Below are 56373 nucleotides of genomic sequence, written 5' to 3'. Positions count from 1 at the left end.
GACCGTGAGGCCGAGGTTCGCCGCGCCCTGGGCGCGCAGCGCCTCGACGGCCAGGCCGTGCCCGAGCATCAGGTGGTGCGCGGCCCGCATCGCGGCGGCGCCGTCGGCGCGCCCGGGCGCGTGGTAGCCGCTCGCGTAGCCGAGGAACGCCGCGCACCACGGCTCGTTCAGCGTCGTCCAGTCCCGCACCCGGTCGCCGAGGCGCTGGTGGATCAGCGCCGCGTACTCCGCGAACTTCTCGGCGGTCTCCCGCCGCGGCCAGCCGCCGGCGTCCTCAAGCGGCTGCGGCAGGTCCCAGTGGTAGAGCGTGACCCACGGCGTGATGCCGTGGTCGAGCAGTGAGTCGACGAGCCGGCTGTAGAAGTCGACGCCCGCGCCGTTGACGGGGCCGTACCCCTCGGGCTGGATGCGGGGCCAGGCCAGCGAGAACCGGTAGTGCGTCACGCCGAGGTCGGCGAGCAGCGACACGTCCTCGGGCCAGCGGTGGTAGTGGTCCGCCGCGACGTCGCCGGTCTGGTTGCGGAACACCTTGCCGGGCGTGTGCGCGAACGTATCCCACACCGAGGGCAGCCGGCCGTCCTCGTGCACGGCCCCCTCGATCTGGTAGCTGGCGGTGGCCGTTCCCCAGGCGAAGCCCTCGGGAAACTGCTCAGTGCTCAGGTCATGTGTCATGAGAAAAAGTTCCCGCTGTTTCGGTGTTTTTCAGTATTGCCAGTGAGATGACGGCGCATGCAACTTGTCGAGCGTAAGCCACGGATCATCCGGAACCGGCCAGCGGGCGAGCCGTGATGTCGCGGCCCGCCACCGTTCCCCCCGGGCCGGGCATGTGACGCTTGAACGCGCCGCCGTCCGCCCGCCACCGCGCGGGCGGCGCGGGCGGCACACGCGCACCGAGTCCACGGACGAGCAGGAGGCACCGCGGCATGACAGCACCCGAGAAGGCGACGCCGGAGAAGGCGGCGGGAACGACATCCGCCGGAGCGACACCGGCGGAGCACGCGGCCGGGGCCACCGGGCGCCGCAGCGGCGCGTGGTTCGCCGCCGAGGGACGCAACGGCTTCATCCACCGCTCCTGGATGCGCAACCAGGGCTTCGGCCCCGAGGTGTTCGACGGCCGCCCCGTCATCGGCATCGCGAGCAGCTGGTCGGAGCTGACCCCCTGCAACGCGCACCTGCGCGACGTCGCGGACGCCGTCAAGCGCGGCGTCTGGGAGGCCGGCGGCCTGCCGCTCGAATTCCCCGTCATGTCGCTCGGCGAGACGCTGATGCGCCCCACCACCATGCTGTTCCGCAACCTGATGGCCATGGAGGCAGAGGAGACCATCCGCGCCAACCCGCTCGACGGCGTCGTCCTCCTCTCCGGCTGCGACAAGACCACCCCCGCCCTGCTGATGGCCGCGGCCAGCGTCGACCTGCCCGCCCTCATGGTGACCGGCGGGCCCATGCTCAACGGCAAGTTCCAGGGCCGCGAACTCGGTTCCGGCACCGACGTGTGGCGGCTGAGCGAGGAGGTCAGGGCCGGACGCATGACCCCGGCGGAACTGAGCGAGGCCGAGGGCTGCATGTCCCGCAGCCGCGGCCACTGCATGACGATGGGCACCGCGTCCACGATGGCCTGCGTGGCCGAGGCCCTGGGCATGCAACTGCCGGGCTCGGCCGCGATTCCCGCCGTGGACGCCCGCAGGTTCGCGCTGGCGCAGGCGGCGGGCCGCCGCGCGGTGGCGCTGGTCGAGGAGGACGTGCGGCCCTCGGCCGTGCTGACCCGCGAGGCGTTCGAGAACGCGATCCGCGCCAACGCGGCGCTCGGCGGCTCCACCAACGCGGTCGTGCACCTGCTCGCACTCGCCGGCCGCGTCGGAGTGCCCCTCGACCTCGACGACTTCGACCGGCTGACCACCGAAGTGCCCGTGCTGGTCGACCTGATGCCCTCGGGGCGCTTCCTGATGGAGGACTTCTTCTACGCCGGCGGCCTGCCCGCCGTGCTGCGCGAACTGGGCGCGCTCGGCCTGCTGCACGGCGACGCGCCGACCGTCGGCGGCGTCACCGTGCGGGAGGCCACCGGCGAGGCGCCGTGCTGGAACCGCGAGGTGATCCGCGCGGCGGACGAGCCGTTCCGCCCGGCCGGCGAGGGCACCGTCGTGCTGCGCGGCTCCCTGTGCCCCGACGGCGCCGTGCTGAAGATCTCCGCCGCCTCGCCCCACCTGCTCAGGCACCGCGGGCGCGCGCTGGTCTTCGACCGCATCGAGGACTACACGGCCGTCGCCGACGACCCCGACCTGCCGGTCGACGCCGACACCGTGCTCGTCATCCGCAACGCCGGCCCCCGCGGCTACCCGGGGTTCCCCGAGGTGGGCAACCCGCCGGTGCCCAAGGTGCTCCTCGAAGCGGGCGTCGAGGACATCGTGCGCATCAGCGACGCGCGCATGAGCGGCACCGGCTACGGAACGTGCGTCCTGCACGTCGCCCCCGAGGCCGCCGTGGGCGGCCCGCTCGCGCTGGTCCGCACCGGCGACTGGATCGAACTCGACGCCGCGGCCCGCAGACTCGACCTCGACGTGCCCGCGGAGGAACTCGCCGCGCGCACCCCGGCGCCGCCGTCGGAGCCGAAGCCGGAACGCGGCTGGGCGCGGCTGTACACGGAGCACGTCATGCAGGCCGACCGGGGCGCCGACCTCGACTTCCTGGTGGGCCGCAGCGGCGACGCCGTGCCGCGCCACTCGCACTAGGCGCGCGTTCCCGGCGCGCGCCCGGCGCGCGCCGGGAACGCGGGCTCACCGCGGCGGCGGGCTCACTCCGGCGGGCGGTACCGTTCCGCGCGGTCGAGGGTCTGCGTGAAACGTTCCCACTGCGCCGCCGCCTCCGCGGTGGGCCCCACCGTGAAGTCCTCGGGGTCGAGAAAGTCGAGTCGTTCGCGCGTGGCCGGGTCCAAGTCCCGCCACGCGGCCTCATCCTGCGGTGACCGAGCCACAGTCGTCGCACACCCAGTTGCCGTTGTTGAGCCTGCGGCCGTTACCCGACCCGCACGATGGACATTCCACGGGGCTGCCCCCTCACGCCACCCTCGCCGTGGGGCACCGACTGTAGCGCGCGGCCCCCGGGGGCGGCAGCCCCGGTGCGGGGCCGCCGCCGCGACGGGAGGGGCGTTCACCCGCACGGGTGAACGGGGGGCCAGAACCGGCCCCCCGTTCTCCCCGTGCGTCAGCCGATGCGGGTCAGCCGCGCGGAGAAGCCCGGCTCCGCCAGGGCCTCCTCCAGCGCGAGCGGGACGACCACCTGCCCCGGCCCGTCGCCGACCGTCAGCTGCCCGACCTCGGCCCCCGCGTCCGCGGAGCCGGGAATCCCCTCGGCGCCACCGTTCAGCTCGACGCCGACCTCAAGTCCCGGCCAGCCCACGGCCTGCACGTCCTCGGTGACGGTCACCGGGGTGCGCCCGCCGAGGCCGTCGTCGACCTCCCCGACCACGTCGCCCGCCGCGAGAACCGTTTCGGCGCGCAACTGCTCCTGGGCGTACGTCATCAGGATGTCGCCCGATTCGAGTGCCTGGGTGAGGATCGAGTTGTCGGACGGGTGCGGCGGCTGGGCCAGCACGGCTCCCACGATCAACTGCGAGGTGCCGCCCACCTCCTGGCGCGCGGCGAACATCAGGTTGCCGCCCGCGGCGGTCGTGGTGCCGGTCTTGATGCCGACCACGCCGTTCATCGGCACCAGGCCGTTCCAGTTCCGGTGGGTGGTGCCCAGGCTGTCGGTGTACTCGGGCATGGCCGCGATCTGCCGGAAGACCGGGTACTCCATCACCGCCTGCGCCAGCCTGGTCTGGTCCTCGGACGTGGACACGGTCTCCGCCAGCAGGCCGCTCGGGTCGGTGTAGGTCGTGTTGTCCATCCCCAGCTCGGCGGCGGCCTCGTTCATCTTCTCGACGAACGCCTCCTCCGACCCCGCGTCCCAACGGGCCAGCAGCCGGGCCACGTTGTTCGCGGACGGGATCATGATGGCCTGGAGCGCCTCCCGCTGCGTGATGGTGCTCCCGGCCTCGACCACGACGGTCGACTCGTTCTGCTCGGAGAGACCCGCCTCGTCCTCGGCGAGTTGGTCGACGGGGATCTCCGCGCCGGTGCCGTCGCCCTCGATCGGGTGGTCGCGCAGGATGACGTAGGCGGTCATCACTTTCGCGACCGACGCGATCGGGACCGGTTCCTGCTCGCCCGACGAGCCGAACGTGCCGAGCCCCGCCACGGACAGCGTCGCCTGCCCGGCGGCCGGCCACGGCACCTCAGGCATGTCGCCCTCGAACGTGTAGCTCTCGGCCGCCGTCAGGTCGAGCGCGGGCTCGGGCAGCGGGCGCACCGACTGCACGACCGCGAGGACGATCAGCAGGAGCAGGACGAGCGGGGTCCAGATCTTGAACCGGCGCACCGCCGTCCGCCACGGAGTGGGCGGTGGCGGGGGCCGGTTGGTCAGGGCGGCGAGCAACTCCAGCGGGTCGCGCGCGGAGTCCGGCGGCGCGTCCGGCGCGGGCGGCGCGGCCGGCCGCCCGGCCTCGGGCTCCGCGGTCGCGGGCCCGGCCGGGGCCTTGTCGGTCACCCGGAGGTGCGTCGTCCCGCGATCGGCCGCGTCCGTGGCGCGCAGGGACGTCGTGCGGTCGTCCGCCGCGTCTGTCGCGTCTGTCGCGGCGGTCGCGGCGGGAACGCGCAGCATGGCCGTGCGGTCCGCCTCCGGCCCGGCGTCCTCGCCGTCGTCGTCCCGGTCCTCGTCGCCGTCCTCGCCTGCGCCCTTGTCGCCCGCCCGGTCCTTCTGCTGCCCCCGGTCCTTCGCGCTCTTCGCGTCCTCGCCGTCGCGGGCGTCCGCCGTTCCGGCTGCGTCCCCGGCGTCCCCGGCGTCCTCGGCTTCCGCGGTGTCCTTGGGGCGCTCGTCGCCCTCCTCGCCGCCCGCGCTCGCCCGGCCGGTGCCGGCGTCGGCGGGCAGCCGCAGCACGGCCGTGCGGTCCGCCGCCGCCGGGGTGCCGGACGTTCCGGCGGGCTCGCCGCCCTCGCTGTCTTTGCCGTCTTCGCGGTCTTCGCGGTCTTCGCGGTCTTCGTCGTCTGTGCGGTCTTCGCTGTCCTCGCTGTCGGCCCGCGCCGGGGATATCTCCTCCGCGCTGTCGGGGCCGGCCGCTGCGTCCCGTTCCTCCGGCTCCCCGGCCTGCTCGGCGCGCTCCTCGTCGGCGTCCTTGGCGCGCTCCTCCGGCTCGCCGTTCTGCTCGCTCTTCCCGACCTTCTCGTCCCGCTCGGCCGCGGCGCCCGCCTCGGAGCCCTCGGAGCCCTCCGCCTCCGGCTCGGGGGCGTCCTCGGCGGCCCCCGCTCCGGCTCGTTCGTCCGGGGCCGGCTCCGGCCCCTCGCGGCCCTCCGGCCCCTCGCGGCCCTCCGGCCCCTCGCGGCCCTCCGGCTCCCGCTGGTCGCGCGCGTCCCGCTCGCCGCGCTCTTCGCTCGCGTCCCGCTCTTCGCTCGCGTCCCGCTCTTCGCTCGCGTCCCGCTCTTCGCTCGCGTCCCGCTCGTCCCGCCCGGACGCGTCCGCGTCCGCGCCCGACGCCGCCCGCGCCGCAGGCGCTGCCGTGCCCCCACTCACTCCCGTACCCCTGAATTCCCGTGCTCGTTCCGGCTTTTCACCGGCCTGGTCGGCGGCCCGTCCGATGGTGGGCTCCTCCTCGTTCCCGGGAACGTCCGCTGCCCCGGGAACCCTTCCGGGGGCCCCGGACGTCCTTTCTGGTGACTTCCGCTCCCGCTCACGTCCCGGACCGTCCGCGGACTCGCCCGCCACCCGTGCCTCCCTACGCGTCGATCATGAACTGGCCGCTGGCCCTATCAGTCTGCCGGGTCCTGTGCACCTCGGTACGCCAAGCCGGCCGTGGCGAAATCCCGCTGCCCAATGGCAAGGACGACTACGACATATCTACGGGTTCCCGCACAAAACAACCACGCGCCCTCGACAGAACAATGTGAGAGGCGTCACCCTGTCTTTCATCCACGCGGGGAGGCATGGATGGGCAGGAGTCGTAGAACCATTCCGGAGGAGCTGCTGCTGCTCGCTCTGGACCCGACCACGGGTACCACGGCGCAGCCGCAGTCGCTCGACCTCGGCCTCGCCGGAGCACAGCTCGTCGAGCTGGCCCTGGCGGGACGGATAGCCCCAGATGGGGACCGAATAGCCGTGGTACTGCCACGGCCGACCGGAGATCCGACGCTGGACTCCGCACTGGAGCTGCTGCGCAGGCGCGGCAGCCCGGTCCGGGCCGTCCACTGGATCGGCGGGCCCCGACTGGGTCTTCGCCAAACCTATCTCACGCATCTGGAGCGCTGCGGCATGGTGCACGCGGTCGAGAACCAGATGTGCGGAGTGCTGCCGACGACGCGGTACCAGGCGACGGAGACCGCGGTCAGCCGGCAGATCAGGGCCAGGCTCGACACCGCGATCCGCACCGGCTCGCCGCCGGACGCGCGCACCGCGGCGCTCGCGGCCCTGGCGCACGCCGTGGGTCTCGGGAAGCACCTGTACCCGGGGAACGAGGGGCGGTCCTCCCGTTCCCGGCTCCGGGACCTGATCAGGCACGACCCGATGGGCGGCCTGGTGGCGCACGCCGTCATGGACGTCCAGAACGGCGTGGCGGGACAGGCGGCTGCCGCGCGGCGACCGCAGCAGGGCGGCGCGCGCAAGGCGTCGGGGCGTGCCCCGGCGACCGCCGCGTCCCCGGCGCCGGCCATGAGCGTGGTCGGGCAGTCCCAGCAGCACGGTGGCGAGCAGACGACGCGGAGAGGAGTGACGCGCACCGCGGTACGCCCTTCGCTCTCGCACTGAACACGCACCCAGCACCGCGTCGATGACCTGACCGGGAGCCGCGTTACGGCACGGGGTGTGGCGGCGGCCACAGACGAAGGCCGCGGCCACACCCCATGCTTGTGAACGGCCACCCTCTGTCGCGAAATCCGAGCGAACGAGCCGCGCGAGGTGGCACTCTGCTTGGCAACGCTTCGCACTGCTCGGCAACGCTCGGCAACGCGGCCCTCGGGCCGCTCACTTCGACGGAGGTGCACAAGTCCGTGGTGGGCAACGTCAATCCCACGGTCCGGCGTCGGCGGCTCGGCCAGGAGCTGAGGCGGCTCCGCGAGGAGCGGGCCATGACGGCGGAGGAGGTGGCCGACCGGCTGCTGGTGTCCCAGTCGAAGATCAGCAGGCTGGAGAACGGCCGCCGCAGCATCAGCCCCCGGGACGTCAGGGACCTGTGCGGGGTGTACGGCGTCGAGGACAAGCGGCTCGTCGAGTCGTTGATGCAGATGGCGCGGGAGTCGCGGCAGCAGGGCTGGTGGCACGCGTTCGCCGAGCTGTCGCCCAGCTACAGCGTCTACATCGGCCTGGAGACCGACGCGTCCTCGTTACGCGTCTACGAACCGCAGATCGTGCCCGGCCTGCTCCAGACGCCGGAGTACGCGTCGGCCCTCATCTCGGGCGCTCTGCCCGAGGTCGGGCCGGACGAGGTCGGCAGCCGGGTGCAGGTGCGGCTGCGGCGGCAGCAGCGGCTGTGGGACGACAAGAACCCGCTGCGCCTGTGGGCCGTCGTGGACGAGGCGGTGCTGCGCCGGGAGGTCGGCGGTCCGCGGACGATGCTGGGCCAGATGCGCCGGCTCGCGGAGTGCGCGGAACTGCCGCACGTGACGCTCCAGGTGCTGCCGTTCTCCGCGGGCGCGCATCCCGGCGTGAACGGGCAGTACGCGATCCTCGAATTCCCCGAGGCGTCCGACTCCACGGTGATCTACCTGGAGGGCGGCACCAGCGACCTCTATCTGGAGAAGCCGCACGACGTGCAGTACTACAGCGTCATGTACGAGCACCTGCGGGCCCAGGCGCTCAGCCCGGAGAGGTCCAGGCGCGTCATCGCGGACCAGGCCGCGGCGTTCCGGTCCGCTCTCACCTGAGCCGCGCCCGGGGCGCGGGGGAGACCGCGCGGGGGCTCCCCGGGGCGCGGAATATACCCGCAACGACCTTGGTCGGTGCCGAACTCTTTGAGCATCCATCCGGTCGAGTGAAGCGGCACATCATATTGCTTTCCGGGCCAGTACGGTCACGGCATCACTGCTGGCCGTCAAGTTCCGGAGCGGGCATGCCAATTGAGCAAGGTGCGACGCGGGCCTGGACCAGGTCCTCCTATTCGGGGGGCAACGGCGCCTGCCTGGAGGTGAGACTGCCGGTGCGCGACGTCCTCTCGGTGCGCGACTCCAAGGACCCGGGCGGGCCGCGGCTCGGTTTCCCCGCGGGCTCGTGGTCGGCGTTCCTCGACGCCGTCGGAACGGGCGCGCGGGACCGGTGGGCGGCCGGCGTCGTCGCGGCGCGGCCGGGCCGGCGCGCCTGATCCGGGCGGCGGTGCCGCGCGCCGGGGTGCCCGCCGCCGCGTGTGCGGTCCCGGCGGACAGCGCCTACCCTGGCGGACAGGGAGGTGCTAACGCACATGTCCGAATCATCCGAGTCCGACGAGAAGCGCTCCGCCGATCTCCCTACGCCCGACCACCTGCTGCACACCGGGGCCGAGAGGCCGATCGACCCCGAGGACCTGGTGCGGCTCAGCGGCCGGGAGCCGACCCCCGAGCGGGTCGAGGAGGCCAGACGGCTGCTTGAGGAACAGGGTCCCGCCGCCGCCGAGCGCTACCTGCCCTGAGACCTGCTCCGAGGCCCGCCCCGAGGCCCGCCCCGAGTCGCGGGCCCGCGAGCGGCCGGCCGGGCGGAATGTTCAGGAGCGTCCCCTGGTTGCCCGGAGAAGCAACAGGCGCGATCAGGGAGGCGTACCGCGGTGGCCGCAGCACGACCCGGAAACGACGGCATCAGGGGCGAACGGCACGGGCAGGCCCCGGTGCCGTTGTCCGTGCTCGACCTGGCCACGGTGGGTGCCGGGCTCACCGCGACGCAGGCGCTGCGCGCCACGGGCGAGCTGGCGCGGCGGGTGGAGCGGCGCGGGTACCACCGGTTCTGGGTGGCCGAGCACCACTCGATGCCCGGAGTGGCCAGTTCCTCGCCCGCCGTGCTGCTCGGGCACCTCGCGGCGCTGACGGAACGCATCCGGCTCGGTTCCGGCGGCGTGATGCTGCCGAACCACCCGCCGCTGGTCATCGCCGAGCAGTTCGGCACGCTTGAGGCGCTCGCGCCCGGCCGCGTCGACCTCGGGCTCGGCCGCGCGCCCGGCACGGACGGGCCGACGGCCGCCGCGCTGCGGCGCGGGCGGGCGGACGGCGCGGAGGAGTTCCCGCAGCAGGTCGCTGAGCTGGTCAGGTTCCTCGACGACGACTTCCCCGACGCGCACCCGTACGCGCGCATCCACGCCGTGCCCGGGCCCGTGCAGGGCACGGTGCCCGGCGGCGTGCAGTCGCCGGCGCGCCCGCCGGTGTGGCTGCTCGGCTCCTCGGGCTTCAGCGCGGAACTCGCCGGCCGGCTCGGGCTGCCGTTCGCGTTCGCCCACCACTTCTCGGCGGCGAACACCGTGCCCGCGCTCGAACTGTACCGGCAGAGCTTCCGGCCCTCCGAGGTGCTCGACGCGCCGTACGCGCTGATCGGCGCGCCCGCGTTCGCGGCCGATGACGCGCGGGAGGCGCACCGGCAGGTGCTGACCGGGGCGCTGTCCATGATCCGGCTGCGCACCGGGCGGCCCGGCCTCGTGCCCACGCCGGAGGAGGCGGAGGCGTACCCGTTCAGCGAGGTCGAGAAGGATTTCCTCGACGGCTGGCTCGCGAACGTGGTGTACGGCACCCCGGACAAGGTGCGGGACGGGCTCGACGCGCTGGTGAAGCGCACCGGCGCGGACGAGCTGATGCTCACCACCACGGCGCACACCCCCGAGGCGCGGCTGCGCAGCTACGAACTGATCGCCGACAGTTACGGGATGCCGACGGAGTAGCCGGGCGCGGAGCGGGGGTTCCGGGCGGATTTCGCGGATGCCCGAACGGGCCGCGCGTGGGTTTCGCACCGTACCAGCGGCGAACCGACGCGAACCCGGCACCGACTTCGTGCCGAATTCCCGTCGAATCTGCCGAAGTTCTTGCACATCCCTTTTGTTTCTTTTCTGATGGTGCTCCGGCCGGGGCGCGCGGCCCGTCGGCCGGGCGCCCGCGCGCCGGTGGCGGCGGTTGGCGCGGGACCGCGGAGGGGCTAGGGTGCCGCCACGCGTTAGGGAACGGGGGAGCACCATGGTGCACAGGCCGAGCGTGCCCGGAGACCTCGACCATCCCCGGCGGCTGTGGGCGCGGGCGGCGGCGCTCGGGATGCTGGCGTCGGCCGACCTCACGGATGGCACCTACCGGCTCGGCCCGGGCCGGCTGCGGTGCGAGAGCGCGGGCGGCAGCTTCTGGTGGCGCATGAGTCTGCACGACGCGGGCCGCGCGGTGTTCTGCGGGCAGGACGCGGACGGCAGCCACGGGCACCTGCGGCGCGTTCCGGTCGATCTCCTCGCGGGCGGTCCCGCGTGGCTGCCGTGGCAGGAACTCCGCCGGGAGCAGGAGGACTGCGCGCTCGGCTACGTCTACTGGTGGCAGGACGGCGCGTGGGCGCGCGCGCCCTACCCGGAGGATCTGGTGGACGACGGGCTCGCGCTCTCCGCCGCCTGGGTGCGCGACGACGCGGAACTGGTGCTGCCGCTCGCCGAGGCGGCCGGGGGCGGCGCCGAGGGCGCCGGGCACCCGGTCGCGCTGGACGGCGCGGTGGTGGGTTTCCTGGACCGGGCCGAGAGCGGAACGGTCGACCGGGCCGCGGTGCGCGCGCTCCTCGGGGCGTTCTCACCGGACGGGCCGGCCGAGCCGCGGGCGGTGGAAGCGGCGCACGCGTTCGCCGTGCGCGCCGCCCTGACGCCGGGCGGCGCGCCGCGGCCGGGCCGCGCCGCGCGCGCGGGCTGAACGGCGCCCGCGCGGGCGCGGGCCGCCCGGAGAGCGCCGGTGTCAGCGGAGCGTCAGCACGTTGCCGCTGACGAGCGCCGCCTCGTCCGAGACCAGGAAGGCGATGACCTCGGCGACCTCGGCCGGCTCCGCGACGTGGAAGAGGGCGGGGCTCGACGCCACGAACCGCCGCACCTCGTCCGTGACCCACCCGGTGTCCGTGACCGGGGGGTGCACGACGTTGGCCGTGATGCCCAGGTCCGCGAGCTCCGCGGCGGCCGACATCGTGTAGTCGGTCTGCGCCGCCTTCGCCGCCCCGTACGAGACCTCGCCGGGGAACCCGAGTTCCGCGCCCGAGGTCAGCCCGACGATGCGGCCCCAGTCGGCGCCGCGCGCCCGGTGTCGGCGGGCGAACTCACCGATCAGCAGCGCGGGCGCCCGCGCGTCCACCGCGAACTGCCGCGCCCACGTCTCCGCCGTGACCGGGCGAAGCGGGCGGCCGAACCGGTCCTCCGGGTCGGGCGTGAAGCTGTCCTGCACCCAGCCGGACGCGTTGTTGACCAGGATGTCGACGGGCCCGAGCCGTTCCTCCGCGATGTCGAACAGCCGGGCCGGTACCCCGGGGTCGCTCAGGTCCGCCTCGTGCGCCTCGGCGCTGCCCCCGGCGCGGCGGATCTCCTCCGCCACGGCCTCCCCGCCGGCCGCCCGGTCGCTGTCGTACTGGCCGGGGGCGTCGCCACTCCCGCTGTCCGGTGCGTGCGGCAGGCGGAGGTAGGTGCAGAGCACCGCGACGCCCCTGGCCGCGAGCGCCTTCGCGGTCGCGGCCCCGATGCCCTGGTTCGCACCGGTCACGATCGCGACGTGGCCGGACGGCGCCGTCCTCTGGCTCGTGTCTCGCATCCCGCACTTCTAGCAACGCGGCGCGCCGCCCTCAAGCGGGTTTCGCGCGCCGGGGCGCGCGACAAGGCTGCGCGCGCGTTCCGGTCCCGGCCCGCGCGCGTGCTCAGGCCGCCGTGTCAGGCCGCCGTGTCGTAGGTGACGGTGACGGGGGCGTGGTCCGACCACCGCTCCCCGTGCGTCGGCGCCCGTTCCACCTCGGCCTTCACGGCGCGGGCCGCGAGCCCCTGGGTCGCCACGTGCAGGTCGATGCGCCAGCCCGCGTCGTTGTCGAACGCGCGGCCCCGGTAGGACCACCACGTGTAGGGGCCCGCCTGGCCCGGGTGCAGTCCGCGCACGACGTCCGCCCAGCCGCCGGCGCCGGGCGCGTACAGGTCGGTCAGCCAGGCGCGTTCGTTCGGCAGGAAGCCGGACTTGGTGAGGTTGCCGCGCCAGTTCTTGATGTCGGCCTCCTGGTGGGCGATGTTCCAGTCGCCGCAGACCAGGACCTCGCGGCCCGCCGCGGCTGCGCGGTGGCGCAGCTCGGCGAGGTAGGCGGAGAACTCCGCCATGAACCGCTCCTTCTCCTCCTGCTTCGGCGTCTCGGCCTCGCCGGTCGGCAGGTAGAGACTGGCCAGCGTGAGCCCCGGCAGGTCGGCTTCGAGGTAGCGGCCCGACGTGGCGAACTCCGGCGCGCCGAAGCCCACCCGCACCTCCTCCGGCTCCCTGCGGGTGAGCAGGGCCACGCCGGCCCGGCCGCGCGCGGCGGCCGGCGCGTACACGGCGTGCCAGCCCTCGGGGGCGCGGACCTCGTCCGGCAGTTGGTGCTCCTCGGCGCGCACTTCCTGGAGGCAGACGGCGTCGGCCGGCGAGCCGGCGAGCCACGACAGGTAGCCCTTGCGCGCGGCGGCCCGCAGCCCGTTCACGTTCACACTGGTCACGGTCAGCACCGCTCGACCGTACACCGGCCGGCCGCGCGCCCGGCGGGGCGGGACCGGCGGGGTCAGCTCACAGGGCGAGCAGGCCGGCCGGCGTCGGGCGCAGGCCGCAGGCGTCCAGGTAGAACGGGCGCAGGTGCTCCTCGAAGTCGACGTGCAGCCACGTGCAGCCGGCGGCCCGCGCGCCGTCCGCCGCCGCGGCCACCAGGGCGGTGGCCACGCCGGTCCTGCGCGAGGCGGCCGTGACGACCACGTCGAGCAGGAACGCGTGCGTGCCGCCGTCCCACGCGACGTTGCAGAAGCCGATGAGGGGCGGCGCGCCCGTTCCCGCGCCGTCCGTTCCACCGCCGTCCGCCCGGCCGCCGTCCCCGCGGGGCCGCGCGCAGACCCAGCCCAGGCTGTGCCGCTCGACCCGGGCCCGCCAGGCGTGGCCGGCCGGCGGGTGCCCGAAGCCCTCGGCGTGCAGCGCGTCCACCTCGTGGTCGTCGAACGCGCCCCGCCACTCGTAGGCGATCATGCTGTCCATTGGCGGAAGTGTAGGTGCCAAAAGGGCAGTCTTGAGCAGGTCATATGATAAATGGCATGCACCTTCTGCCTGTGCGTTTCGACCACCCGGACGCCGTGAAACTGAACGACCTCGTGCAGGCCGAGTACGTCGAACGCTACGGCGACGGCGACGTCACCCCGCTCGACGCGACGATGTTCGACCCGCCCCGGGGCATCTACCTGCTCGCCTACGACGACGCTGGACGCCCGGTGGCCACCGGCGGCTGGCGGGCCAGGGAGGCGGCGGACGGGTACGCCGACGGCGACGCGGAGATCAAGCGGATGTTCGTCGTCCGCGAGGCGCGCGGACGCGGCCTGGCCCGGCGCATCCTGGCCCGCCTTGAGGAGTCCGCCCGGGAGGCGGGGCGCGCCCGCGTGGTGCTGGAGACCGGCACGATGCAGCCGGAAGCGATCGGGCTCTACGAGAGCAGCGGCTACCTGCTGCTCGACGAGGCGGAGAAGTTCGGCGCGTACCGGGACTCGCCCACCAGCCGCTGCTTCGTCAAGGCGCTCAAGGCCGCGCAGCCGCTCTGACCCGCGGGGCCCGCCGGGCCGCCGTGGCCCTGATGGCACACCGCCGAACGGGCCCCCGGGCCCCGACGGCTCACCGCCGAACGGGCCCCACGGCTCACCCCCGGTCGAGCTCCGCCCGCAGCCTGCGGTCGAGCGCGAGCGAGACCTCCGCGTACACGGCCTGCTTCGCCAGCGGGCGCAGCCGTTCCAGCGCCTGCGTGAGCCGTTTCACGTCCTCGTCGCCGAGCGGGTCCCGGCGCTCGCCAGTCGCAAGCAGCTCCGGCAGCACGTGGCGGCGCAGCAGCTCCGTGAACACGTCGGCCAGCGCGTCCGCGTGCGCGCGCAGCTCCCTGCCCGCCGCGAGCAGCGCGGCCAGCGGGATGCCCTCGTCGACCAGCGCCGAGGACGCGTCGAGCAGGTCGCGGCTCAGGTGCACCACGTCGTCGCCGTCCACCGCGATCCACCCGGTCCGCAGCGCGCTGGCCAGCAGCTCGGGATCGGTCTCGCCCGCGAAGTAGGCCGCCAGGTCCTGCGGGGTCAGCCTGACCCGTTCCTCCTCGGCCCACGGGGACGGCTCCGCGAGCCCGAGCAGCTCCGCCGTCCGCCCGGCGTCGGCGCCCTCGGCGAACGCCTCGATCAGCTGGGCGATGCCGCCCAGCGTGTGCCCGCGCGCCAGCAGCGCCGAGATCGTGCGCAGGCGCGCCAGGTGCTGCTCGCCGTACCACGCGACGCGGCCCTGGCGGCGCGGCGGCGGCAGCAGCCGGCGTTCGCGGTAGAAGCGCAGCGTCCGTTGCGTGATGCCAGCGGCCTCGGCGAGTTCGGCCGCGCGGTACTCGCGGGGACCGGCCGCGCCGTCCGCCGTCCGCTCCTCGCCCTGTGCCGCCACGCCCCGCAGTCTAAGTCGGGCGCCTGCGGGCGCAGGCGCCGCGTGCGCCGCAGTCCTCCGGGGGCGAACGGTGTTCGGAGGTGTCCGACCCCTACCGATCAGTAGAGTTCTGGCCTACGCTCCGATTGTGCCAGTGATTACTGGCGCGATTGTCCCCTCGTGGACCGAACCGCACAGGAGGCGAGCGGCATGCACGTAAGGGTGGCGGTGATCGGCGCCGGGTTCGGCGGGCTCGGCGCGGCGGTGCGGCTGCGCCGCATGGGCGTCACGGACTTCGTCGTACTCGAACGCGCCGACGCGATCGGCGGGGCCTGGCGGGACAACACCTATCCGGGCTGCGCCTGCGACGTGCCCTCGCACCTGTACTCGTTCTCGTTCGCGCCCAACCCGCACTGGCCGCGCAACTTCTCCGGACAGCCGCACATCCGGGCCTACCTGGAACGCGTCGCCGACGCCTTCGGCCTGCGCCCCCACATCCGCCTCGGCTCCGAGGTGGTCTCGGCCCGCTGGGACGCCGACGAACTGCGCTGGGCCCTCGACACCACGGGCGGCCCGCTCACCGCCGACGTCCTCGTCTCCGCCACGGGCCCGCTGTCCGAGCCGATGCTGCCCGAGGTGCCCGGGCTCGACGGCTTCCCCGGCCACGTCTTCCACTCCGCCCGCTGGGACCACGGGCACGAGCTGCGCGGTCGGCGCGTGGCCGTCGTCGGCACCGGCGCGTCCGCCGTCCAGTTCGTGCCGCGCATCGAACGGGAGGTCACCGAGCTGACCGTGTTCCAGCGCACGCCGCCCTGGGTCATCCCGCGCGCCGACCGGCCGATCACGGGCCTCGAACGGTGGCTGCACGCCCGGCTGCCCGCCACCGGAACGGCGCGCCGCGGGCTGCTGTGGAGTGTCAGGGAACTCCAGGTCGGCACGTTCGCCAAGCACCCGGGCCGGATGCGGGCCGTCGAACAACTCGCCCTGCTGCACATGCGGCGCGCCGTCAGGGACCCCGGGCTGCGGCGGCGCCTCACCCCCGACTACCGCATCGGCTGCAAGCGCATCCTGCTCTCCAACGACTGGTACCCCGCGCTCACCAGGCCGCACGTGCGCGTGATCGACAGCGGGCTGCGCGAGGTGCGCGGCAGTACGCTCGTCGCCTCGGACGGCCGCGAGACGCGGGCCGACACCCTCATCTTCGGCACCGGCTTCCACGTCACCGACCTGCCGATCGCCGAACGCGTCAAGGGCAGCAGGGGCACGACGCTCGCCGAGGAGTGGCGCGACGGCATGGCCGCGCTGCGCGGCACCACGGCGGCCGGCTTCCCGAACTTCCTCACGATCATCGGGCCCAACACCGGACTCGGGAACAGCTCGATGATCCTCATGATCGAGGCCCAGCTCTCCTACCTGGCCGACTACCTCCGCACGCTCGACCGGCTGGCCCCCCGGGGGCGCGCCGCGCTGACCCCGCGCCCCGGCGCGGTCGCCGCCTGGAACGACCGCCTCCAGCGGCGGCTGGCCCGTTCGGTGTGGAACAGCGGCGGCTGCCACAGCTGGTACCTGGACGCGAACGGCCGCAACACCACCGTGTGGCCCGGCACCACCGGCGAGTTCCGCCGCGCCACCCGGGCCGTCGACACCGACGAGTACGAGGTGCTGACCCGTGCCTGAGACCCACGCCCCCGCCGAGGAACTGACCGTCGTCTCCACCGGCGGCGCCCGCCTGCACACGGAGGTGCGCGGCCCGGCCGACGCGCCGGCCGTGGTCCTCGTCCACGGCTGGACCTGCGACACCAGGTTCTGGCGCCCGCTGACGCGCCGGCTGCTGCCGGACCACCGCGTCATCGCCTACGACCAGCGCGGCCACGGCCGCACGCCCGCGACGCCGGGCAGCTGCTCGCCCGAGGCGCTCGCGGACGACCTGTGCGCCGTTCTCGACGCCATCCTGGAACCCGGTCGGCGCGCGGTGCTCGCCGGGCACTCCATGGGCGCCATGACCGTGGTCGCCGCCGCCGGCCGCCCCGTGCTGCGCGAACGCGCCGCCGCCGCCCTGCTGTGCAGCACCGGCGTCGACCGGCTCGCGGGCGAGTCCACCGTCCTGCCGCTGCGCCCCGGCCGCGCCCGCCTGACCGGGCAGCGGTTCCTCCTCGGCGCGGCGGTCCCGTTCGGCCCGGTCAACCCGGTCGCCCGGCGGCTGGTCCACCACATCACCCTGGGGCCCGCGGCCACGCCGGAGCTGCGCGACGCGGTCGCGCGCATGGTGCTCGCGTGCCCGCGCCGATCGCGCGCCGAGTGGGGGCGCGTGCTGGCCGGACTCGACCTGGCCCACCGGGCGGAGGCGCTGACCCTGCCCGTCACGCTCGTCCACGGCTCCGCCGACCGGCTCACGCCCCCGGTGCACGCCCACCGCCTCGCCGCCCGGCTGCCCCACGTGGCCGGCCCGCACGAACTGCCCGGCATCGGGCACATGACCCCCGTCGAGGCGCCCGACCGGATCGCGGAGCACCTGCGCGCCCTCACCAAGGAGCACCTGTGAGCATCCGCACCGCACGCGCCGGCCTGGCAGGGCAGACCGTGGTCGTCACCGGAGCCGCCCGCGGCATCGGCGCCGCGCTCGCCAGGCACCTGTCCGCCCGGGGCGCGCGCCTGGCGCTCGTCGGGCTCGAAGCGGACGAGCTGGCCCGCGTCGCCGGCTCCCTGCCGGGGGAGTGCGCGCACTGGCACGCGGACGTCACCGACGCCGCCGCCATGCGCGAGGCCGCGGCGGGGATCGTCCGGCGCTTCGGCCGGATCGACACGGTCGTCGCGAACGCGGGCGTCGCGACCGGCGGGCCGTTCGCCGACGCGGACGAGGCCACGTGGCGGCGGGTCATCGAGGTCAACGTCATCGGCTCGGCCGTCACGTGCCGCGCGTTCCTGCCCGCGCTCGTGGACAGCCGGGGCTACTTCCTCCAGATCGCCTCGTTCGCCGCCATGGCACCCGCCCCGCTGATGACCGCGTACTGCGCGTCGAAGTCGGGCGTCGAGGCGTTCGCGCACAGCCTGCGCGCCGAGGTCGCCCCGTCCGGGGTCCGCGTCGGCGTCGGGTACCTGAGCTGGACCGACACCGACATGGTGCGTGGCGCGGACGAGGACGCCGTGCTCGCCGAGATGCGCGCGCGGCTGCCCTGGCCGGCGAACCGCACCGGCCCGCTCGAACCGGCCGTCCGGCGGCTCGCCGACGGCGTGGCGCGCCGCGCCGCGCACGTGTACGGCCAGGGCTGGCTGCGGGCCGCGGTGCCCGTGCGCGGGTTCCTGCCCGCGCTCGTCGGCGGGCGGCTCGGGCAGCGCGAGATGCGGCGGGTCGCGCCGCGGCTGTCCGGGACGAGGCGCCGGGGCCTGGTCGGGGCCGGCGGCGCGGCGGCGGAACGGGAGCGCCACCCGGGAACGGCCGCCGGGGACGCGGCGGTTGGGGAGGCGGTGCGGGACGCGGGCGGTGCCGCGGACTGACGGCTCCGGCCCAGGCCCCTGCCCCCGGCCCCGAACGTCCGCGGTCAGATCCGCAGGGCCCCCGGCGGGTGGCCGGCGGCCCGGCCGCACTCCGTGAGCGCGAGCGACGCGCCGCCCTCGACGCGCGTGCGCGGGCCCAGGGCCAGCGGGTTCACGGAGGCGCCGCCCGCCACGAGCGCCGCCGTGCGCGGCGCCGCGATGCCGAGGTCCCGGGCGACCGCCTCGTACGAGGCGAGGAACGCCGCCGTCACCAGCGCGTCGATGCCCGCGAACGAGTCGCCCGCCTCGTGCGGCAGCGCGTCGGCCGGCTCGGCCGGATGCGGGACGCCGACGGTCTGCTCCGGGTGCGCCGCGTCGTAGTACCTGACCACCTCGCCCCCTTCCGCGAGGCACCACGCCGACCACTCGTCGGCGCAGCACACCCCGTACCAGTGGGCCGCGCCGAAGCGCCGGCTCAGCTCCGCGCACCGGGCGCGCACCACGGGCCCGGGCGGCTCGTCGCCGCGCGGGTGCGGCTCGCCGGTCGCGGTGCCGAAGACCAGCGTCCAGCCGTCGAGGACCGGGCTGACGTAGACCCGGGAGCACCGCGCGTGCGGCGCGCTCGCGTGCTGGTCGTGCCGCCAGGCCGAGGCGCCCAGGCGCATGGTGACCCGCTCGGCGCCCGAGAGCCCGAACGCGCCGAGCACCGCTCCCAAGTCGTCCGTGGACAGCGCGAACCACGGCCCGCACAGGTGCATGGGTTCGGGCACCTCGCCCCGCGCCCTGATGCGGATCAGCCGCCGCACGGCCGCCGCGTCGCGCGCGTCGAGCGCGGCCGGGCCGCCGACCGCCGCGAGCAGTTCGAGCAGCGCGGCCCGCACCCCGGCCGGCGCACGGCCGCGCCGGGCCGCGCGCAGCAGCGGCAGCACGCCGGGCCCGGTGTCCGTCAGCGCCCACTTCGCGCTCGCCCTGACGCGCTCGTCCGGGTCGGCGAGCAGCGGGAGCAGCAGCCCGGCCGCGGGCAGCGCGTCCGGGCCGCGCCGTTGGAGGGCGTGCGCGGCGGCCTCGCGCACGCGCGGGTGCGCGTGCGCCAGCGCCGGCGCGTACGCCTCGGCGGACGGCACGTCGAGGCCGGAGAAGGCCCACTCGGCGCGCCGGGCCGCGGTGGGCGTCCTGGCGTTCGCGATGGCCTCGGCGAGCGGCATGAGCGCCGGCTCGCCGACGCGGCGCAGCATCGCCGCCGCCTCCGTCCACGGCACCGGCGAGTCCTCGTCCGTCAGAATGCCGAGCAGCGGGTCGACGACCCAGGTGCCGTCGGCCCGCCCGGCGTCCCCGGCCGCCGCCCCCGCGGTGCACGTGTCGTTCATCTCCGCGCGATCCGGCCCGTGCTCCGGCGCGGCTGCTGCGTTCTCATGGCGATCGGAGCATAACCGCGGCGCCGTCATGCCGTCCCGTCGCCCGCCTCAGTTGAAAAGCGCCAACGGGTCTGGCTGAAAGCGCCCTTGCGGAACCCGAACGCCACCTCGGGGGCCACCGCGTAGGCCAGCGCGGCCCCGCCCTCCTCGTGGTGCAGCTCCCCGTCCCGCGGGGTGAACGCCCAGTCCTCGCCGTACTTGTCCCGGTACGCCCGCGCGACGCGTTCGAGGAACGCCCCCTCGCGCACCCGCCGCGCGGTGCCCTCGACGACGATGTCGAGGCCGTGGCCCAGCGCGTTGGTGCCGGTGGTCAGGACCACCCGCGGGTCGGCCGCCAGGTTGCGCGCCTTGCGTTCGCGGGCGCCCGTGGTGAACACCAGCGCGTCGTGGAGCAGCACGTCGTGGAGCAGCACGTCGTCGAGCAGCACGGCGATCAGCGGCGTCACGTGCGGGCGGCCGTCGGGCCGCACGGTCGAGAGCCAGAAGACCTCCGCGGCGGTGAGCGCGTCGCGCGCCTCCGCCCAGGCGGCGGGCGTCGCGCCCGGCGTGCTGAAGCGCGGGTCGAGTTCCGTCAGTGGTCGCGTGGCCGTCATGCGTTCCTCCTCGCATCGGGTCCCGTCGGCGCGGTCCCGTTCGCGCGGGCGCCGCGCCGGCGGAACACCTGGGGAAACGACCGACTCCGCGACCGGCCTGAACTCATCGGTCGCGGGGCCACGCATGCGGGCGCGCCCGCGCGATGGTGCCCGCGCGGGCGCGCCCCGGCGCCTGTCCTGTCGCTGCTCCCTGCCGGCCCCGGGCGCCGCGGGGGGCGGAGTTCGGTTCCGGCCGCGGTCGCGGCCGGCGGCCTCGGGTCAGTCCCGGCCGCGGCCCTGGTCGCGGCGCTGCTTGGCCTCGTCCATCGCCTTCCTGCCGGTCTGCTTGGCCCGGTCGGCCACGCTGCCCTGCTCGCCCGCGCGCCCCTTCTTCCCCTCGCCTCTCTTGCTCCCGTCCTTGTCGCCCATGGCGTCCTTGGCGCGCTCCTGAAGCTCGTGGGCCTTGTCCCTGAACTGGTCTGCCATGCCCATGTGCACTCCTCGACGTGTGAGACCGGTGAGGTGGTGAGGTGTGACCAGCGTTACATGTCCCCGGCTTCTTCGCATTCCGGGCCGTACGTGGCCGCGGGGCCGTAACCGACCGTGCGCGGCGGCAGCGGCGGCCGGCCGCGGTGCGGCAGGTCCCGGTAGCCGGGCGGCACGCTCGCGGGGTGGCGTTCCAGCAGGTCGAGCGCCACCCGCACGGCGGTCTGCAACACCACGGGGCGACCCTCGGCCCAGTCGACCGGCGTGCGCAGCGCCTCGATGTCCGGCACGACGCCGTGGTTCTCGACGTCCCAGCCGTAGGCGTCGAACCAGGCGGCGTTCATCGGCACCGTGATGTACGTGCCGTCCCCCAGCTCGTGCTGGCCGGTGATCCCGACCACACCGCCCCACGTGCGGCAGCCGACGACGGGGCCGATGCCGAGCAGCCGGAACGCCGCGCTGATCATGTCCCCGTCCGACGACGTCGCCTCGTCGGCCACCGCGACGACCGGGCCGCGCGGCGCGTTCGACGCGTAGCTCACGGGCTGCGCGTCGCGGGTCAGGTCCCAGCCCAGGATCGTGCGCGTCAGCTTCTCGATCACCAGCTCGCTGATGTGCCCGCCCGCGTTCCCGCGCACGTCGACGATCAGCGCCTCGCGCGAGAACTCAAGCCGCAGGTCGCGATTGAACTGCGCCCAGCCGGAGCCGCCCATGTCCGGGATGTGCACGTAGCCGCAGCGCCCGCCGCTCAGCTCGCGCACCACCTCGCGCCGCCTGGCCACCCAGTCCTGGTAGCGCAGCGACCGGTCGTCGACCAGCGGCACCACCGCGACGCGGCGGCGGCGCCCCCCTTCCTCGGCGAACGCCAGCTCCACGCTCGTGCCGCCGGTCCCCGCGAGCAGCGGCCAAGGTCCCGCGACCGGGTCGACGGGCCGGCCCCCGACGTGCGTGAGCACCGCGCCCTCCCGCACGCCGCTGCCCGCGAGCGGCGAACGCGCCCTGGAGTCGGACGAGTCGCCCGGCAGCACGCGGGCCAGCTGCCAGCCGCCGTCCTTCGCGCGCGCGAAGTTCACGCCGAGCAGGCCCTGCGCGCGCTGGTAGTGCGGCGGGCCCTCGTTGCGGCGGGCCGGGGCGACGTACGCGTGCGAGGTGCCCAGCTCGCCCATCGTCTCCGCCAGCAGGTCGGCGAACTCGTCCGGGCTCGCCACGCGTTCCACCAGCGGCCGGTACTGGTCGAGCACGCCCGACCAGTCCACGCCGCACATCCCGGGCTCCCAGAAGTAGTCCCGGACGATGCGGCCCGCCTCGTCGAACGCCTGCCGCCACTCCGCGCCCGGGTCCGCGACGTGCACGATGCGCCGCAGGTCCACGTGCACCTGGGCGTCGCCGTCGCCGCCCTCGGTCGCGGGCACGGTCCGCAGCGCGTCGTCCTCGGACACCACGAGCCGCGTTCCGTCGCCGCTCGGCGCGAACCAGTCGACGTCGGTGGTGAGTTCGGTGCGCTTGGCCTTGGTGAGGTCGAAGTGTTCGAGGGTCGGCCGGCCCGAGGTGTCGTCCGGGTTGACGAACGTCTCGCCCAGCGCCCCCGAGATCGGCCACCGCAGCCACACCAGGCCGCCGCCCGAGACCGGGTAGAGCGAGGAGTACTTCGAGGCCGGCACGGGGAACGGCGTCACGCGGCTGCCGAGCCCGTCGGCCTCGACGCGCACGGTGCCGTCCTCGCCGCCGATGTCCTCCGGGTCGAGCCCGCCGGCCGCCGGGCGGCCCTCCGGGGTGATCGCGAACGGCGAGCGGGTCGCGGAGGACAGCGGCACCAGGTAGGGGCGGCAGCCGAGCGGGAACGACAGGTCGCCGGTGTGCACGTCGTAGACGGGGTCGAAGCCGCGCCAGGACAGGAACGCCAGGTACCTGCCGTCCTGCGTGAACACCGGCTCCTCGTCCTCGAACCTGCCGTCGGTGACGTCGAGCACCGTGCGCTCGGCCGCCGCGAACCTGACCAGCCTGATCTGGCTCAGCGAACGCCCGACTCCCGGCTGGGCCCAGGCGAGCCACTGCGAGTCGGGGGAGAACGCCAGGTCGCGGACGGGCCCGTTCGCCGACCTGAGCAGTTCCACGACCTCGCCCTCGGGCAGCCCGGCCTCCCCGGTCTCCTGGGCTTCCCCGGTCTCCGCCGTCTCCTCCGCCCCGCCGGCCCCGGCACCGGGATCCCCGGCCGCCTCGGACTCGGCCTCCGGCCCCGGCCCGTTCGCCGCGTCGGCGTCCGCGTCGGCGTCCGCGTCGGCGTCCGCGTCGGCGTCCGGCTCGGCCTCCGCGCCCTCCGACTCGGGCCCCGGCTCGGGAACGGCGGGCGTCTCCGGCGACGGAACCGCGATGACCAGGAGCCGCCCGTCGTGGGCGGCCACCGCGAGGGTCTGCCCGTCCGGCGAGGCGGTCAGCTCCCGCACGCGGCCGATCGCGCCGGCGGCGATGCGCAGCGGGTCCTGCCCGCCGCTGGCGCGCGGCAGGTAGGCGATCTCGATGGCGTCCTCGCCCTCCGCGTCCGTGACGTACGCGATGCGCCCGGTGTCCCCCAGCATCTCCGGCAGCCGGATGCGCACGCCCGGCGTCCCGGCCAGCGCGCGCGCCGGGCCGTCGCGGTGCGTCAGCCAGTACAGCGCGCCGCGCACGCACAGCGCGCTGGCCCGCCCCGTGGTGTCCACGGAGAGGCCGTCCACGTGGCTGGCCGTGCGCACCTGGTACGGGCGGCGGCCGGTGCGCGGTCCCGCCAGCCGCACGTCGAGGCGGCGCGGCACCGAGCCGGGGCCGAGGTCGTCGGCCAGCCACAGGTCGCCGCCGCACTGGTAGACCACGCGCCGCCCGTCGGTGGCCGCGTGCCGGGCGTAGAACGCGTCGTGATCACTGTGCCGCCACAGTTCCGAGCCGTCGGGGCGGCAGGAGTACAGATTTCCGATCCCCTCGTGATCGGAGAGGAACGCGATCCGGTCGCCGACGAACATCGGGCTGTCGACGTGCCCGTTCAGATCCGGCAGCAGGCGCCTGCCGTGCAGCCACAGCTTGCCCGCCGCGCCGCCCCGGTACCGCTTCCACGCGGCGGGCTCGTGCGGCGCCTTGCCGGTCAGCAGCAGCGTCCGCCGGTCGCCGCCGTGGCCGCTGACCGCGATGTCGGCCACGGGACCCCACGGCAGCTGGTCGCCCGGCCCGCCCGCCGGGTCCAGGCTGTAGGCCCACGTGTAGTGGGAGAACGGCTGGTTGTGGGAGCCGACCGCGAGCACCCGGCTCGCCCCCGAGGCGTCCGGCGGCGTCCAGCCGCAGACCCGGGTGTCGTAGGAGCCCCAGTGGCTGAGCTGCCTGACCGGCCCGCCGTCGACCGGTGCGAGGTGGATCTCGGGGTCGAGCGTGCGCCAGTTCGTGAAGGCGATGTGGCGGCCGTCGGGCGAGAACCGCGGCGGGCCGGTCCGGGTACGATCGGCTGTGAGCCGCCAGGCCCGGCCCGTTTCCCGGCCGGCGGCGGGCAAAGGCGCCAGCCAGAGATCGTCTTCTGCGACAAAACACAGCAGATCACCGTGCAGGTGCGGGAAGCGCAGATATCCATCGGCCTCCTGGGCGCGGCTCGCGGATACGGCGGTTGAGGTGGGTTCGTCGCTCACGCCTCCATGCTTCGGTGCGCGCAATCCACCGGCAAGTCAGTCACAAAGAGGCGTGACGTGTGATCCCCGACACAATCGCCCTCCCGGGGTCATCCCGCCCGGTCCGCATCGCGTCTCGGGACATGAGCTGACACCTCTTCCATCGACTCCCTAGATTCCCGGACAGGAGAACCTGCCCCGTGGCCACGTTCTTGTACAAACTCGGACGCCTGTGCTTCAGGCGCCGCTGGTGGGCCGTGCTGCTCTGGATAGCACTGGTCGGCGGCCTCGGTGCCGGCGCGGCCACGTCGAGCGGTGCGGTGCCCGACGACTTCGCGCTGCCAGGCACGGAGTCCCAGGAGGCCTTCGACCTGATGGCGGAGGAGTTCCCGGAGGCGAACGCCGAAGCCGTCGAGGGAACCGTCGTCTTCCAGGCCCCCGAGGGCGCCACCCTCACCTCGGGCGAGTATTTCGACGCCGTCCAGCAGGTGCTGACCGAGCTGGGGGCGGGCGACGAGGTCCTCACCGTCGTCGACCCGTTCGAGACGGGCGCGGTGAGCCAGGACGGCACCATCGCCTACACCACCGTCGACTACGCGGTCGAGACCGGGGACGTCTCCACCGAGATGCACGACCAGCTCGTGGCGGCGATGGAGAGCGGCCGTGACGCCGGCCTGACCGTCGAGGCCAGCGGCGAGGTCGCCATGGGCCCGATGCACATGGGCAGTGCCGCCGAGGCCATCGGCCTGGTCGTGGCCGCGATCGTGCTGGTCATCACCTTCGGCTCGCTCATCGCGGCCGGTGTGCCGGTGCTCACCGCCCTGATCGGCGTCGCGGTCGGCATGGCCGGTATCGCGGCCCTGAGCACGACGCTCGGCCTCTCCGAGACCACCGGCATCCTCGCCATGATGCTCGGCCTGGCGGTCGGTATCGACTACGCGCTGTTCATCGTCTCCCGGTACCGGGCCGAGCTGGTCGAGGGCCACAGCCACGAGGAGGCCGCGGGCCGCGCCACGGGCACCGCCGGTTCCGCCGTGGTCTTCGCGGGCCTCACCGTCATCATCGCGCTGGCCGGCCTCGCCGTCGTCAACGTTCCGCTGCTCACCAAGATGGGCCTGGCCGCCGCGGCGAACGTGGCCGTCGCCGTGTTCGTCGCGCTCACCCTGGTGCCCGCCGTGCTCGGCATCGTCGGCAAGCGGATCTTCGGCCGCCGGATGCGCAAGCAGAACCCGGAGACCGGCGTTCCCACCTCGCTCAACAAGGAGGGCAAGGAGAACGGCGGCACCCGCTGGGCCCGCGCCGTGCTGCGCCGCCCCGCGCTCGCGCTCGTCGTGTCCGTCCTGGGCCTCGGTGTGCTCGCGGTGCCGGTGGCCAGCATGGAGATGGGCCTGCCCGACAACGGCACCCAGCCCGAGGACTCCACGCTCCGCCAGTCCTACGACCTGCTCAGCGAGGGCTTCGGGCCCGGCTTCAACGGCCCGCTGATGCTCACCCTCGACGGCGGCGACGGCGTCGACCTGGAGAGCGCCGCGACCACGGTCAGCGGTGAGCTGGGCGCGCTGGACGAGATCGTCCTCACCGCGCCGCCCAACTTCAACGAGGACGGGAGCATGGCGACGCTGCTCGCCTTCCCCGCCACCGGCCCGTCCGACTCCGAGACGGCCGACCTGGTGCACCACCTCAGGGACGACCTGGCACCAGCGCTGGAGAGCCAGACCGGCGCCGCCGTCCTGGTGACCGGCATGACGGCCGCGAACATCGACTTCTCCGAGGTCATGAACAGCGCGCTGGTGCCCTACCTGTCCCTCGTGGTCGGCCTGGCGTTCATCCTGCTGATGCTGGTGTTCCGCTCGGTCCTGGTGCCGCTGAAGGCGGCGCTCGGGTTCCTGCTCTCCGTGCTGGCCGCGCTCGGTTCCGTCGTCGCGGTCTTCCAGTGGGGCTGGGCGGCCGAGCTGATCGGCGTCGAGGAGACCGGGCCGATCATGAGCATGATGCCGATCTTCATGGTCGGCGTGGTCTTCGGTCTCGCCATGGACTACGAGGTGTTCCTGGTCACCCGCATGCGGGAGGCGTACGTCCACGGCGAGGACCCGAAGCAGGCCGTGGTCACCGGCTTCAACCTCAACGCCCGGGTCGTCACCGCCGCCGCGATCATCATGATCAGCGTGTTCGCCAGCTTCGCGATCACCATGGACGAGGCCATGATCAAGATGATCGGCTTCGGTCTCGGCGTGGCCATCCTGCTGGACGCCTTCGTGGTCCGCATGACCCTGGTGCCCGCGCTGATGGGCCTGCTCGGCGACCGCGCCTGGTGGCTGCCCAAGTGGCTGGACCGCGTGCTGCCCAACGTGGACGTCGAGGGCGAGTCGCTGGAGCGCTACCTGGAGTCCAACGGCAAGGGCCGTGGCTCGCTCAAGAAGGAGGAGCGGGAGCCCGCTCCCGTCGCCTGACCCCGACGACGACCGGCCACCGGGCCGCGTCCGCCGTCTCCCCGTGGAGCCCGGCGCCCCACCCCCGCCCGTGCGGGGGCGGGGCGCCGGGCTCCCGGCCGTTTTGGCACCGTGCGCCGGACGTCGCGGCTCCGGCGGCGGTCGGGGCCGTCCGCGCGGGGGTGAACGCCGGCACCGCGCCGATCAGGGCTTGTCAGTGCCACTCAACGCCACTCAACGCCGGTCAGTGCTGGTCAGTGCTGGTCGAAAAGGGCGCTGACCGACTCGCCGTTGTGGATGCGCCGCACCGCCTCCGCGAGCGCGGGCGCGATGGACAGCACCCGCAGCTTGCCCGTGCGCTCCTCCGCCGGAATCGGCACCGTGTTGGTGCACACGATCTCGCGCACCCCGGGCTCCTGGCTCAACCGCTTCAGCGCGCCGTCCGCGAACAGGCCGTGCGTGCACGCGATCCGCACCGAGGTCACGTCCATCTCCCGCAGCAGCCGCAGGAGTTCGAGCACCGTGCTGCCCTTGGCTATCTCGTCGTCGAGCACGATGACGTCGCGGCCCGCGACATCTCCGATGACCGAGCTGATCGTCACCCGGTCGTCGGCGTACCGCTGCTTGGCGCCCGCCGCGACCGGTATGCCGAGCAGGCGCGCGAACGCGGCGGCCTCCTTGGCGTTGCCCAGGTCGGGCGAGACGACGACGGCGTTGCTCAGATCCTGCCCTCGGAAGTGCGCCGCCAGCTCACGCAGCGCGTGCAGGTGGTCGACGGGAACGCTGAAGAAGCCGTGCACCTGCGGCGAGTGCAGGGTCATCGCCAGGACCCGGCCCGCGCCCGAGGTCACCATCAGGTCGGCGATCAGCCGCCCGCCGATGGAGATGCGCGGCGCGTCCTTCTTGTCCGACCTGGCGTACGCGTAGTGCGGCATGACCACCGTGGTGCGGGCCGCCGACGCGCCGCGCGCCGCGCGCCGCGTCCAGCATCAGCAGCAGCTCGACCAGGTGCTCCTGGACGGGCCTGACCAGCGGCTGGATCAAGTAGACGTCGCGCTCCCGGCAGTTGGCCTCCAACTGCACCTGAAGGCAGTCGTTGGCGAACCGGTCGACCCGCGTCGGCAGCAGCGGCACCCCGAGGTGGGCGCAGACCTCCGCGGCCAGTTCAGGGTGCGCGCTGCCGCTGAAGACGGCGATCTCCCGCATGTGTGACACCTCCTCGGCCGCCTCCCTGGCGGCCGGGGCCACGGTACGCGGTGCCGTCAGGGCGCCGCGCGGAGCACGTCGGCCACGACCGGCCCGGCGAACTCGCCGCCGTGCCCGGACTCGGGGATCACGGCCGCGACCGCCAAGTCGTTGCGGTAGCCGGTGAACCAGGCGTTCGGCTTCTCCTGCCCGTCCACCTCGGCGGAGCCGGTCTTCGCGCCGATGTCGCCGCTCAGGCCGGACATGGCCGCCGACGCGGTGCCGCTGGTCGCCGTCCGGTTCATCAGGCCGCGCAGCTCGCCGGCCGCGGCCAGGCCCTGCGGGGCCTGCGCGAGCTGCCTGCCGTCGAAGTCGGCCGGTACGAGGTAGGGCTGGCGGAACGTGCCGTCCTTGACCGTCGCGGAGACCGAGGCCATGGTCAGCGGGTTCATCCGGATCGCGCCCTGGCCGATCAGCGCCGCCGCCATCTGGGCGTCGGACTGCGTCGGCACGGTGCCGTCCATCGTCGTCGTGCCGACCTGCCAGGTCAGGCCGAGGCCGAACACGTCGCGCGCGTGGTTCCCCAGCTCCGCGTCGTCCAGTTCCGGCGCCTGGCTGATGAACGCGGTGTTGCAGGAGGCGGCGAAGCTGTCGGCGAACGTGCCGCCCTCGATGTCGAACTCGTCCAGGTTCTGGAACTGCCAGCCGCCGTGCTCGAAGTACTGCGGGCACGGGTGCTGCTCATTGGCCGCCGCCAGGCCCCGGTCGATCAGGAGCGAGGCCGTGACGATCTTGAACGTCGAGCCGGGCGCGTAGCTGCCTTCGAGAGCGGTGTCGAACCCGTCGGCCGGGTTGTTCGCGATGGCCTGGATGGCCCCGGTGCTCGGCTGGATCGCGACCACGGCGCCCTGCCCGCCCTCGGCGAGCGCGTCCTCCGCGGCCTGCTGGATCGCGGGGTCGATCGTCGTGGGCACCTGCCCCGTGACGGGCTCGGAGATCTGGAGCAGCTGCTCCACCGTCTCGCCCTCGGCGTCCACGATGCGGGTCTCGACGGCCGCGGCGGCCCCCGACTCCTCCGCGTAGCGCTCACCGAGATCCGCGATGACCTGGCCGAGCGAGGGGTAGTCGGCGGCCGAGAGCACATCGCCGTTCCGGTCGAGCATCTCCACCGGCGGCGTCTCACCGGCCGGGCCCGTCTCGATCGAGAGTCCCGCGTCGAGCGCCGGGTGCACCAGGGCCGGGTCCCACGCCACCACGGGCTCGCCGCTGCCCTCGTCGCGGACGACCGTGAGCCGCGACTCCCAGTCGAGCTCGGCGGGTTCCTCGTCCTCGTAGGAGACGACGGCCGCCACCGTGAACGGCACCTCGGCGTCCTCGGGCGCGCCCGGCTCCAGCTCGACGGAGGAGAACGCGGCATCTTCGGCGAGCGCGCCGAGCGCGGCCTCCGCCGCCTCGGGATCGTCGGTCAGCCGGGCAGCCGCCTCCGCGTCGCCCCCGGCCCATGCGGTGAGGAAGTCCTCGGAGGCCGCGCGGACCTCCTCCGCACTCGGCGCTCCGGCCCCCGCGCCGTCGTCGGGCGTGCCGTCGGACGCGGTGGCCGCCGTTCCCCGGTCGGTGTCCTGCCCGTCGTCCAGCATGCTGTAGGCCCCGAACCCCACCACCGACACCACGGCCGCGCTGACGCCGGCCATCAGCGCGATGCGCTGCCCGTTCCGCATGAAACGCCTGCCCCCTTCGCACCCCGCGAACGCGCTGCACCGCGCCGCTGTTTCGGCAGCCTACCTGCTGCTTCCCGCCGTCCCCGCCGTCCCGGCCCGCCACTGCGGCGGGGACCGGCAGCTGTAGCCAAACGGTGACACGGCGGCGGCAGGACCGGGGGGAACCCGTGCGCGGGGCGCGCCGCGTTCCGGGGCGAAGTCGGCGCGGCGCGACGCTCGTTACGCGCCGTTCGTCACGCGTCGGGCAGCCGGTAGACGGAGACGTGCGAGGGCGACTCGGCGGTGAACTCGGCACCCTGCCAGTCCGCGTGCCGCGACTCAAGCGCGAACCCGGCGAGCTGGCCCATGAGATCGAGCTCGGCCGGCCAGATGTAGCGGTGCGGGCTGCGGTAGAGACGCGCCTCGCGGCCCGCGCCGAACCGCACGTGGTGGGACACCATGTGCTGCTTCAGCACGTCGTAGGTGTCCACGCCGAGGTAGCCGGGCTCCGAGTGGAAGACCACGCCCCGCTGGCCGCGCGGCAGCTCACGCAGGCCGGGAACCCCGAGCTCGATCACGAACCGCCCGCCCGGCTCCAGGTGGCGGGCCGCGTTGCGGAAGCACGCGACCTGCTCGGCCTGGGTGAGGAGGTTGGAGATCGTGTTGAAGACGAGGTAGACGAGCCGGAACGGCCCGGGCGCCTCGGCCGTCGCCATGTCACCGACCACGACGGGGAGCGTCGCCTCGTCCACCTTGGTACGCAGTCGCTCGATCATCGGCCCCGACAACTCGACACCCGTCACCGGAACGCCGCGCCGCGCGAGCGGAACGGCCACCCGGCCGGTCCCGATGGCGAACTCAAGCGCTCGTCCCCCCGCGGCCAGTTCGGCGAGGCGGTCCACGGTCGGCCCCAGCACCTCGGGCGCGAACATGCCCGTGCCCGGGGTGTCGTAGTTCGCGGCGGCCTCGGCGTCCCAGATCTCGTCCTGTCGCATCCCACCAACCTGCCCCGGCGGACGCCCCGTTGTCGACGCCTTTTCCCTCCTGCTTCCGGCGGCCGTCCCGAGGTCGGGGACGGCCGCCGGTCAATCACTCTTCGTCCCGTTCCGGAAGCGGGAGGTAGCGGCTCGGGCCGGGCTCCCGGCCCTCCGGTGGGTAGTCGCAGTCGAGACTCGCGACCTCGTAGTCGCTGCCCTCGTTCTGCTCCCGGTCGACGACCACCGCGGCGGTGCACGCCCGGCCGTGCTCGTCGGTGAACGTGACGATCTCGCTGTAATCCGTCGGCGTGCCGCAGCCGATGAGCAGCAGCGCCGCCGCACCGACGGCCACCGCTGTGCCGAACTGCCTCAGCCGCCCCATGTCTTACCCCTCCACGAGCCCGACCGCGCGCCTCTGGTGACGCTCTGTCACGTCGTCACCCTAGCCGCTGCGGAGGGGACCGGTCCCGGCTCGTCCGCACGTCGACGCGTTCGAACGGATCGCACCACGTGTCACCGGGGGGACGGGGTGCCGTAGTTCCCCGCGGCCTCGGCGTCCCAGATCTCGTCCTGTCGCATCCCACCAACCTGCCCCGGCGGACGCCCCGGTACGGGCTGTCGAGACCGAACAGGTCGGAGAGCACCGCGTCGTCGCCGGTTCCGTAGACCACGCGCCGGTAGAGCGCGTCCTCGACGACCTCGGCGGGCGCGTCCTCGTCGGGGCCCGGCAGGCGGATCAGTCCGGCCGGATCGGCGGCCTGGCAGATGTAGGGGCTGTGCGTGGTGACGATGAACTGGACGCGCGGGAAGTGCTGCTTCAGCCAGTCCCCGATGCGCTGCTGCCAGCTGACGTGCAGGTGCGCGTCGATCTCGTCGATCAGCACGATGCCTGGCGTGCGCAGGGCGACGCGTCCGTCCTCGCGCGCGACGCGCAACTCGCCGTGGTGGGAGAACAGGTGGCGCACCAGGTCGAGCACCAGCGCCGTGACCGTCCGGTACCCGTCGCTCATCTCGGCCAGCGGAAAACTCTGCTGCCCCCGCCTGACCCACAGGCCCGACGAGTTCACCTTCTCGACGATGTACCCGTCGGGCAGGAGTCCGTCGCCCAGCAGCTCCTCGACGGTGTCGAGCACGTGGGCCGCCGCGTTGTCGCCTTCGAGCCGCCGCAGGTGCAGGCCGACCATCCACGCCACGCCCTCGGCGAGTGAGGCGTCCTCGTCGAACAGGGTGGCGAAGCGGCTGGCGTGCTCCTGGGTCTCCGTCGGGTTGCGCCGGTCCGCGATGGTCCTGGACAGGCGCCGGTACGGCCCGTATCCGGCGCCGAAGGTGTTGCGGGTCAGGAGGAGGGGAACCCGCGGAGCGCTGTCCGTTGAAGCATTGGCCTGGGGCGCGATGAGGCTTTGGAACCACCCGGGAACCATCAGGGGGATGCTTCTTGGCCAGTCGTTCCGTGTGGGAACGGGCAGAACGATGCGCACCTGCCCGTGCTCCTCCGGTTCCGCGGGCGGGGCGGAGGGCTCGGGGAAGAGGGCGGCCGACTCCTCGTCGTCCATGCGGAAGGAGGCTTCGATGATGCCTTCCGACTCCTCCGACGAGCGCCAGTTCGGGTAGTCGGGGGCCAGGTTCTCCGCGACCCGGTCGCCCGCCAGGGTCAGGGCGATGGCCCGCAGGAGCGAGGTCTTCCCCGAACCGTTCCGGCCGGCGATCACGGTCCAGCCCGCGAACGTGCCGTCCGGCCGGACGAAGGGCAGGTCGATGGCGCGGCGGCCGTGGAAGCCCCGGATCTCCGACATCCTCAGCCGTGACAGATACATGTTCCTCCGGTCCTCCTCGTTCCGCCGGGCGTGCGGTGTCGGCCGGGCCCGGGCCCTGGCGCGTTCAGATCCAGGTGTCCAGCCACATCCGGGCGCGCCAGCCGTCGAGCGGGATCTCCGTTCCGGTGTAGATGGGGTGGAAGTAGATGAAGTTCCACACGATGAGCAGCACCAGCACGCCCGCGCCGACGATCCCGGCCACGCGGCGGCGTTCCGGGCAGCCCGGCGGGCCCAGGATCGCGCCGATCATCATGGCCACCGCGAGGCACAGGAACGGCACGAGCACCACGGCGTAGAAGTAGAAGATCGTCCGCTCCTGGTACAGGAACCACGGCAGGTAGCCCGCCGCGACGCCGCACAGGACCGCACCGGCCCGCCAGTCGCGGCGGAACAGCCAGCGCCACACGGCGTACACCACCGCGAAGCAGCCCGCCCACCACAGCAGCGGTGTGCCGAGCGCGAGCACCTCGCGGGCGCAGCCGCTCGCGTGCTCGCAGCCGTCCTCGCCCTGCTCGCGCGAGGAGTAGAAGTACGTGACGGGGCGGGTGGCGGCCAGCCAGGTCCACGGGTTCGACTCGTAGTCGTGGGCCGAGGTCAGGTCCACGTGGAAGTCGTAGACCTGGAACGTGTAGTGCCACAGGCTGCGCAGCGGCCCCGGCACCCACGAGAAGGAGCTGTCGGCCCCGTTCTCCTCCGCCCAGTTCCGGTAGTACCCGCCCGAGGTGGCGAACCAGCCGGCCCAGGCCGCCACGTAGACGACCAGCGCCACCGGTACCGTCGACACGAACGCGGGCACCGCGTCCCGGCGCAGCATCGCCCGGTAGGGGCGGGGCGCGCCCGCGGTGCGGCGGGCGGCGGCGTCCCACAGCACGATCAGGATGCCGAACGCGGCCAGCACGTACAGCGCGTTCCACTTGGTCGCGGCGGCGAGGCCGAGGCAGATCCCGGCGGCGACGCGCCAGGGACGCGGGCCGAGCCGCAGCCGGGTGCCGATGTCCGCGTCCGGGCGCAGCAGTCCGTCGCCGCCGGTGGGCAGCGCGGCGGCGAGCCGGGCGCGGGCCGAGTCCCGGTCGGCCAGCAGGCAGCCGAACGCGGCCAGCAGCCAGAACATCAGCACCAGGTCGAGCAGCGCGGTCCTGCTCATCACGAAGTGCAGCCCGTCCACGGCCATCAGCAGCCCGGCGAGGCAGCCGAGCGCGGTGGAGCGGAAGAGGCGGCGGCCGATGCGGCACAGCATGAGCACCGAGAGCGTGCCGAGCACGGCCACCATGAACCGCCAGCCGAACGGCGTGAGGCCGAACATCCATTCGCCCAACGCGATGACCCACTTGCCGCCCGGCGGGTGCACGACGTACGAGGCCTCATCGGCCTCGGGCGTCCGGCCGGCGATGATCTCGTCGTCCGCGTTCTCGGGCCACTCGGTCTCGTAGCCGTGCTGGAGCAGCGACCAGGCGTCCTTCGCGTAGTACGTCTCGTCGAATATCACGGCGTCGGGGGAGCCGAGGTTGACGAAGCGCAGGACCCCGGCCAGCAGGGCGACCAGCAGCGGGCCGCCCCAGGCGGACCAGTGGGCGAGCCGTCGCGCGGCGGCGGGGGAGAGGCCGAAGTACTGCCACAGCTTCGCGCCCGGCAGCGGGTAGGGCGGAACGAGCCGTTCCCTGACGCCGGCCCCGGCGCGCGGCGTGTACCCGAAGCGGCGCAGGCGCTGCTCCCACGGGGGCGGGGACGGGGCCGCGTCGTCCCGGTCCTCGGTGACGGTCTGGCTGCTGTGGCTCATCACGGGCCATCTTGGCATCCGGGGCCCGGCCGCCCGGTCCGGATGGGCCAGGATGTGGGGTATGACAGGCACGTTGGTACTGGCCGGAACCCCCATCGGCGATCCGGCGGACGCCCCGCCCCGGCTGGGCGCGGAGCTGTCCGCCGCCGATGTCGTCGCCGCCGAGGACACCCGGCGGCTGCGCCGTCTCGCCCAGGAACTCGGGGTGCGCGTCGAGGGGCGCGTGGTGTCGTACTTCGAGGGGAACGAGACCGCGCGCACGCCGGAGCTAGCGGAGGAACTGGCGCGCGGGGCGCGCGTTCTCCTGGTCACGGACGCGGGGATGCCGTCGGTGTCCGACCCCGGGTACCGGCTCGTGGCAGCCGCGGTCGAGCGGGGGGTCCGGGTGACGGCCGTGCCGGGGCCGTCGGCGGTGCTGACGGCGCTCGCGCTCTCGGGCCTGCCGGTCGACCGGTTCTGCTTCGAGGGCTTCCTGCCGCGCAAGGCGGGGGAACGGGCCAAGCGGCTGGCCGCTGCGGCGGGAGAGCCGCGGACGATGGTGTTCTTCGAGGCGCCGCACCGGCTGGCGGCGACGCTCGCGGCGATGGCGGAGGCGTTCGGGCCCGCGCGGGCGGCGGCGGTCTGCCGCGAGCTGACCAAGACGTACGAGGAGGTGCGGCGCGGCCCGCTGAGCGAGCTCGCGACCTGGGCGGCCGACGGGGTGCGCGGCGAGATCACCGTGGTGGTGGCGGGCGCGGAACCGGACGCGGAGCGGCCGGGGCCCGAGGCCCTGGCCCGCCTGGTCGCCGAGCACGAGGCGGCGGGCCGCCACCGCAAGGAGGCCATCGCGGAGGTGGCGCGTTCCTCCGGGGTGCCCAAGCGCGAGGTGTTCGACGCGGTCGTCGCGGCCCGCGCGGCGGCGCGCGGCGACTGAGACCGACGCGGGGGCGCGGGGGCGCGTTCCGAGGGGCGGGCGGCCGTTGCGCGCGGGCGTGCGGGCCGCGCGTTCCGAGCGGGCGGGCGCCGGGCGTGGGGCGGCGGCGCGCTGCGTAGGATCGGGGCATGCCCAAGTCCGCGAAGGCGAAGGCCCAGGAAACCGTCCCGCCGCCCGTCCCCGAGCCGCTGGCCGTTCCTGTCGCCGACGCGCACACCCACCTCGACATGCAGGACACCACGGTCGAGGAGGCGCTCGCCAAGGCCGCGGCGGCCGGGGTCACCCGCGTCGTGCAGATCGGCTGCGACGTCGAACGCGCCCGCTGGGCGGTGCGCACGGCCGCCGAGCACGAAGACGCGATCTGGGCCGCCGTCGCCCTCCACCCGAACGAGGCGCCGCGCATCGAGGAGGCCGAAGGGCCCGCCGCCCTTGACGCCGCGCTCGACGAGATCGCCGAACTGGCGACCGCGCCGCAGGTCCGCGCCATCGGCGAGACCGGCCTCGACTACTTCCGCACCGGCGCCGAGGGCGTCGCGGCGCAGCAGCGTTCGTTCCGGCGGCACATCGCACTGGCCAAGGAACTGGACAAGGCGCTGGTCATCCACGACCGCGAGGCGCACGACGACGTGCTGCGCATCCTCCGTGAGGAGGGCGCGCCGCGCCGCACCGTCTTCCACTGCTACTCGGGCGACGCGGCCATGGCCAAGACCTGCGCGGCCGAGGGCTACTACATGTCCTTCGCGGGCAACGTCACGTTCGCGAGCGCCCAGCCCCTGCGGGACGCCCTCGCGGTCGCGCCCCCGGAGCTGCTGCTCGTGGAGACGGACGCGCCGTTCCTCACCCCGGCGCCGTTCCGCGGTCGGCCCAACGCGCCCTACCTGATCCCCGTCACGCTGCGCGCCATGGCAGCGGTCAAGGGCATGGCCGAGGACGAGCTGGCCCGGCACATCGCCGCCAACACCGAACGGGCCTTCGGGTGACGGCCGGACCGGGCGAGGACGCGCTGCTCGGGCCCGCCGACGTCCGCGAGCTGGCGGCGGCCCTGGGGCTGCGCCCCACGAAGCAGCGCGGGCAGAACTTCGTGATCGACGCCAACACGGTGCGCCGTATCGTCCGGGCCGCCCACGTCGGCCCGGACGACGCGGTGCTCGAAGTCGGCCCCGGGCTCGGCTCCCTCACGCTCGCGCTGCTCGCGCAGGCGCGGCACGTCACGGCCGTGGAGATCGACGACACGCTCGCCGCGGCGCTGCCCGCGACCGTCGCGGCGCGCCTGCCCGCGCGCGCCGACCGGTTCACGCTGGTGCACCAGGACGCGCTGCGCGTGACCGAACTGCCCGGGCCGCCCCCGGACGCGTTCGTCGCGAACCTGCCGTACAACGTGGCCGTCCCGGTCCTGCTGCACATGCTCGCCACGTTCCCCGGCATCAGGCACGGCCTGGTCATGGTGCAGGCCGAGGTGGCCGACCGGCTGGTCGCCGCGCCCGGCTCGAAGGTGTACGGCGTGCCGTCCGTGAAGACCGCCTGGTACGCGGAGGCGCGCCGGGCGGGCGCGGTGGGGCGCAGCGTGTTCTGGCCCGCGCCGAACGTCGACTCCGGGCTCGTCGCGCTGACGCGCCGCGAACCGCCGACCACCACCGCCACGCGCGCCGAGGTGTTCGCGGTCGTGGACGCGGCGTTCGCGCAGCGCCGCAAGATGCTGCGCTCGGCGCTCGCGCCGTGGGCCGGTTCGGCCGCCGCGGCCGAGGCGGCCTGCGCGGCGGCGGGCGTGCCGCCCGGCACGCGCGGCGAGGCCCTGTCGGTCGAGGACTTCGCCCGCCTCGCGGAACACAAGCCGCAGCCCGGCACCTGACCCCGCCGCCCGCCGGTGCCGCGCCCGCCCGATCAGCCGGTGCCCGGCGGACGGCCCGGCCAGAACGCGGCGACCGAGGGCAGGCGGGCTACGCGTCGTCGAGGTCTTCGCCGTAGGTGACGTCCAGCTCCGCGGCGATGGCCTCGGCCAGCTGAAGGGTCTGCGCTCTGTCGATGATCACCTGCGAGAGCGAGGCGACCCCTCGGAGTCGGCCGAGGTCGTTGCCGCGCAGGTCCAGGCCGCGATAGGTACCGCCGTCGAACTCGGTCTGCCGCAAGTCGCAGTCATCGAACAGCGCCCCACTCAGATCGGCTGCCGTCAGCGTCGTCTCCCGCAGGGAGCACCGGGAGAAGAGCACGGGCCCGGCGGCGCGGACGCGGGAGAGGGCGCTGTAGTCGAGCTTGCAGTTCTCGAACAGGACGTTGTCGAGGGCGACATCAGTGAGCATGGCCCCCATCAGCTTGCAGTCGCGGAAGACGGTGCGGGTGACCTTGCTGTCGGACCAGCGCAGAGAGCCCAGCTCGCAGCCCGTGAACTCCACCGAGTCGACGCGGACCCCGGCCAGCCTCACTCCCTGGGCTTTCAGGCCGAGAACGCGCCCGGCCATCAGGTGCGTGTCGGCCAGGTCGAGTGCGCGCAGGTCCGCGTCCCCGTAGTGGAACTCCGCGACCCGGCCGCGACCGCCTTCGAGTGACGTCACCCGGGACAGATACTGGCCGGGCTCGTCCAGCGTCGGCAGGGTGACGCTCGTGCGGCGGATCGTACGGGTTTCCATCAGGATGCCTCCCGGCGAGGTGGGTCGGTGCGGCGCCCCCGCCTCGACCGGCCGGACCTGTGGTCCGGCCGGGCGGAGCGCTCGGTTTCAGGCAGGCCGGGCGGCCCGAACGGTCAGGCGCGGCGGTCGTCGAGTGTGGCGACGAACGTCTGCCAGGCGGCGGCCGGGAAGGCCAGCACGGGCCCGGCGGGCACCTTGCTGTCCCGAACCGGCACCGCACCACCCCCCACGACCACCCCCGGCGCCCACTGGACGCATTGCCCACCCGCTGATCCGCTGTAGGAGGAAGCCTCCCAGCGAACGGCGGACAGGTCGAAGTCGGAGGCCATATCTACTCCCTCAACAACATCTCGATCATTTCAGCTGAATCATCGGGCGGGAGGGCGTTGGCACGCAAGCGATCAAAAGTGCGGGCGATCTGGGTCACGGCACTTGCAGTTCGCTGAAGCATTCCGTCGACGGGGGCATCCGACCAGACGACGGAGGGTCTTTGCTCGCAGTACAGAAGGGTTAAGGAGGTCACGTGCGCCGCCGCCGCTCCCGCGCTGCTCGGGATCATTTGCAGATCGACGTTCGGTCTCGACGCGTAGGACAGCAGGTGCTCCAGCTGGAGCGCCATCGTCCTGGCGCGCTTGACGCGTGCACCGGTGTGCTCGTCAGTGTGTTGCGGCATCCCGACTCCGTCCTCGGGTGACACCTGGACGCTACCCCCGTCGGCTCAGGGGGAACAGCACAACGGCCCGCCCCACGGCGGGCCGTTGTGCTGTCCCGGGCCCAGGTCGCGGGTTGGCTGGGGCAGGTCGAACGGTCGCCCTGCGGCTGATCGAAGCCCGTAAGCACGCCCGCGCGCGCGACGCACGCGTCGCGTCCCGGGCCCTGGCTGACTGAGGCGGTAGGTGGGCCTGAAGGCCCGCCGCGACCCGCCGCGTCGCGGGCCGAGGCGGCCTGCGCGGCCGTCCGGTCTGCCGGTGCTCGGCCGGCGCCCCAGCCAGAACGCGGCGCCCGGCCGGACCTGCGGTCCGGCCGGGCGGGTGTGCTCGGCATCGGGCAGGCCGGGTGGCCCGAACGGTCAGGCGCGGCGGTCGTCGAGTGTGGCGACGAACGTCTGCCAGGCGGCGGCCGGGAAGGCCAGCACGGGCCCGGCAGGCGCCTTGCTGTCCCGAACCGGCACCGCACCACCCCCCACGACCACCTCCGGCGCCCACTCGACGCATGTGCCGCCGTTCGAACCGCTGTAGGAGGAAGCCTTCCAGCGAACGGCGGACAGGTCGAAGTCGAGGGCCATGTCTACTCCTTCAGCGACATCTTGATCATTTCAACTGAATCATCGGGCGGGAGGGCGTTGGCGCGCAAGCGATCAAAGACCCGGGAGATCTCAGTCACCACGCTCGACGATCGCTGGAGAGTCCCGTCGGTAGTGCTGTCGGCCCAGACGACCGGAGGGTTCTGCTCGAAGTGCAGAAGCGTGAAGGAGGTGATGTGTGCTGCCGCCGCTCCAGCGCTGAACGGCATCACCTGAAGATCCACGTTCGGCCTCGCCGCGTAGGACAGCAGGTGTTCAAGCTGCCGAATCTTCGCTGCCTTGCCTCCGACCGGAGTGCGGAGGCAACACTCGTTCAGTACGACCCACAGCCTCGGCGCGTTCACCCTGTCCAGAATTTCGCTACGGCGGGCGCGGGCTCTGACTTTGCCCTCGATCACCTCGGGATCCGCATGGGGGGAACCTGCTCGGAACAGCGCCCTCATGTACTCCTCCGTCTGAAGCAGCCCACAGACACAGTACGAGGAGTAGTCGAGAATCGTGCGAGCGGACCTCTCAAGTTTCAGGTAGGGCTCGAACCAGCTTGGCGAATCGCTGTCCTGGAGTCGGGCTCGCAGCCTCTCGAACAGGCCATTGGTGCCGAATGCGGTGTCGCAGCCGCGTACGAACTTCAGGCTCGGGAAGATGTGGCCGCTCTCGACCTTGCTCACGTACCCCTCCGAGTACCCGGCGGCCGAGCCGAGCCCTTTCTGCGTCAGCTTGCGACCAACGCGTACCTCCTTCACCTCGATCCCGAAGGCGGTGGCGGCGTTCAAGTTCTCAGACGGATCGTCATCGTTCATGCGTCTGACCTCTAACTATGCGGCGGATTACGGGGAGCAGGCAGATTGAATCCCTTGAAAGGAGCGAATCAAGTAGCAACAAAGTCTACCCGCTGCGTGTTGGGGCGGTCACAGTACGAACAGGCAGCGAGCGCGATTCGGCAGGTGACGAGATGACCACCCCACAACCTGAGCCCTCCGGCGAGGCGGACCCCGAACAGGGCGCCGCTGAGCGGGAGTTGGTGAATCCGTCGGAGACGATTGCCGAGCGGACGGCGGCGTTGCTGCGGGAGGCGGAGCGTCTTGCGGCGGCGGTTCGTGACCATTTGGAAGGGCGATAAGAACATGAGTCGGAAACGAGATGAGCGGCACGTTCCCGGCGCCCGCCGGGCCGAGGTGGTCGCGCAGGCCGTCACGGGGTGCGCGCTCGTGCTGGCTGTGACGCTCGCGGTGGTGGCGCGATGAGGCCGCCGGGCGTTCAGGTCGCCGTGGAGGTCAACGCCGCCACCGTCCGCCGTGGCGACCAGCTCATGATCGGCGGCCAGGTCTTCGTGATCAGCGACCTCACGAGCATGCAACGCGGCGCCAAACGGCTGCACTTCACCTCGGGCGAGAGCATGACGCTGCACCCGTCCACGATCCTGTGGGCCGCCCGCCGCACCGACCCCCGCATCGCCCGCCGCCGACCGTTCTGACGAACAACGCGGCCCACCCCTCCCGCTGCGGTCACCGGCATGAGCGAACCAGCCGACCCACCCGACCGCGCGCCTCTCTTTCCTGCCACCGATCCGCCCCCGGCCCAGGCCGGGGGCGGATCGGTGTGCCGCGGCGCTACGCCGCTGGCGGGGTCGCGGGCGCCGGGGGTGCGCCACAGGTTTTCGTCGATGCCGTACCGGCCTGCCGGATGGCGTTCGTGGTGCGGGTGTTCGTGAACAGCGCCTCTCCCAACTCAGGGCGTAGGCGCGGGTGGCGGAGCCCCGTCGCCGCGCAGCCGTACGCACACGGCGAACGGGGCGTCGTCCTGCTCGCCTGCCGCCCCTTCGACCATGCCGCGGCTGCGGATCTCGCCCGCGTACCGCATGCCGATGCGCTCCATGACAGAGCGCGAACGCACGTTGTGTCGGACCGTGCAGGAAACCACGGCCCGCATCCCCAGGGTGTCGAACGCGAACGCCAGCCCCGCACGCCCGATTTCGGACGCGTAGCCGCGCCCCCAGAACTCGCGTCGCAGTGCCCAACCGATCTCAACCCAGTTGGCGTGCGCGGTGAAGGGCCGGTGCGCGCCATGGGCGGCACGCACCCATGGTTCGTCGGGGAGGAACGCGTAGATCTGGCCCCAGTCGTCGTCGACGGGCGTGCGGGACAGCCCGCCGCGACCGACGACCTCGCCGCTCCCACGGTCGTACGCGATCCACTTGTGGACGCCGTGGAGACGCCATGAGTCACCCATGAACGCGGCCGATGCCCTCACCTGTTCGAGGCTCGGCCTCGCGCCGCTGTACCAGGGCCATACCTTGTCGTCCTGATGCACACGCCAGAGGTCGAGCGCCTTGGCGGGGCGGACCGGTTCGAGTCGTAGGCGCTGTGTGAACCGGGGGGTGTCGAGGTCGGCAAGCGGTGGATCTCCCACGCGGTGCAGCGTCCCATGGGGGCGGTGGACACGCATCGGGTTTGCCGCGGGCCGCCACCCTCCGTGACCGATCCGCGGAAGCCGCTTCCGGCGGTTTCGACCGCGCGCGTGCGTTCACCGGAGCCCCGCTCCCGTGGCGTGGCCCACCACCGATCCGGCGGCGGGCGGCCGGCGTGTCGGTGCCTAGAATCGTGCGGTGTCACAGCCTCCCCGCCCGGCGCCCGGCCGGTCCGTCACCGTCCGCGTGCCCGCCAAGGTCAACGTGCAGCTCTCCGTCGGCCCCCGCCGCCCGGACGGCTTCCACGACCTGGCCAACGTCTTCCTCGCCGTCGGCATCCATGACCGCGTGACGGCGACGCCCGCGCCGGACGGGCGGGGGCCCGGCATCAGCTGCTCGGGACCGGGCAGCGAGCACGTTCCGCTCGACGGCCGGAACCTGGCGGTGCGGGCCGCGGAACTGCTCGCCGCCCACCACGGGTTCGCGCCCGACGTGCACCTGCACATCGACAAGGACATCCCCGTCGCCGGCGGCATGGCGGGCGGCAGCGCCGACGCGGCGGGCGCGCTGCTGGCCTGCGACACCCTGTGGGGCACGCGGACCCCGCGCGCCGACCTGCTTGAGCTGTGCGCGCGGCTCGGCTCCGACGTGCCGTTCAGCCTCGTGGGCGGCGCGGCGCTCGGCGAGGGCCGGGGCGAGCGGCTGACGGAGCTGCCGGTGGGCGGCACGTTCCACTGGGTGTTCGCGCCCGCCGACGGCGGCCTCGGCACCCCCGAGGTCTACCGCGAGTGCGACCGGCTGCGCGGCGCAGCCGCCGTGCCCGAGCCCGCCGCCGACCCGGCGCTGCTCGCCGCGCTGCGCGCGGGCGACACCGCCGGGCTCGCCGCCGCGCTCGCCAACGACCTCCAGCCCGCCGCGCTCTCGCTGCGCCCGGGCCTCGCGGCCACGCTCGCGGCGGGCCTGGCGGCGGGCGCGCCGGCCGGTCTGGTGTCCGGTTCCGGGCCGACGTGCGCGTTCCTCGCGCCGGACGCCGAGGCCGCCGCCGGGATCGCCGCGGCCCTCGTGGCGAACGGGGTCAGCCTCCGCGCCCGTGCGACGGCCGGGCCCGTTCCCGGGGCGACTACCATCGAGTCCCATGCCTGAGTCCGCCAAGCCCGCCAGGAACCTCGCGAACCTGGAATCCGTCCGCAAGGTGTACGGCACCCGCACGGTGCTCGACGGCGTCTCGCTCGGCGTCGGGGAGGGCGACCGCATCGGGGTCGTGGGCCGCAACGGCGACGGCAAGACCACACTCGTGCGCGTCCTCGCGCGCCAGGAGGAGCCGGACTCCGGCCGGGTCACGCACTCGGGCGGGCTGCGGCTCGGCGTGCTGACGCAGTCGGACACGCTCGACCCGGCCGCGACCATCAGGCAGGAGGTCATCGGGGACCTCGCGGACCACGAGTGGGCGGGGAACGCGGCGGTCAGGTCCGTGCTGACCGGGCTGTTCGGCGGCCTGGACCTGCCGGCGTTCCCCGACGGCCTCGACACGGTCATCGGCCCGCTCTCCGGCGGCGAACGGCGGCGCATCGCGCTCGCGAAGCTGCTGATCTCCGAGCAGGACCTGATCGTGCTCGACGAGCCGACGAACCACCTCGACGTCGAGGGCATCGCGTGGCTCGCCGCGCACCTGCGGGCCCGCCGTTCCGCGCTCGTGGTCGTGACCCACGACCGGTGGTTCCTCGACCAGGTCTGCACGCGGATGTGGGACGTGCAGCGCGGCGCGGTGCACTTCTACGACGGCGGGTACAGCGACTACGTGTTCGCGCGCGCCGAGCGGGCGCGCGTCGCGGCGGGCGAGGAGGCCAAGCGGCAGAACCTGATGCGCAAGGAGCTGGCCTGGCTGCGGCGCGGCGCCCCGGCGCGCACCAGCAAGCCCAGGTTCCGCATCGAGGCCGCGAACGCGCTCATCGCGGACGTGCCGCCGCCCCGGGACAACGCCGAGCTGATGCGGTTCGCGGGCGCGCGCCTCGGCCGGACGGTGTACGAGCTGGAGAACGTCACGGTGGCCGCCGGCGGCCGGGAGCTGCTGACCGGCGTCACGTGGCAGCTCGGCCCCGGCGACCGGGTCGGCCTGGTCGGGGTGAACGGCGCGGGCAAGACCTCGCTGCTGCGCGCGCTGCGCGACGGGCGCGCCGCCGGTGGCCGCGTGGTGGTCGGCAAGACGGTGCGGCTGGCGTACCTGTCGCAGGAGGTCGGGGAACTCGACCCGACCTGGCGGGTGCTGGAAGCGGTGGAACGGGTGCGGGCCCGCGTCGACCTGGGCAAGGGCCGCGAGATGACGGCCTCGCAGCTGTGCGAGCGTTTCGGCTTCGGCAAGGAGCGGCAGTGGACGCCCGTCGGCGACCTCTCCGGCGGCGAGCGGCGCCGGCTCCAGATCCTGCGGCTGCTGATGGACGAGCCGAACGTGCTGTTCCTCGACGAGCCGACGAACGACCTCGACATCGAGACGCTGACGCAGCTTGAGGACCTGCTGGACGGCTGGCCCGGCTCGCTCGTCGTCATCAGCCACGACCGCTTCTTCCTTGAGCGGACCACCGACCGCGTCTACGCGCTGCTGGGCGACGGGGCGTTGCGGATGCTGCCGCGCGGCGTCGACGAGTACCTGGAACGCCGCAGCGCGCGGCTGGCCGACGCCGCTCCGGCCGCCGACCGCGCGGGGGCGCCTGCGGACGGCGGTGCCGCCGCCGGCACCGGAACCGTTTCCGGTGGCGCGGCCGGGGCGAAGCCGGCGCAGCTGTCGCGCGCCGCGCAGAAGGAGATCCAGCGCATCGAGCGGCAGCTCGACCGCATCGGGGAGAAGGAGAGCGCGGTGCACGCCGAAATGGCACAGCACGCGACGGACTTCGCGCGCATGGCGGACCTCGACGCGCGCCTGAGGGAACTGGCGGGCCAGCGGGACGAGTTGGAGACGCGCTGGCTGGAGCTGGCCGAGGAGGGCTGAGCCGCGCGCCCGCGGCGGGCGGGAAGGCGGCGGGGAACGGGGCGGAACCGCGCGGGCCGTACCGGTGTCCGATGGTAGAAAGAGCTTCGCTCGGACGGAGCAACGTGCCGTCGTGCCGGTCCGCCGGGCGCCGACCACGCAGAACGACCATCCGCCGTCCGCCACGGAGCGCCGCCTTCCGTGACCGGCCGGGCCAGGGGGAACTCCATGTCACAGCCGCCGCCACCGCCGCAGAACCCGCCGGGACCGCCGCAGCCTGAACCCGGCGGCGGCCCCGCGCCCGCCCCGGGCAGCCCCGCGCCCGCTCCCGCCCCGGGCAGCCCCGCGCCCGCTCCCGGCACGCCGGCGTCCGCGCCGGGCGGTCCCGCGCCCGCTCCCGGCACGCCGGCGTCCGCGCCGGGCGGTCCCGCGCCCGCTCCCGGCACGCCGGCGTCCGCGCCGCCCGCCGTGCCGGGCGGCCTGCCGGGCCAGCCCGGTTACGGCTACCCGCAGCAGGCGTACGGCTCTCCGCAGCAGGGCTACGGCTTCCCGCAGTCCCCGGGCGCCGCGCCCTACCCGTCGCCGTACCAGCAGCCGGGCCTGCCGGGGCAGCCGGGCCCGGCCGCGCCGGGGGGCGCGTTCGGCGCGCCCACCGCGCCGGGGCCCTACGGCCCCGCCACCGGAGGCTTCGCGACGCCGCCGCCCGGCCCCGCGGGGCCCAGGGGCCGAGGACGGCGCGGTGTCGTGCTCGCCGCGGTGGCCGCGTTCGCGGTGCTCGTGGGGGGCGGGGGCGCCGTGTGGCTGCTCACCGGCGGGAACGGGGACAGCCCGGCCCAGGCCGCGGGCGACGGCGCGGACGACGGCGCCGAGGGCGGGGCCCGCGGCGAGGCGGGGAACGGGACGGGGCTGCCGCTGCCCACCGAGGCGATCGACGCGTCCCTGGCCTGGGAGGTGCCCGCGCCCGAGGTCAGCGAGGAGGAGAACATCATCGACGCCAAGGGCACCTGGCTGACCGAGGACGCGTTCGTCCGGGTCACGCCCGACTCGCTGGTGTCCTACGACCTCGCGACGGGCCAGGAGAACTGGAGCCTGCCGTTCGAGTTCTCCGGCGGCGGCTGCCTGCCGTCGAGCAACGTGTCGGACCACCGCGTCGCGCTCCTCCAGGGGCGGGACTGCGAGGTGCTGACCGTGGTCGACATAGCGGCGGGCACGGAGGTCATGAGCATGCAGATCGAGTCGGAGTGGCCGACCTCGGCCGGCTCCGTGCCCGCCATCCTGGGCGACACGGTCGCGGTGGGCACCGGCGTCGCGGGCCTGGGCTTCAGCATCAGCCGGCAGGAGATGATCTGGCAGCCGCCGGCGAACTCCGACTGCCGCGAGTCGGCCTACACGGTCGTGGACGACATGTTCGTCTCGCAGCTGAGCTGCGGTTTCGCCGGGGACGAGGGCGGTTCCATCCGCGCCACCGACGAGAGCGGCGACACCGAGCTGTGGGAGTGGGCCTACGGGCCGACCTACGAGGGCGAGCCGTTCGAGGTCCAGTCGGTCGTCTCCGTCGACCCGCTGGTGGTGACCGCGACGGTGGGCGAGGACTACACGGCGGCCGACCACGCGCGCGTCCTCGTGATCGACGAGAACCACGAGGAGGTCGCGGGCGAACTCGACTACGACCAGGACCGGTACCTGCGACCGTGCGAGACGAACTCGTTCGACAACTGCTGGCTCGGCGTCGAGCACGAGGGGTTCCTCTACCTGCCGAGCAACGTGCCCTACGGCGACAACGCGGTGGAGGCGTTCGACCTGAGCACGGGGCAGCCGCTGTGGGAGGTTCCGGCCATCAACGGCGGTCAGATCCTGCCGTTCGGCGTGCAGGACGGCCAGATTCTGGCCTATCAGGTGGCGAGCGCCGAGCTTGAGGGCATGGTGGTGGCGATCGACCCGGCAACGGAGGAGGTGCGGCCGATCATGGCACTCGACCGGGCGGCCCGCCCCCAGGAGCACGCCCTGATGTCGGGCATCTTCGTGCACGATCAGCACATCATCTGGCGGGACAACACACTGGTGCTGGCCAACCGGTCGTTCTACAGCAGTGATGGGGCGGACGTCCGGTCCGTCCTCGTCTACCGGTAGCGACCCGGGCGGCGACTGCGGTGGCGGGAGACGTGATGAGCGTACGGGTCGTGGTCGTCGACGACAGGAGGCTGGTGGCCGAGGCGCTGGCCTCCGCCCTGCGGGTGCGCGGGCACCGGGTGCTCGGCGCCGGCGCGCCCGCGGGGCGGGGGGCCGACCTGGTCGTCGGCAAGCAGCCGGACGTGTGCCTGCTCGGCTCGCGCGAGCCGGAGGCGCCGGGCGCCCTCGACCCCGTGCGGCGCATCAGGCGCGAGTGCCCGCGGGTCGCGGTCGTCGTGCTCGGTCCCGTGCCGAGCCCGCGGGGCGTGGCGGCGGCGTTCGCGGCGGGCGCGCGCGGCTACGTGCGGCACGACGAGCGGATCGAGGGCGTGGAACGCGCCATGGTGAAGGCCAAGGCGGGGGAGGCGGCGGTGGCGCCGCAACTGCTGCGGGACGCGTTCGCCGAACTGCTGCACCCGCGTTCCGGCGTGGAGGCCGAGGGGGCCAGGCTCGCGGCGCTGCTCACCGAACGCGAGGCCGACGTGCTGGTGCGCATCGTCGAGGGCGAGGACACCCGGCGCATCGCTGCGGGCCTCGGCGTCGCGCCGAGCACGGCGCGCACCCACGTGCAGCGGCTGCTGACCAAGCTCGGAACGGCCTCGCGCCTCGAAGCCGCGGCCCTCGCGGTCCGCACGGGCCTGGCCGACCACCTCGCGGCGCGGGACGGCGCCCGCGGCGCCTGAGCGGCCCGCTTCCCGTCCGTTGACGCGCGGGGCCCCGGTATGCTTCCTTATGTTGGTTTCTGTTGAAGTGCGCTGGATCTGGATTGGGTGATGAAGAGAACCGCAACCCGACTCGCCGACGGCCGCGACCTGATCTACTACGACCTCGCCGACGACGCCGTGCGCGACGCCCCCGACCGCCGCCCGCTGCCGCCCGTCCAGGCGTCCTCGGAGATCAGGCACGACCCGCTGCTCGACGAGCGCGTCGGCTACGCGGCCCACCGCCAGACCCGCACCTACCACCCCCCGGCCGACCAGTGCCCGCTGTGCCCCACGCGGGGCGAGCGGCTGAGCGAGATACCCGCGGACAGCTACGAGGTCGCCGTCTTCGAGAACCGCTTCCCCTCCTTCAGCGGCGCGGCCGGCCGCTGCGAGGTCGTCTGCTTCACGCCCGAGCACGACGCGTCGTTCGCCTCGCTCACCGAGCAGCAGGCCGCGCTGGTGCTGTGGGCCTGGACCGACCGCACCGCCGAACTGTCGCTGCTGCCCGGCGTCGAACAGGTCTACTGCTTCGAGAACCGCGGCGCCGAGATCGGGGTGACCCTGGCCCACCCGCACGGGCAGATCTACGGCTACCCGTTCGTCACCCCGCACACCCGCCGCGCGCTGCGCTCCGTCGCCGCGCACAAGGCCCGCACCGGGCAGAACCTCTACGACGAACGGCTCGCCGCCGAACGCGCCGACGGCCGGCGCGTCGTGCTGGAGACGGCGCACTGGACGGCGTTCGTGCCGCACGCCGCGCGCTGGCCCTACGAGGTGCACCTGTACCCGCGGCGCCGGGTGCCCGACCTGACGGCGCTCGACGACGCGGAACGGGCCGAATTCCCGGGCGTCTACCTGGAGTTGCTGCGGCGCTTCGACCGCGTCTTCGGCCCGGAAGCGCCGCCGACGCCCTACATATCCGGCTGGCACCAGGCGCCGTTCGGCATCGAGGACCGGGAGGACTTCGCGCTGCACCTGGAGCTTTTCACCATCAGGCGCAGCCCGGGCAAACTGAAGTACCTGGCCGGCTCCGAGTCGGGCATGGGCGCTTTCGTGAACGACGTTCTGCCGGAGGCCGCGGCCGACCGGCTCCGAGAGGTGGCGAGCTGATGGGCAAGTACCTGGTGACGGGCGGCGCGGGGTACGTGGGCGGCGTCGTGGCCGCCCACCTGCTGCGCGCCGGGCACGCCGTGACCGTGCTCGACGACCTGTCCACCGGCTTCCGCGACGGCGTGCCGGCCGGCGCGGAGTTCGTCGAGGGCCGGGTCCAGGAGGCGGACAAGCACCTCGACCCGTCGTTCGACGCCGTGCTGCACTTCGCGGCCTGCTCGCAGGTGGGCGAGTCCGTGGCCGACCCCGAGAAGTACTGGCGCAACAACGTCGGCGGCTCGCTCGACCTGCTGCGCGCCATGCGCGACGCGGACGTGCGGACGTTGATCTTCTCCTCGACCGCCGCCGTCTACGGCGAGCCCGAGAGCGTGCCCATCACCGAGGACGCGCCGACCGCGCCCGGCAACCCGTACGGCGCCTCCAAGCTCGCCGTCGACCACATGATCACCGGCGAGTGCGCCGCCCACGGCCTCGCCGCCGTGTCGCTGCGCTACTTCAACGTCGCGGGCGCCCACCTCTCCGACGCCGGCCACCAGGGCGAGCGCCACGACCCCGAGAGCCACCTGATCCCCCTGGTGCTCCAAGTCGCGCAGGGCCGCCGCGCCTCGGTCTCGGTGTTCGGCGACGACTACCCCACGCCGGACGGCACGTGCGTGCGCGACTACATCCACGTCGACGACCTCGCCGACGCCCACCTGCTCGCGCTGGCCGCAGCCCGCCCGGGCGAGCACCTGATCTGCAACCTCGGCAACGGCAACGGCTTCTCCGTCCGCGAGGTCGTCGAGACCGTGCGCCGGGTGACCGGGCACCCGGTGCCCGAGACCCCGGCGCCGCGCCGCGCGGGCGACCCCGCGGTGCTCGTGGCCTCGGCCGACCGCGCGCGCGAACGCCTCGGCTGGCGCCCCACCAGGACCGACCTGGCCGCCATCGTCGCGGACGCGTGGGACTTCGCCCGGCGCGGGGCCGCGGAGCAGGACCGGGAGCAGGACCGAGGAGAGAGCGCGTGACCACGTTCGACGAGCTGTTCGGCCGCGACCCCGAGGGCCTGTGGGCCGCCCCGGGACGCGTCAACCTGATCGGTGAGCACACCGACTACAACGAGGGCTACGTGATGCCCTTCGCGCTGCCGCACACCGTCCGCGCGACGGCGGCCGGGCGCGCGGACGGCCGCCTGCGCCTGCACTCGCTCGGCGTGGAGGGCGGCACCGTCGAGGTGGCGCTCGACGGGCTCGCGCCGGGCGATGTTCCCGGCTGGGCGGCCTACCCGGCCGGCGTCGCCTGGGCGCTGCGCGAGGCGGGGCACGGCATCGGCGGCGCGGACATCCTCTTCGACTCGGACGTGCCCACCGGCGCCGGCCTCTCCTCCTCCGCGGCCATCGAGGTGGCGACGGCGCTCGCGCTCAGCGATCTGAACGGCCTCGGCCTGCCCCCGGACGAGCTGGCGCGCCTCTCGCAGCGGGCGGAGAACGACTTCGTCGGCATGCCCTGCGGCATCCTCGACCAGATGGCGTCCGCCAGTTGCTCGGCCGGGCACGTGCTGCACCTCGACACCCGCGACCTCGGCCGGCGCCAGGTGCCGTTCGCGATGGCCCTCGAAGGGCTGCGCCTGCTGGTCGTCGACACCCAGGTCAAGCACAGCCACGCGGACGGCGCCTACGCCACGCGCCGCGCGGAGTGCGAGGCGGGCGCGGCGGCGCTCGGTGTGCCGTACCTGCGCGACGTGGCGCACGAGAAGTTGGCGGACGCGCTGGGGCGCCTGGAGGACGAGAGCGTGCGCCGGCGCGTGCGGCACGTGGTCACCGAGAACCGGCGCGTGGAGCGCGTCATCGAACTGCTCGACGCCGGCCGGGCCCGCGACATCGGCGCGGTGCTCACCGAGGGGCACGCCTCGCTGCGGGACGACTTCGAGGTGTCCTGCCCGGAACTCGACCTGGTCGTCGAGGTGGCGAACGCCGCGGGGGCGCTCGGGGCCCGGATGACGGGCGGCGGATTCGGCGGCTCGGCCATCGTGCTGGTGGACGAGGACGCGGCGGGCGCGATCGGCACGGCGGTCACCGACGCGTTCGGCGCCGCGGGGTACCGCGCCCCGCGCGTGTTCGAGGCGATCCCCTCGCCGGGCGCCCGGCGGCTCCCGCTGTGATCGCTTCGATATCGCCTCTTCCGCCAAACCGCTTCCCCCGCCGCCCCTCGCCCGTAGTCTGATGCACAGCACCGGTGGGGGCCGGTGCCGATCAGGGGGCAAGAGCGGTGGGTGCGGCGAACCCGGCCACCCGGCCGCGCGGCGGCGGCCGCGCGGTCCGGCGCGGCCGGGGTCATCGGACGTCGCGCCCGCCCGCCCGTTGTCCGAGGCGAGGGGCTGTTGTGGATCGTATTCGGGTGCTGGTCGTCGACGGGCACCGGATTTTCGCCGAGTCGCTCGCCACCGCGCTCACCGCGGAGCAGGACGTCGAGGCGACCGCGGTCGGCAGTGTGCCCGCGGCCCTTCACCTGCTGGAGCGGAGCAAGGGCGGCGGCGACCCGGCGTTCGACGTGCTGCTGCTCGACGCCGACCTGGACGGCGCGGGGCCGGGCGCGCAGTCCCTGCTCGCCGCCGCGCAGGACCGTTTCCCCGGCCTTCACGCTGTCATGCTCGCGGCAGAAGACGACGCGGTCAGGGCCGCGCGCACCCTGGCCGCCGGCGCCTGCGGCTGGGTCGCCAAGGACAGCTCGCTGGCCCGGCTGCTCCAGGTGGTCAGGGGCGTGCTGCGGGAGGAGACCCACGTGCCGCCCGCGCTGCTCACCGGCGTGCTGCGGGAGCTGCGCCGGGACCGGCACCACCGCAGCGAGCAGCAGCGCCTGGTGGAGTCGCTGACCCCGCGCGAACTCGAAGTGCTGCGCTGCATGCTGGCCGGGCTGGGGCGCAAGGCCGTGGCCGAGCGCCTGTTCCTCTCCCCGCACACCGTCCGCACCCACATGCAGAACGTGCTCGGCAAGCTGGGCGTGCACTCCACGCTCGCCGCCGTCGCGCTGGCCCGCCGCGCCGGGGTGCCGCCCGCCGAATGACCGCGCCGGACAAACGCGCCGAATGACCGTGCCGAACGAACGCGCGCCCCGCCGGTGCGGGCCGCGCGGTCAGGTCGGGGTGTTGTCGAAGGGCGCGGTGAGCGCCCGCAGCAGCGCGGCCAGCTCCCGGCGCTGGGCCGTGGTGAGGCCGCCGAGCAGGGCCCGTTCCTGCGTGAGCAGTCCGGCCAGCGCCTCGTCCGCGTGCCGCCTGCCGGTCGCGGTCAGGCTCACCAGGACGCCCCGCCGGTCGCTCGGGTCCGGCTGCCGCTCGACCAGCCCGCGCTTGGCCAGCCGGTCGATGCGGTTGGTCATGGTGCCCGAGGTGACGAGGGTCTGGGTGAGCAGCTGGCCGGGGGACAGCTGGTAAGGGCTGCCGGCCCGGCGCAGGGCGGTGAGCACGTCGAACTCCCACGGTTCGAGGTCGAGCTCGGCGAACGCCAGCCTGCGGGCCCGGTCCAGGTGCCGGGCCAGCCGGCTCACCCGGCTCAGCACTTCGAGCGGCTCCACGTCGAGATCGGGGCGCTCGCGCCGCCAGGCAGCCACCAGCCGGTCAACCTCGTCCTCCATGCCGACAGTCTAGTAGTTCTGTCGACATGAAGTCTCACGACATAAAGTCTCACGAGACCGAGAAACTTGACGCCGAGATAAGATGGCGGCGATCATCCTCCCCATGCCCCCTCCACCCGACCCGGCACCTCCCACCCGGTGGGACCCCGCCCAGTACGAGCGGCACCGCGCCTACCGCGCCAGACCGCTGCGCGACCTGCTCGCCCGCGTGCCCCCGCTGCCCGCCGCGCCGCGCGTCGCCGACCTCGGCTGCGGCCCCGGCCGGCCCAGCCTGCTCCTCACCGAGCGCTGGCCCGACGCCCGCGTCACCGGCTACGACAACTCCCCGGCCATGCTCGCCGAGGCCGCCCGCCACGCCGGCCCGGTGCCGGGCGGCAGCGGCTCGCTCGCCTTCGAGGCGGCCGACCTCGCCGACTGGCGGCCGACCGAGCCGTTCGACCTCATCGCGTCCAACGCCGCGCTCCAGTGGGTGCCGGGACACGTCGGCAGGTTCCCCGACTGGCTCGCGGGACTGGCGCCCGGCGGCGCGCTCGCCTTCCAGGTCCCTGGCAACGCCTCCGCGCCCAGCCACGTCCTGCTGCGCGAGCTGGCCGAGGGCCCGCGCTGGCGCGGGCGGCTGCGCGGCGTCCTGCACGCGAACCCGGTGCTCTCCCCGGCCGGGTACTTCGAGGCGCTGGCCGCGCTCGGCGCCGAGCCGGAAGTCTGGGAGACCGCCTACCTCCAGGTGCTGGCGGGCGAGGACGCCGTGCTCGACTGGGTCAAAGGCACGAGTCTGCGCCCGGTGCTCACCGCGCTCGACGACGACCCCGAGGCGAGCGAGGCGTTCGTCGGGGAGTACCGGGCGGCGCTCGCCGCCGCCTACCCGCGGGGGCCGCACGGCACGCTGTTCCCGTTCCGCCGCGTCTTCGTCGTCGCGCGCGTCCCGGGAGGCGCGCGCTGACCTGCCGCGGGCCCGGCGCGAGCGCGTTCGCGCGGCGCCCGCGTCAACGATGGCCTGAGATGCCACGAGATTGGGCGAATCGGGTGAACGGTGGCAACCGAATCCGGCCGTACGCGTTGTTCAGGGCGCTCCAGTGAACAGGGCACCCCAAGAACCCGGAAGGACAAGCCAGCAATGAAGAAGACGCTTGCCACGGTCGCCGTCGCCGCCTCGGTGATCGGCGCCACGGGCCTCGCCGCCTCCCCCGCCTTCGCCGTCGGCGGCGACGACGAACACGGCACCGCCAACTCCGCGAACGGCAACGGGTCGGTGCAGGCGTACGGCAACACCACCACCGGCGGCTACATGAGCCCGCAGATCGGCCTGATCAACGGCTCGTTCAACAAGTTCTGCGTCCCGATCCAGCAGATCGACGTCCAGGTGCCGATCATCGGCGTCGCCGTGCAGGACCTGCTCAACAGCGAGCCCTCGCAGAACTGCTCGGACTACTCGACGCAGGTCGACGGCGACGACCCGCTGTCGCACGTCCTGTCGGACATCCCGATCCTCTCGGAGAACGGCGTCAGCAGCCACTGAGCGACCGGGCCCGGTCTGCGGACACCGGGTTCTTCGGCCTTCTGACCGGTGTTCCGCACCCGTCGACCCCCTTCCGGGCCCCGCCCGGGAGGGGGTCGCCTCATGTCCTGCGCCGGCCGACCAGCGTCGGCCGGTGCTCCAGGCCCTGAAGGCCGTGCCAGGCCAGGTTCACCAGGTGCGCGGCCACCTCGGCCTTCTTCGGCTTGCGCACGTTCAGCCACCACTGGCCCGTCAGTGCGACCATTCCGACCAGCGCCTGCGCGTATATCGGCGCGAGCTTCGGGTCGTAGCCGCGCCCCTTGAACTCAAGCCCGAGGATGTCCTCGACCTGCGTCGCGATGTCCCCGATCAGGGACGCGAACGTGCCCGTGGACTGGGCCACCGGCGAGTCGCGCACCAGGATGTGGAAGCCGTCGGTGTACTGCTCGATGTAGTCCAGCAGCGCGAACGCCGCCTGTTCGAGCAGCTCACGCGGGTGGCCCGCGGTCAGCGCCCCCGTCACCATCGACAGCAGCCGGCTCATCTCGCGGTCGACCACGACCGCGTACAGCCCTTCCTTGCCCCCGAAGTGCTCGTAGACGACCGGTTTGGAGACCCCGGCCTTCGCCGCGATCTCCTCCACCGACGTGCCTTCGAAACCGCGCTCGGCGAACAGCGTGCGCCCGATGTCCAGCAGCTGTTCCCGGCGTTCTGTGCCGGTCATCCGCCGGCGGGTCCGCCGTACCGCCCGCGCCTGGCGGTCGCTGCCACTGTCCTTGGATGCCTTGTCGGTCGCCACACCCCCATCATGCCGCGTGGACGCCGGTCGGTTCTTTCCGGTTTTCCCGCCGCCCCGCGCCCGCGTCGTTCCGCCGGGCGTCGAGCCGCGCCTGCTTGGGCCACCGCACGTCCCAGGCCCAGCCTGCCTTCTCGAACCAGCGGATCAGGCGCGCGCTTGAGTCCACCTGCCCGCGCTGGACCCCGTGCCGCGCGCAGGTCGGGTCGGCGTGGTGCAGGTTGTGCCAGGACTCGCCGCAGGAGAGCACCGCGAGCCACCACACGTTCCCCGAGCGGTCCCGCGACCTGAACGGCTGCTTGCCCGTCGCGTGGCAGATGGAGTTGATCGACCACGTCACGTGGTGCAGCAGCGCCACGCGCACCAGCGAACCCCAGAAGAACGCGCTCAGCGCCCCCTGCCACGACCACGTCACCAGCCCGCCGATCAGCGCGGGCGCCGAGAGCGACACGAGGGCCCACAGCAGGAACTGCCGGGAGATCCGCCGCAGGTCGGGGTCCTTGATCAGGTCGGGCGCCCAACGGTGCTGCGGCGTCTGCTCCTTGTCGAACATCCACCCCATGTGCGCCCACCACAGGCCCTTGAGCAGGGCGGGCACGGTCTCCCCGTAGCGCCACGGCGAGTGCGGGTCGCCCTCGGCGTCCGAGTGCTTGTGGTGCTTGCGGTGGTCGGCGACCCACCGCACCAGCGGGCCCTCGACGGCCATCGAGCCCGCGATGGCCAGCGCGATCTTGAGCGGGCGCTTCGCCTTGAACGAGCCGTGCGTGAAGTAGCGGTGGAAGCCCACGGTGATGCCGTGGCAGCCGATGAAGTAGAAGGCGACGAGCAGGCCCAGGTCCAGCCAGCTCACCCCGCGGCCCCAGGCCAGCGGGACGGCCGCGACCAGCGCGACGAACGGGACCACGATGAACAGCAGCAGCGTGACCTGCTCGATGGAACGGCGCTGCTCGCCCCCCAGCGTTCCCGACGGCATCGGCTCCCCGGCCGTTACGGGGCGCGGGGCGGGCACCACGCCGGCGGGCGAGCCGGGGGAGCGGGCGGCGCCGGACGAAGAGGCGGGGGCACCGGCGGGGACACCGGCGGGCGCGGACGTGCGGGGAGATCCGGGAGATCCGGAAGACCCGGAAGATGTCGACATGAGCGGTTCCTCGGGAGGTGCATGCTGTGGTGGGTTCCGGCCACCTACGGGACCGTAACCTACGGCATCGTAAGTATCGCAGTTCCTCTTCCGGCCACGAGCTCCTCGCTGCCGGTCGGCGGCGATGTGACCCTGCCGTAGCCCGCCCTCACTACGATGGGGCGTGTCGGACAGTGCGGTCCGCTACGTGCCAACGACCAGCCACCCGAGCCCGCCACGAGGAGCCGCCGTGAGCAGTCCCGACAGCCTGAGCCACCCCAAGCCACCGAGCACGGCCGAGGTACCGGACGCCAAGGGAGCACCGGAGAGCAGCAGCGCGCTGCGCGCGGACATCCGGCGCCTTGGCGACCTGCTCGGCGAGACCCTGGTACGGCAGGACGGCCCCGAGCTCCTCGACCTCGTCGAACGGGTGCGGGCGCTGACCCGCAGCGACGGCGAGGCCGCGGCGGCCCTGCTCGGCGAGACCGACCTGGCCACCGCGGCCAAGCTGGTGCGGGCCTTCTCCACCTACTTCCACCTCGCGAACGTCACCGAGCAGGTGCACCGCGGCCGGGAGCTGCGCGAACGCAGGGCGGCCCAGGGCGGGGAGCTGTCGCGCACCGCCGACATGCTGAAGGACGCGGACCCGGGGCACCTGCGGCAGACCGTCGCCAAGCTGGGCGTGCGGCCGGTGTTCACCGCCCACCCCACCGAGGCCGCGCGCCGTTCCGTGCTGACCAAGCTGCGCAAGATCGCCGAGCTGCTCGACCACCCGGAGTCCGAGCACGGCGGCGACCGCAGGCGCACCGACCTGCGGCTGGCCGAGAACATCGACCTCATCTGGCAGACCGACGAACTGCGCGTGGCCCGGCCCGAGCCCGCCGACGAGGCGCGCAACGCCGTCTACTACCTCGACGAGTTGCACGCGGGCGCCGTCGGGGACGTGCTTGAGGACCTGGCCGCCGAGCTGGAACGGGCGGGCGCCGCGCTGCCCGCCGGCAGCAGGCCGCTCACGTTCGGCACGTGGATCGGCGGCGACCGCGACGGCAACCCGAACGTCACCCCGAACGTGACGTGGGACGTGCTGCTGCTCC

At 73.9% G+C, this 56373-nt stretch carries 53 protein-coding genes and 1 pseudogene (2 of these 54 only partly in view); 28 read left to right on the top strand and 26 right to left on the bottom strand.

The window, feature by feature from the left end; genetic code table 11:
* Positions 1 to 672, bottom strand: the beginning of a protein-coding gene (locus LC193_RS11770; protein WP_226073880.1) for a GH1 family beta-glucosidase. The gene continues 699 nt to the left of window position 1, outside the view; the window shows 672 of its 1371 coding nt (coding positions 1-672); it begins with the start codon at positions 670 to 672; its stop codon lies beyond the left edge, outside the window.
* Between the two features lie 251 nt (positions 673 to 923).
* Between LC193_RS11770 and LC193_RS11765 the strand changes: the two genes are divergently transcribed.
* Entirely contained in the window at positions 924 to 2726 is a 1803-nt protein-coding gene (locus LC193_RS11765; RefSeq protein WP_226073879.1) for an IlvD/Edd family dehydratase, read from the top strand.
* Between the two features lie 62 nt (positions 2727 to 2788).
* On the opposite strand, the gene LC193_RS11760 is transcribed toward LC193_RS11765, so the two are convergent.
* The gene (locus LC193_RS11760; protein ID WP_226073878.1) at positions 2789 to 2968 is read right to left on the bottom strand and encodes a hypothetical protein; all 180 of its coding nucleotides are present in this window, start codon (positions 2966 to 2968) and stop codon (positions 2789 to 2791) included.
* A 230-nt stretch (positions 2969 to 3198) separates the two neighbouring features.
* The gene (locus LC193_RS11755; protein WP_226073877.1) at positions 3199 to 5601 is read right to left on the bottom strand and encodes a D-alanyl-D-alanine carboxypeptidase; all 2403 of its coding nucleotides are present in this window, start codon (positions 5599 to 5601) and stop codon (positions 3199 to 3201) included.
* A gap of 414 nt (positions 5602 to 6015) precedes the next feature.
* Between LC193_RS11755 and LC193_RS11750 the strand changes: the two genes are divergently transcribed.
* From LC193_RS11750 to LC193_RS11725, 6 genes are all read left to right on the top strand, one after another.
* The gene (locus LC193_RS11750; RefSeq protein WP_226073876.1) at positions 6016 to 6828 is read left to right on the top strand and encodes a GOLPH3/VPS74 family protein; all 813 of its coding nucleotides are present in this window, start codon (positions 6016 to 6018) and stop codon (positions 6826 to 6828) included.
* A 242-nt stretch (positions 6829 to 7070) separates the two neighbouring features.
* The gene (locus tag LC193_RS11745) at positions 7071 to 7943 is read left to right on the top strand and encodes a helix-turn-helix domain-containing protein (protein WP_226073874.1); all 873 of its coding nucleotides are present in this window, start codon (positions 7071 to 7073) and stop codon (positions 7941 to 7943) included.
* Between the two features lie 185 nt (positions 7944 to 8128).
* Positions 8129 to 8377, top strand: coding sequence for a DUF397 domain-containing protein (locus tag LC193_RS11740; protein ID WP_226073872.1), 249 nt, complete (start codon positions 8129 to 8131; stop codon positions 8375 to 8377).
* A gap of 96 nt (positions 8378 to 8473) precedes the next feature.
* Positions 8474 to 8680, top strand: coding sequence for a hypothetical protein (locus LC193_RS11735; RefSeq protein ID WP_226073870.1), 207 nt, complete (start codon positions 8474 to 8476; stop codon positions 8678 to 8680).
* Positions 8681 to 8812: 132 nt separating this feature from the next.
* On the top strand, positions 8813 to 9910 hold the full coding sequence (locus LC193_RS11730; protein WP_226073868.1) for an LLM class flavin-dependent oxidoreductase: 1098 nt from the start codon (positions 8813 to 8815) through the stop codon (positions 9908 to 9910).
* 289 nt (positions 9911 to 10199) lie between these two features.
* Complete coding sequence (locus tag LC193_RS11725) at positions 10200 to 10901, top strand: hypothetical protein (RefSeq protein WP_226073866.1); 702 nt, start codon at positions 10200 to 10202, stop codon at positions 10899 to 10901.
* A gap of 42 nt (positions 10902 to 10943) precedes the next feature.
* Here LC193_RS11725 and LC193_RS11720 read toward each other — a convergent pair whose 3' ends face one another.
* The 3 genes from LC193_RS11720 to LC193_RS11710 all read right to left on the bottom strand — a co-directional run bounded on the left by LC193_RS11720 (position 10944) and on the right by LC193_RS11710 (position 13220).
* Entirely contained in the window at positions 10944 to 11780 is an 837-nt protein-coding gene (locus tag LC193_RS11720) for an SDR family oxidoreductase (RefSeq protein ID WP_226073864.1), read from the bottom strand.
* A 116-nt stretch (positions 11781 to 11896) separates the two neighbouring features.
* Positions 11897 to 12706, bottom strand: a complete 810-nt coding sequence (locus LC193_RS11715) for an exodeoxyribonuclease III (RefSeq protein ID WP_226073862.1) — start codon at positions 12704 to 12706, stop codon at positions 11897 to 11899.
* Between the two features lie 58 nt (positions 12707 to 12764).
* Positions 12765 to 13220 carry a GNAT family N-acetyltransferase gene (locus LC193_RS11710; protein WP_226073861.1) on the bottom strand — a complete coding sequence of 152 codons (456 nt, stop codon included), beginning with the start codon at positions 13218 to 13220 and terminating at the stop codon, positions 12765 to 12767.
* Positions 13221 to 13276: 56 nt separating this feature from the next.
* Between LC193_RS11710 and LC193_RS11705 the strand changes: the two genes are divergently transcribed.
* Positions 13277 to 13774: a GNAT family N-acetyltransferase gene (locus tag LC193_RS11705; protein WP_226073860.1), complete on the top strand. Its 498-nt coding sequence runs from the start codon at positions 13277 to 13279 to the stop codon at positions 13772 to 13774.
* Positions 13775 to 13868: 94 nt separating this feature from the next.
* Here the strand turns inward: LC193_RS11705 and LC193_RS11700 are convergent, their stop codons facing one another.
* The gene (locus LC193_RS11700; protein WP_226073859.1) at positions 13869 to 14639 is read right to left on the bottom strand and encodes a MerR family transcriptional regulator; all 771 of its coding nucleotides are present in this window, start codon (positions 14637 to 14639) and stop codon (positions 13869 to 13871) included.
* Between the two features lie 189 nt (positions 14640 to 14828).
* Here LC193_RS11700 and LC193_RS11695 point away from each other — a divergent pair, with 189 nt between their 5' ends.
* Genes LC193_RS11695 through LC193_RS11685 form a run of 3 tightly spaced genes read left to right on the top strand, consistent with a single transcriptional unit; the run spans position 14829 to position 18113 of the window.
* Positions 14829 to 16295: a flavin-containing monooxygenase gene (locus LC193_RS11695; RefSeq protein WP_226073858.1), complete on the top strand. Its 1467-nt coding sequence runs from the start codon at positions 14829 to 14831 to the stop codon at positions 16293 to 16295.
* Positions 16288 to 17160, top strand: coding sequence for an alpha/beta fold hydrolase (locus LC193_RS11690; RefSeq protein ID WP_226073857.1), 873 nt, complete (start codon positions 16288 to 16290; stop codon positions 17158 to 17160). Before LC193_RS11695 ends, LC193_RS11690 begins: the two co-directional genes overlap by 8 nt.
* Positions 17157 to 18113, top strand: a complete 957-nt coding sequence (locus tag LC193_RS11685) for an SDR family oxidoreductase (protein WP_404819393.1) — start codon at positions 17157 to 17159, stop codon at positions 18111 to 18113. The genes LC193_RS11690 and LC193_RS11685 overlap by 4 nt, the downstream gene beginning before the upstream one ends.
* 44 nt (positions 18114 to 18157) lie before the next feature.
* Here LC193_RS11685 and LC193_RS11680 read toward each other — a convergent pair whose 3' ends face one another.
* The 4 genes from LC193_RS11680 to LC193_RS11665 form a co-directional block, all read right to left on the bottom strand.
* On the bottom strand, positions 18158 to 19459 hold the full coding sequence (locus tag LC193_RS11680; RefSeq protein WP_226073856.1) for a HEAT repeat domain-containing protein: 1302 nt from the start codon (positions 19457 to 19459) through the stop codon (positions 18158 to 18160).
* A 74-nt stretch (positions 19460 to 19533) separates the two neighbouring features.
* On the bottom strand, positions 19534 to 20100 hold the full coding sequence (locus LC193_RS11675) for a pyridoxamine 5'-phosphate oxidase family protein (protein WP_226073854.1): 567 nt from the start codon (positions 20098 to 20100) through the stop codon (positions 19534 to 19536).
* A 258-nt stretch (positions 20101 to 20358) separates the two neighbouring features.
* Complete coding sequence (locus tag LC193_RS11670) at positions 20359 to 20565, bottom strand: hypothetical protein (RefSeq protein ID WP_226073851.1); 207 nt, start codon at positions 20563 to 20565, stop codon at positions 20359 to 20361.
* 56 nt (positions 20566 to 20621) lie between these two features.
* Complete coding sequence (locus tag LC193_RS11665; protein ID WP_226073849.1) at positions 20622 to 24212, bottom strand: S41 family peptidase; 3591 nt, start codon at positions 24210 to 24212, stop codon at positions 20622 to 20624.
* A 179-nt stretch (positions 24213 to 24391) separates the two neighbouring features.
* Here LC193_RS11665 and LC193_RS11660 point away from each other — a divergent pair, with 179 nt between their 5' ends.
* On the top strand, positions 24392 to 26641 hold the full coding sequence (locus LC193_RS11660; protein ID WP_226073848.1) for an MMPL family transporter: 2250 nt from the start codon (positions 24392 to 24394) through the stop codon (positions 26639 to 26641).
* Positions 26642 to 26874: 233 nt separating this feature from the next.
* On the opposite strand, the pseudogene LC193_RS11655 reads toward LC193_RS11660, so the two are convergent.
* The 6 genes and pseudogenes from LC193_RS11655 to LC193_RS11630 all read right to left on the bottom strand — a co-directional run bounded on the left by LC193_RS11655 (position 26875) and on the right by LC193_RS11630 (position 34070).
* Positions 26875 to 27826, bottom strand: a pseudogene (locus LC193_RS11655) (ribose-phosphate diphosphokinase).
* 56 nt (positions 27827 to 27882) lie between these two features.
* The gene (locus LC193_RS11650; RefSeq protein ID WP_226073847.1) at positions 27883 to 29523 is read right to left on the bottom strand and encodes a penicillin-binding transpeptidase domain-containing protein; all 1641 of its coding nucleotides are present in this window, start codon (positions 29521 to 29523) and stop codon (positions 27883 to 27885) included.
* A 233-nt stretch (positions 29524 to 29756) separates the two neighbouring features.
* Positions 29757 to 30497 (bottom strand): class I SAM-dependent methyltransferase, encoded by a 741-nt coding sequence (locus LC193_RS11645; RefSeq protein ID WP_226073846.1) that lies wholly within the window; start codon positions 30495 to 30497, stop codon positions 29757 to 29759.
* A gap of 94 nt (positions 30498 to 30591) precedes the next feature.
* Positions 30592 to 30861 carry a hypothetical protein gene (locus tag LC193_RS11640; RefSeq protein WP_226073845.1) on the bottom strand — a complete coding sequence of 90 codons (270 nt, stop codon included), beginning with the start codon at positions 30859 to 30861 and terminating at the stop codon, positions 30592 to 30594.
* A 55-nt stretch (positions 30862 to 30916) separates the two neighbouring features.
* The gene (locus tag LC193_RS11635; RefSeq protein WP_226073844.1) at positions 30917 to 32293 is read right to left on the bottom strand and encodes an AAA family ATPase; all 1377 of its coding nucleotides are present in this window, start codon (positions 32291 to 32293) and stop codon (positions 30917 to 30919) included.
* Positions 32294 to 32357: 64 nt separating this feature from the next.
* Complete coding sequence (locus tag LC193_RS11630) at positions 32358 to 34070, bottom strand: dolichyl-phosphate-mannose--protein mannosyltransferase (RefSeq protein ID WP_226073843.1); 1713 nt, start codon at positions 34068 to 34070, stop codon at positions 32358 to 32360.
* Positions 34071 to 34131: 61 nt separating this feature from the next.
* Between LC193_RS11630 and rsmI the strand changes: the two genes are divergently transcribed.
* The 3 genes from rsmI to rsmA all read left to right on the top strand — a co-directional run bounded on the left by rsmI (position 34132) and on the right by rsmA (position 36832).
* Positions 34132 to 34983 (top strand): 16S rRNA (cytidine(1402)-2'-O)-methyltransferase, encoded by an 852-nt coding sequence (gene rsmI / locus LC193_RS11625; RefSeq protein WP_226073842.1) that lies wholly within the window; start codon positions 34132 to 34134, stop codon positions 34981 to 34983.
* 128 nt (positions 34984 to 35111) lie between these two features.
* Entirely contained in the window at positions 35112 to 35963 is an 852-nt protein-coding gene (locus tag LC193_RS11620) for a TatD family hydrolase (protein ID WP_226073841.1), read from the top strand.
* A complete protein-coding gene (gene rsmA / locus LC193_RS11615; RefSeq protein ID WP_226073839.1) occupies positions 35960 to 36832 on the top strand; it encodes a 16S rRNA (adenine(1518)-N(6)/adenine(1519)-N(6))-dimethyltransferase RsmA in 873 nt (290 codons plus the stop codon). Before LC193_RS11620 ends, rsmA begins: the two co-directional genes overlap by 4 nt.
* A gap of 88 nt (positions 36833 to 36920) precedes the next feature.
* On the opposite strand, the gene LC193_RS11610 is transcribed toward rsmA, so the two are convergent.
* From LC193_RS11610 to LC193_RS11590, 5 genes are all read right to left on the bottom strand, one after another.
* Positions 36921 to 37607: a pentapeptide repeat-containing protein gene (locus tag LC193_RS11610; RefSeq protein ID WP_226073838.1), complete on the bottom strand. Its 687-nt coding sequence runs from the start codon at positions 37605 to 37607 to the stop codon at positions 36921 to 36923.
* A gap of 113 nt (positions 37608 to 37720) precedes the next feature.
* A complete protein-coding gene (locus tag LC193_RS11605; protein ID WP_226073837.1) occupies positions 37721 to 37936 on the bottom strand; it encodes a DUF397 domain-containing protein in 216 nt (71 codons plus the stop codon).
* A gap of 2 nt (positions 37937 to 37938) precedes the next feature.
* A complete protein-coding gene (locus LC193_RS11600; protein ID WP_226073836.1) occupies positions 37939 to 38280 on the bottom strand; it encodes a Scr1 family TA system antitoxin-like transcriptional regulator in 342 nt (113 codons plus the stop codon).
* Positions 38281 to 38676: 396 nt separating this feature from the next.
* Entirely contained in the window at positions 38677 to 38892 is a 216-nt protein-coding gene (locus LC193_RS11595) for a DUF397 domain-containing protein (protein WP_226073835.1), read from the bottom strand.
* Between the two features lie 2 nt (positions 38893 to 38894).
* Complete coding sequence (locus tag LC193_RS11590) at positions 38895 to 39710, bottom strand: helix-turn-helix domain-containing protein (protein ID WP_226073834.1); 816 nt, start codon at positions 39708 to 39710, stop codon at positions 38895 to 38897.
* A gap of 152 nt (positions 39711 to 39862) precedes the next feature.
* Between LC193_RS11590 and LC193_RS11585 the strand changes: the two genes are divergently transcribed.
* Positions 39863 to 40030, top strand: a complete 168-nt coding sequence (locus tag LC193_RS11585; protein WP_226073833.1) for a hypothetical protein — start codon at positions 39863 to 39865, stop codon at positions 40028 to 40030.
* A gap of 120 nt (positions 40031 to 40150) precedes the next feature.
* Complete coding sequence (locus LC193_RS11580) at positions 40151 to 40384, top strand: hypothetical protein (RefSeq protein WP_159029868.1); 234 nt, start codon at positions 40151 to 40153, stop codon at positions 40382 to 40384.
* Positions 40385 to 40638: 254 nt separating this feature from the next.
* Here the strand turns inward: LC193_RS11580 and LC193_RS11575 are convergent, their stop codons facing one another.
* Entirely contained in the window at positions 40639 to 41319 is a 681-nt protein-coding gene (locus tag LC193_RS11575) for a GNAT family N-acetyltransferase (RefSeq protein ID WP_226073831.1), read from the bottom strand.
* Positions 41320 to 41515: 196 nt separating this feature from the next.
* Between LC193_RS11575 and LC193_RS11570 the strand changes: the two genes are divergently transcribed.
* The 8 genes from LC193_RS11570 (at position 41516) to LC193_RS11535 (ending at position 51304) form a co-directional block, all read left to right on the top strand.
* Complete coding sequence (locus tag LC193_RS11570) at positions 41516 to 42460, top strand: 4-(cytidine 5'-diphospho)-2-C-methyl-D-erythritol kinase (RefSeq protein ID WP_226073828.1); 945 nt, start codon at positions 41516 to 41518, stop codon at positions 42458 to 42460.
* Positions 42453 to 44300, top strand: coding sequence for an ABC-F family ATP-binding cassette domain-containing protein (locus LC193_RS11565; RefSeq protein WP_226073826.1), 1848 nt, complete (start codon positions 42453 to 42455; stop codon positions 44298 to 44300). The genes LC193_RS11570 and LC193_RS11565 overlap by 8 nt, the downstream gene beginning before the upstream one ends.
* A 207-nt stretch (positions 44301 to 44507) precedes the next feature.
* Positions 44508 to 46409, top strand: a complete 1902-nt coding sequence (locus tag LC193_RS11560) for a collagen-like triple helix repeat-containing protein (RefSeq protein WP_226073824.1) — start codon at positions 44508 to 44510, stop codon at positions 46407 to 46409.
* 35 nt (positions 46410 to 46444) lie between these two features.
* Positions 46445 to 47131, top strand: a complete 687-nt coding sequence (locus LC193_RS11555; protein WP_226073822.1) for a response regulator transcription factor — start codon at positions 46445 to 46447, stop codon at positions 47129 to 47131.
* 90 nt (positions 47132 to 47221) lie between these two features.
* Entirely contained in the window at positions 47222 to 48262 is a 1041-nt protein-coding gene (gene galT, locus LC193_RS11550; protein ID WP_226073820.1) for a galactose-1-phosphate uridylyltransferase, read from the top strand.
* Entirely contained in the window at positions 48262 to 49269 is a 1008-nt protein-coding gene (galE, locus tag LC193_RS11545) for a UDP-glucose 4-epimerase GalE (RefSeq protein WP_226073818.1), read from the top strand. Before galT ends, galE begins: the two co-directional genes overlap by 1 nt.
* A complete protein-coding gene (gene galK / locus LC193_RS11540; RefSeq protein WP_226073816.1) occupies positions 49266 to 50402 on the top strand; it encodes a galactokinase in 1137 nt (378 codons plus the stop codon). Before galE ends, galK begins: the two co-directional genes overlap by 4 nt.
* Before the next feature lie 221 nt (positions 50403 to 50623).
* Positions 50624 to 51304 (top strand): response regulator transcription factor, encoded by a 681-nt coding sequence (locus tag LC193_RS11535; RefSeq protein WP_226073814.1) that lies wholly within the window; start codon positions 50624 to 50626, stop codon positions 51302 to 51304.
* Between the two features lie 69 nt (positions 51305 to 51373).
* Here LC193_RS11535 and LC193_RS11530 read toward each other — a convergent pair whose 3' ends face one another.
* On the bottom strand, positions 51374 to 51871 hold the full coding sequence (locus LC193_RS11530) for a MarR family winged helix-turn-helix transcriptional regulator (RefSeq protein WP_086160113.1): 498 nt from the start codon (positions 51869 to 51871) through the stop codon (positions 51374 to 51376).
* Between the two features lie 103 nt (positions 51872 to 51974).
* Between LC193_RS11530 and LC193_RS11525 the strand changes: the two genes are divergently transcribed.
* Together LC193_RS11525 and LC193_RS11520 are read left to right on the top strand one after the other, a co-directional pair.
* On the top strand, positions 51975 to 52811 hold the full coding sequence (locus LC193_RS11525) for a methyltransferase domain-containing protein (protein ID WP_226073813.1): 837 nt from the start codon (positions 51975 to 51977) through the stop codon (positions 52809 to 52811).
* Positions 52812 to 52985: 174 nt separating this feature from the next.
* Positions 52986 to 53387: a rodlin gene (locus LC193_RS11520; RefSeq protein ID WP_226073812.1), complete on the top strand. Its 402-nt coding sequence runs from the start codon at positions 52986 to 52988 to the stop codon at positions 53385 to 53387.
* A 100-nt stretch (positions 53388 to 53487) separates the two neighbouring features.
* Here LC193_RS11520 and LC193_RS11515 read toward each other — a convergent pair whose 3' ends face one another.
* Both LC193_RS11515 and LC193_RS11510 read right to left on the bottom strand, forming a co-directional pair.
* Positions 53488 to 54165 carry a TetR/AcrR family transcriptional regulator gene (locus LC193_RS11515; protein ID WP_086160115.1) on the bottom strand — a complete coding sequence of 226 codons (678 nt, stop codon included), beginning with the start codon at positions 54163 to 54165 and terminating at the stop codon, positions 53488 to 53490.
* Between the two features lie 7 nt (positions 54166 to 54172).
* Complete coding sequence (locus LC193_RS11510) at positions 54173 to 55135, bottom strand: acyl-CoA desaturase (protein WP_226073811.1); 963 nt, start codon at positions 55133 to 55135, stop codon at positions 54173 to 54175.
* A gap of 394 nt (positions 55136 to 55529) precedes the next feature.
* Here LC193_RS11510 and ppc point away from each other — a divergent pair, with 394 nt between their 5' ends.
* Positions 55530 to 56373: the 5' portion of a phosphoenolpyruvate carboxylase gene (gene ppc, locus LC193_RS11505; RefSeq protein ID WP_404819392.1), read on the top strand. It continues 1943 nt past the right edge of the window; the window shows 844 of its 2787 coding nt (coding positions 1-844); its start codon is at positions 55530 to 55532; its stop codon lies off the right edge, out of view.

Source organism: Streptomyces marincola (assembly GCF_020410765.1).
Taxonomy (GTDB): Bacteria; Actinomycetota; Actinomycetes; order Streptomycetales; family Streptomycetaceae; genus Streptomyces; species Streptomyces marincola.
This window is presented reverse-complemented; position numbering and strand designations above follow the sequence as displayed.

Coding starts and splice junctions, on each gene's coding strand:
- rsmI (WP_226073842.1), top strand. CDS start 34,132: ATGACAGGCACGTTGGTACTGGCCGGAACCCCCATCGGCGATCCGGCG.
- LC193_RS11510 (WP_226073811.1), bottom strand. CDS start 55,135: ATGCCGTCGGGAACGCTGGGGGGCGAGCAGCGCCGTTCCATCGAGCAG.
- LC193_RS11590 (WP_226073834.1), bottom strand. CDS start 39,710: ATGAACGATGACGATCCGTCTGAGAACTTGAACGCCGCCACCGCCTTC.
- LC193_RS11740 (WP_226073872.1), top strand. CDS start 8,129: ATGCCAATTGAGCAAGGTGCGACGCGGGCCTGGACCAGGTCCTCCTAT.
- LC193_RS11720 (WP_226073864.1), bottom strand. CDS start 11,780: ATGCGAGACACGAGCCAGAGGACGGCGCCGTCCGGCCACGTCGCGATC.
- galT (WP_226073820.1), top strand. CDS start 47,222: ATGAAGAGAACCGCAACCCGACTCGCCGACGGCCGCGACCTGATCTAC.
- LC193_RS11635 (WP_226073844.1), bottom strand. CDS start 32,293: ATGTATCTGTCACGGCTGAGGATGTCGGAGATCCGGGGCTTCCACGGC.
- LC193_RS11520 (WP_226073812.1), top strand. CDS start 52,986: ATGAAGAAGACGCTTGCCACGGTCGCCGTCGCCGCCTCGGTGATCGGC.
- LC193_RS11610 (WP_226073838.1), bottom strand. CDS start 37,607: ATGGAAACCCGTACGATCCGCCGCACGAGCGTCACCCTGCCGACGCTG.
- galE (WP_226073818.1), top strand. CDS start 48,262: ATGGGCAAGTACCTGGTGACGGGCGGCGCGGGGTACGTGGGCGGCGTC.
- LC193_RS11585 (WP_226073833.1), top strand. CDS start 39,863: ATGACCACCCCACAACCTGAGCCCTCCGGCGAGGCGGACCCCGAACAG.
- LC193_RS11525 (WP_226073813.1), top strand. CDS start 51,975: ATGCCCCCTCCACCCGACCCGGCACCTCCCACCCGGTGGGACCCCGCC.
- LC193_RS11695 (WP_226073858.1), top strand. CDS start 14,829: ATGCACGTAAGGGTGGCGGTGATCGGCGCCGGGTTCGGCGGGCTCGGC.
- LC193_RS11565 (WP_226073826.1), top strand. CDS start 42,453: ATGCCTGAGTCCGCCAAGCCCGCCAGGAACCTCGCGAACCTGGAATCC.
- LC193_RS11765 (WP_226073879.1), top strand. CDS start 924: ATGACAGCACCCGAGAAGGCGACGCCGGAGAAGGCGGCGGGAACGACA.
- LC193_RS11530 (WP_086160113.1), bottom strand. CDS start 51,871: ATGGAGGACGAGGTTGACCGGCTGGTGGCTGCCTGGCGGCGCGAGCGC.
- LC193_RS11705 (WP_226073860.1), top strand. CDS start 13,277: ATGCACCTTCTGCCTGTGCGTTTCGACCACCCGGACGCCGTGAAACTG.
- LC193_RS11595 (WP_226073835.1), bottom strand. CDS start 38,892: ATGGCCCTCGACTTCGACCTGTCCGCCGTTCGCTGGAAGGCTTCCTCC.
- LC193_RS11620 (WP_226073841.1), top strand. CDS start 35,112: ATGCCCAAGTCCGCGAAGGCGAAGGCCCAGGAAACCGTCCCGCCGCCC.
- LC193_RS11670 (WP_226073851.1), bottom strand. CDS start 20,565: ATGGCAGACCAGTTCAGGGACAAGGCCCACGAGCTTCAGGAGCGCGCC.
- LC193_RS11600 (WP_226073836.1), bottom strand. CDS start 38,280: ATGCCGCAACACACTGACGAGCACACCGGTGCACGCGTCAAGCGCGCC.
- LC193_RS11680 (WP_226073856.1), bottom strand. CDS start 19,459: ATGAACGACACGTGCACCGCGGGGGCGGCGGCCGGGGACGCCGGGCGG.
- LC193_RS11675 (WP_226073854.1), bottom strand. CDS start 20,100: ATGACGGCCACGCGACCACTGACGGAACTCGACCCGCGCTTCAGCACG.
- LC193_RS11750 (WP_226073876.1), top strand. CDS start 6,016: ATGGGCAGGAGTCGTAGAACCATTCCGGAGGAGCTGCTGCTGCTCGCT.
- LC193_RS11735 (WP_226073870.1), top strand. CDS start 8,474: ATGTCCGAATCATCCGAGTCCGACGAGAAGCGCTCCGCCGATCTCCCT.
- LC193_RS11580 (WP_159029868.1), top strand. CDS start 40,151: ATGAGGCCGCCGGGCGTTCAGGTCGCCGTGGAGGTCAACGCCGCCACC.
- LC193_RS11650 (WP_226073847.1), bottom strand. CDS start 29,523: ATGCGGAACGGGCAGCGCATCGCGCTGATGGCCGGCGTCAGCGCGGCC.
- LC193_RS11725 (WP_226073866.1), top strand. CDS start 10,200: ATGGTGCACAGGCCGAGCGTGCCCGGAGACCTCGACCATCCCCGGCGG.
- LC193_RS11605 (WP_226073837.1), bottom strand. CDS start 37,936: ATGGCCTCCGACTTCGACCTGTCCGCCGTTCGCTGGGAGGCTTCCTCC.
- LC193_RS11710 (WP_226073861.1), bottom strand. CDS start 13,220: ATGGACAGCATGATCGCCTACGAGTGGCGGGGCGCGTTCGACGACCAC.
- LC193_RS11645 (WP_226073846.1), bottom strand. CDS start 30,497: ATGCGACAGGACGAGATCTGGGACGCCGAGGCCGCCGCGAACTACGAC.
- LC193_RS11560 (WP_226073824.1), top strand. CDS start 44,508: ATGTCACAGCCGCCGCCACCGCCGCAGAACCCGCCGGGACCGCCGCAG.
- LC193_RS11630 (WP_226073843.1), bottom strand. CDS start 34,070: ATGAGCCACAGCAGCCAGACCGTCACCGAGGACCGGGACGACGCGGCC.
- LC193_RS11640 (WP_226073845.1), bottom strand. CDS start 30,861: ATGGGGCGGCTGAGGCAGTTCGGCACAGCGGTGGCCGTCGGTGCGGCG.
- LC193_RS11555 (WP_226073822.1), top strand. CDS start 46,445: ATGAGCGTACGGGTCGTGGTCGTCGACGACAGGAGGCTGGTGGCCGAG.